The organism is Pseudomonas sp. Ors-4-3C, from assembly GCF_055755035.1.
Genome location: NZ_CM146900.1, coordinates 3318843 through 3375092, shown reverse-complemented (window position 1 = coordinate 3375092; position 56250 = coordinate 3318843). Strand labels below are relative to the sequence as shown.

56 protein-coding genes, 4 tRNA genes and 2 pseudogenes (1 of these 62 cut by a window edge) are annotated in these 56250 nt (G+C 52.9%); 34 read left to right on the top strand and 28 right to left on the bottom strand.

Annotation, left to right across the window (positions count from 1 at the left end; translation table 11 throughout):
• The 9 genes from ACVHNU_RS15110 to ACVHNU_RS15070 all read left to right on the top strand — a co-directional run.
• A protein-coding gene (locus tag ACVHNU_RS15110) for an O-succinylhomoserine sulfhydrylase (protein ID WP_473017709.1) crosses the window boundary here: on the top strand, window positions 1-422 show its 3' end. 790 nt of this gene lie to the left of the window's left edge; 422 of the gene's 1212 nt are visible here — the last part of the coding sequence; its start codon lies beyond the left edge, outside the window; the stop codon is at window positions 420-422.
• Window positions 419-1195 (top strand): SDR family oxidoreductase, encoded by a 777-nt coding sequence (locus tag ACVHNU_RS15105; protein ID WP_003226413.1) that lies wholly within the window; start codon window positions 419-421, stop codon window positions 1193-1195. Before ACVHNU_RS15110 ends, ACVHNU_RS15105 begins: the two co-directional genes overlap by 4 nt.
• A gap of 216 nt (window positions 1196-1411) precedes the next feature.
• Window positions 1412-1487 (top strand) — tRNA-Val (locus ACVHNU_RS15100).
• A 55-nt stretch (window positions 1488-1542) separates the two neighbouring features.
• Window positions 1543-1619 (top strand) — tRNA-Asp (locus ACVHNU_RS15095).
• Between the two features lie 94 nt (window positions 1620-1713).
• A tRNA-Asp gene (locus ACVHNU_RS15090) sits at window positions 1714-1790 on the top strand.
• Window positions 1791-2289: 499 nt separating this feature from the next.
• A complete protein-coding gene (locus ACVHNU_RS15085; RefSeq protein WP_473017708.1) occupies window positions 2290-5121 on the top strand; it encodes a xanthine dehydrogenase family protein molybdopterin-binding subunit in 2832 nt (943 codons plus the stop codon).
• Entirely contained in the window at window positions 5114-5653 is a 540-nt protein-coding gene (locus tag ACVHNU_RS15080) for a (2Fe-2S)-binding protein (RefSeq protein ID WP_003226408.1), read from the top strand. The genes ACVHNU_RS15085 and ACVHNU_RS15080 overlap by 8 nt, the downstream gene beginning before the upstream one ends.
• Window positions 5654-5655: 2 nt before the next feature.
• Window positions 5656-6891 carry a c-type cytochrome gene (locus tag ACVHNU_RS15075; protein ID WP_473017707.1) on the top strand — a complete coding sequence of 412 codons (1236 nt, stop codon included), beginning with the start codon at window positions 5656-5658 and terminating at the stop codon, window positions 6889-6891.
• Between the two features lies 1 nt (window position 6892).
• Window positions 6893-7864, top strand: a complete 972-nt coding sequence (locus ACVHNU_RS15070; RefSeq protein ID WP_473017706.1) for an XdhC family protein — start codon at window positions 6893-6895, stop codon at window positions 7862-7864.
• A 148-nt stretch (window positions 7865-8012) separates the two neighbouring features.
• Here ACVHNU_RS15070 and ACVHNU_RS15065 read toward each other — a convergent pair whose 3' ends face one another.
• On the bottom strand, window positions 8013-9296 hold the full coding sequence (locus tag ACVHNU_RS15065; RefSeq protein WP_103483622.1) for an NAD(P)/FAD-dependent oxidoreductase: 1284 nt from the start codon (window positions 9294-9296) through the stop codon (window positions 8013-8015).
• Window positions 9297-9480: 184 nt separating this feature from the next.
• On the opposite strand from ACVHNU_RS15065, the gene ACVHNU_RS15060 reads away from it, so the two are divergent.
• Window positions 9481-9557, top strand: a tRNA-Val gene (locus ACVHNU_RS15060).
• Window positions 9558-10060: 503 nt separating this feature from the next.
• Window positions 10061-10516, top strand: a complete 456-nt coding sequence (locus ACVHNU_RS15055) for a DUF2214 family protein (RefSeq protein WP_103483621.1) — start codon at window positions 10061-10063, stop codon at window positions 10514-10516.
• A gap of 233 nt (window positions 10517-10749) precedes the next feature.
• On the opposite strand, the gene csrA is transcribed toward ACVHNU_RS15055, so the two are convergent.
• Window positions 10750-10944 carry a carbon storage regulator CsrA gene (csrA, locus tag ACVHNU_RS15050; protein ID WP_003179932.1) on the bottom strand — a complete coding sequence of 65 codons (195 nt, stop codon included), beginning with the start codon at window positions 10942-10944 and terminating at the stop codon, window positions 10750-10752.
• 250 nt (window positions 10945-11194) lie between these two features.
• Here csrA and ACVHNU_RS15045 point away from each other — a divergent pair, with 250 nt between their 5' ends.
• The gene (locus ACVHNU_RS15045) at window positions 11195-11563 is read left to right on the top strand and encodes an SPOR domain-containing protein (protein WP_201137146.1); all 369 of its coding nucleotides are present in this window, start codon (window positions 11195-11197) and stop codon (window positions 11561-11563) included.
• A gap of 86 nt (window positions 11564-11649) precedes the next feature.
• Window positions 11650-12561: a siderophore-interacting protein gene (locus tag ACVHNU_RS15040; RefSeq protein WP_473017705.1), complete on the top strand. Its 912-nt coding sequence runs from the start codon at window positions 11650-11652 to the stop codon at window positions 12559-12561.
• A 55-nt stretch (window positions 12562-12616) separates the two neighbouring features.
• Here the strand turns inward: ACVHNU_RS15040 and ACVHNU_RS15035 are convergent.
• A pseudogene (locus ACVHNU_RS15035) lies at window positions 12617-12940 on the bottom strand (endonuclease); the annotation flags it as partial.
• 582 nt (window positions 12941-13522) lie between these two features.
• On the opposite strand from ACVHNU_RS15035, the gene ACVHNU_RS15030 reads away from it, so the two are divergent.
• Window positions 13523-14122, top strand: coding sequence for a hypothetical protein (locus tag ACVHNU_RS15030; RefSeq protein WP_473017704.1), 600 nt, complete (start codon window positions 13523-13525; stop codon window positions 14120-14122).
• A gap of 209 nt (window positions 14123-14331) precedes the next feature.
• Here the strand turns inward: ACVHNU_RS15030 and ACVHNU_RS15025 are convergent, their stop codons facing one another.
• Both ACVHNU_RS15025 and ACVHNU_RS15020 read right to left on the bottom strand, forming a co-directional pair.
• Window positions 14332-14622: a hypothetical protein gene (locus tag ACVHNU_RS15025; protein WP_473017702.1), complete on the bottom strand. Its 291-nt coding sequence runs from the start codon at window positions 14620-14622 to the stop codon at window positions 14332-14334.
• Window positions 14623-15006: 384 nt separating this feature from the next.
• A complete protein-coding gene (locus ACVHNU_RS15020) occupies window positions 15007-15567 on the bottom strand; it encodes a helix-turn-helix domain-containing protein (protein WP_473017701.1) in 561 nt (186 codons plus the stop codon).
• 221 nt (window positions 15568-15788) lie between these two features.
• On the opposite strand from ACVHNU_RS15020, the gene ACVHNU_RS15015 reads away from it, so the two are divergent.
• The 5 genes from ACVHNU_RS15015 (at window position 15789) to ACVHNU_RS14995 (ending at window position 17993) form a co-directional block, all read left to right on the top strand.
• The gene (locus ACVHNU_RS15015; protein WP_473017700.1) at window positions 15789-16094 is read left to right on the top strand and encodes a hypothetical protein; all 306 of its coding nucleotides are present in this window, start codon (window positions 15789-15791) and stop codon (window positions 16092-16094) included.
• Between the two features lie 22 nt (window positions 16095-16116).
• A complete protein-coding gene (locus ACVHNU_RS15010) occupies window positions 16117-16521 on the top strand; it encodes a DUF6957 family protein (RefSeq protein ID WP_473017699.1) in 405 nt (134 codons plus the stop codon).
• 77 nt (window positions 16522-16598) lie between these two features.
• Window positions 16599-17162 carry a hypothetical protein gene (locus ACVHNU_RS15005; protein WP_473017698.1) on the top strand — a complete coding sequence of 188 codons (564 nt, stop codon included), beginning with the start codon at window positions 16599-16601 and terminating at the stop codon, window positions 17160-17162.
• A 60-nt stretch (window positions 17163-17222) separates the two neighbouring features.
• Window positions 17223-17417, top strand: a complete 195-nt coding sequence (locus ACVHNU_RS15000; RefSeq protein ID WP_473017697.1) for an antitoxin VbhA family protein — start codon at window positions 17223-17225, stop codon at window positions 17415-17417.
• Between the two features lie 42 nt (window positions 17418-17459).
• Complete coding sequence (locus tag ACVHNU_RS14995; RefSeq protein WP_473017696.1) at window positions 17460-17993, top strand: HAD domain-containing protein; 534 nt, start codon at window positions 17460-17462, stop codon at window positions 17991-17993.
• A gap of 50 nt (window positions 17994-18043) precedes the next feature.
• Here ACVHNU_RS14995 and ACVHNU_RS14990 read toward each other — a convergent pair whose 3' ends face one another.
• Window positions 18044-18343: a hypothetical protein gene (locus ACVHNU_RS14990; RefSeq protein WP_473017695.1), complete on the bottom strand. Its 300-nt coding sequence runs from the start codon at window positions 18341-18343 to the stop codon at window positions 18044-18046.
• Between the two features lie 153 nt (window positions 18344-18496).
• Between ACVHNU_RS14990 and ACVHNU_RS14985 the strand changes: the two genes are divergently transcribed.
• Complete coding sequence (locus tag ACVHNU_RS14985) at window positions 18497-18796, top strand: hypothetical protein (RefSeq protein ID WP_473017694.1); 300 nt, start codon at window positions 18497-18499, stop codon at window positions 18794-18796.
• Between the two features lie 306 nt (window positions 18797-19102).
• Here the strand turns inward: ACVHNU_RS14985 and ACVHNU_RS14980 are convergent, their stop codons facing one another.
• Complete coding sequence (locus ACVHNU_RS14980; protein WP_473017693.1) at window positions 19103-19594, bottom strand: hypothetical protein; 492 nt, start codon at window positions 19592-19594, stop codon at window positions 19103-19105.
• Between the two features lie 85 nt (window positions 19595-19679).
• On the opposite strand from ACVHNU_RS14980, the gene ACVHNU_RS14975 reads away from it, so the two are divergent.
• Window positions 19680-20579, top strand: coding sequence for a LysR substrate-binding domain-containing protein (locus ACVHNU_RS14975; protein ID WP_473017692.1), 900 nt, complete (start codon window positions 19680-19682; stop codon window positions 20577-20579).
• Between the two features lie 257 nt (window positions 20580-20836).
• Here the strand turns inward: ACVHNU_RS14975 and ACVHNU_RS14970 are convergent.
• From ACVHNU_RS14970 to ACVHNU_RS14960, 3 genes and pseudogenes are all read right to left on the bottom strand, one after another.
• Window positions 20837-22268, bottom strand: a pseudogene (locus ACVHNU_RS14970) (IS1182 family transposase).
• 179 nt (window positions 22269-22447) lie between these two features.
• Window positions 22448-23680, bottom strand: coding sequence for a translesion error-prone DNA polymerase V subunit UmuC (gene umuC, locus ACVHNU_RS14965; protein WP_473017690.1), 1233 nt, complete (start codon window positions 23678-23680; stop codon window positions 22448-22450).
• Window positions 23667-24098 (bottom strand): LexA family protein, encoded by a 432-nt coding sequence (locus tag ACVHNU_RS14960; protein WP_473017689.1) that lies wholly within the window; start codon window positions 24096-24098, stop codon window positions 23667-23669. The genes umuC and ACVHNU_RS14960 overlap by 14 nt, the downstream gene beginning before the upstream one ends.
• Before the next feature lie 437 nt (window positions 24099-24535).
• Here ACVHNU_RS14960 and ACVHNU_RS14955 point away from each other — a divergent pair, with 437 nt between their 5' ends.
• Both ACVHNU_RS14955 and ACVHNU_RS14950 read left to right on the top strand, forming a co-directional pair.
• Window positions 24536-24835 (top strand): hypothetical protein, encoded by a 300-nt coding sequence (locus ACVHNU_RS14955; RefSeq protein ID WP_473017688.1) that lies wholly within the window; start codon window positions 24536-24538, stop codon window positions 24833-24835.
• Window positions 24836-25003: 168 nt separating this feature from the next.
• Window positions 25004-25369: a histone-like nucleoid-structuring protein, MvaT/MvaU family gene (locus ACVHNU_RS14950; protein WP_473017686.1), complete on the top strand. Its 366-nt coding sequence runs from the start codon at window positions 25004-25006 to the stop codon at window positions 25367-25369.
• Window positions 25370-25444: 75 nt separating this feature from the next.
• On the opposite strand, the gene ACVHNU_RS14945 is transcribed toward ACVHNU_RS14950, so the two are convergent.
• A complete protein-coding gene (locus tag ACVHNU_RS14945; RefSeq protein WP_473017685.1) occupies window positions 25445-27022 on the bottom strand; it encodes a two-partner secretion domain-containing protein in 1578 nt (525 codons plus the stop codon).
• Window positions 27023-27352: 330 nt separating this feature from the next.
• On the opposite strand from ACVHNU_RS14945, the gene ACVHNU_RS14940 reads away from it, so the two are divergent.
• Complete coding sequence (locus ACVHNU_RS14940) at window positions 27353-28144, top strand: MipA/OmpV family protein (RefSeq protein ID WP_473017684.1); 792 nt, start codon at window positions 27353-27355, stop codon at window positions 28142-28144.
• 43 nt (window positions 28145-28187) lie between these two features.
• On the opposite strand, the gene ACVHNU_RS14935 is transcribed toward ACVHNU_RS14940, so the two are convergent.
• Together ACVHNU_RS14935 and ACVHNU_RS14930 are read right to left on the bottom strand one after the other, a co-directional pair.
• Window positions 28188-29927 carry a ShlB/FhaC/HecB family hemolysin secretion/activation protein gene (locus ACVHNU_RS14935; protein WP_473017683.1) on the bottom strand — a complete coding sequence of 580 codons (1740 nt, stop codon included), beginning with the start codon at window positions 29925-29927 and terminating at the stop codon, window positions 28188-28190.
• A 170-nt stretch (window positions 29928-30097) separates the two neighbouring features.
• Window positions 30098-31735, bottom strand: coding sequence for a two-partner secretion domain-containing protein (locus ACVHNU_RS14930; RefSeq protein ID WP_473017682.1), 1638 nt, complete (start codon window positions 31733-31735; stop codon window positions 30098-30100).
• Between the two features lie 597 nt (window positions 31736-32332).
• Here ACVHNU_RS14930 and ACVHNU_RS14925 point away from each other — a divergent pair.
• Together ACVHNU_RS14925 and ACVHNU_RS14920 are read left to right on the top strand one after the other, a co-directional pair.
• Complete coding sequence (locus ACVHNU_RS14925) at window positions 32333-33229, top strand: winged helix-turn-helix domain-containing protein (RefSeq protein WP_473017680.1); 897 nt, start codon at window positions 32333-32335, stop codon at window positions 33227-33229.
• Window positions 33226-33708 (top strand): hypothetical protein, encoded by a 483-nt coding sequence (locus ACVHNU_RS14920; protein WP_473017679.1) that lies wholly within the window; start codon window positions 33226-33228, stop codon window positions 33706-33708. The genes ACVHNU_RS14925 and ACVHNU_RS14920 overlap by 4 nt, the downstream gene beginning before the upstream one ends.
• 17 nt (window positions 33709-33725) lie before the next feature.
• Here the strand turns inward: ACVHNU_RS14920 and ACVHNU_RS14915 are convergent, their stop codons facing one another.
• Window positions 33726-34937, bottom strand: a complete 1212-nt coding sequence (locus ACVHNU_RS14915; protein WP_473017678.1) for an EAL domain-containing protein — start codon at window positions 34935-34937, stop codon at window positions 33726-33728.
• Between the two features lie 227 nt (window positions 34938-35164).
• Between ACVHNU_RS14915 and ACVHNU_RS14910 the strand changes: the two genes are divergently transcribed.
• The 8 genes from ACVHNU_RS14910 (at window position 35165) to ACVHNU_RS14875 (ending at window position 42927) form a co-directional block, all read left to right on the top strand.
• Window positions 35165-35731, top strand: a complete 567-nt coding sequence (locus tag ACVHNU_RS14910; RefSeq protein WP_473017677.1) for a fimbrial protein — start codon at window positions 35165-35167, stop codon at window positions 35729-35731.
• A 163-nt stretch (window positions 35732-35894) separates the two neighbouring features.
• On the top strand, window positions 35895-36581 hold the full coding sequence (locus ACVHNU_RS14905; RefSeq protein WP_473017675.1) for a fimbria/pilus periplasmic chaperone: 687 nt from the start codon (window positions 35895-35897) through the stop codon (window positions 36579-36581).
• Between the two features lie 178 nt (window positions 36582-36759).
• Window positions 36760-39387 carry a fimbria/pilus outer membrane usher protein gene (locus ACVHNU_RS14900; RefSeq protein WP_473017674.1) on the top strand — a complete coding sequence of 876 codons (2628 nt, stop codon included), beginning with the start codon at window positions 36760-36762 and terminating at the stop codon, window positions 39385-39387.
• Complete coding sequence (locus tag ACVHNU_RS14895) at window positions 39387-39905, top strand: fimbrial protein (RefSeq protein WP_473017673.1); 519 nt, start codon at window positions 39387-39389, stop codon at window positions 39903-39905. The genes ACVHNU_RS14900 and ACVHNU_RS14895 overlap by 1 nt, the downstream gene beginning before the upstream one ends.
• Window positions 39905-40903, top strand: coding sequence for a fimbrial protein (locus ACVHNU_RS14890; RefSeq protein ID WP_473017672.1), 999 nt, complete (start codon window positions 39905-39907; stop codon window positions 40901-40903). The genes ACVHNU_RS14895 and ACVHNU_RS14890 overlap by 1 nt, the downstream gene beginning before the upstream one ends.
• A 305-nt stretch (window positions 40904-41208) precedes the next feature.
• Window positions 41209-42075 carry a winged helix-turn-helix domain-containing protein gene (locus tag ACVHNU_RS14885; RefSeq protein WP_473017671.1) on the top strand — a complete coding sequence of 289 codons (867 nt, stop codon included), beginning with the start codon at window positions 41209-41211 and terminating at the stop codon, window positions 42073-42075.
• The gene (locus ACVHNU_RS14880) at window positions 42072-42545 is read left to right on the top strand and encodes a hypothetical protein (RefSeq protein ID WP_473017670.1); all 474 of its coding nucleotides are present in this window, start codon (window positions 42072-42074) and stop codon (window positions 42543-42545) included. The genes ACVHNU_RS14885 and ACVHNU_RS14880 overlap by 4 nt, the downstream gene beginning before the upstream one ends.
• Entirely contained in the window at window positions 42517-42927 is a 411-nt protein-coding gene (locus ACVHNU_RS14875; RefSeq protein ID WP_473017669.1) for a hypothetical protein, read from the top strand. The genes ACVHNU_RS14880 and ACVHNU_RS14875 overlap by 29 nt, the downstream gene beginning before the upstream one ends.
• On the opposite strand, the gene ACVHNU_RS14870 is transcribed toward ACVHNU_RS14875, so the two are convergent.
• The 14 genes from ACVHNU_RS14870 to ACVHNU_RS14805 all read right to left on the bottom strand — a co-directional run bounded on the left by ACVHNU_RS14870 (window position 42914) and on the right by ACVHNU_RS14805 (window position 55686).
• Window positions 42914-43501, bottom strand: a complete 588-nt coding sequence (locus ACVHNU_RS14870; protein ID WP_473017668.1) for a DUF1120 domain-containing protein — start codon at window positions 43499-43501, stop codon at window positions 42914-42916. The two genes, ACVHNU_RS14875 and ACVHNU_RS14870, sit on opposite strands and share 14 nt — an antisense overlap.
• 170 nt (window positions 43502-43671) lie before the next feature.
• Window positions 43672-44409 carry a fimbria/pilus chaperone family protein gene (locus ACVHNU_RS14865; protein WP_473017667.1) on the bottom strand — a complete coding sequence of 246 codons (738 nt, stop codon included), beginning with the start codon at window positions 44407-44409 and terminating at the stop codon, window positions 43672-43674.
• Between the two features lie 160 nt (window positions 44410-44569).
• Entirely contained in the window at window positions 44570-45193 is a 624-nt protein-coding gene (locus ACVHNU_RS14860; protein WP_473017665.1) for a hypothetical protein, read from the bottom strand.
• A gap of 244 nt (window positions 45194-45437) precedes the next feature.
• Window positions 45438-46031, bottom strand: a complete 594-nt coding sequence (locus ACVHNU_RS14855) for a hypothetical protein (protein ID WP_473017662.1) — start codon at window positions 46029-46031, stop codon at window positions 45438-45440.
• A 57-nt stretch (window positions 46032-46088) separates the two neighbouring features.
• Window positions 46089-46700 (bottom strand): hypothetical protein, encoded by a 612-nt coding sequence (locus tag ACVHNU_RS14850; protein WP_473017664.1) that lies wholly within the window; start codon window positions 46698-46700, stop codon window positions 46089-46091.
• A 547-nt stretch (window positions 46701-47247) separates the two neighbouring features.
• Window positions 47248-47850, bottom strand: a complete 603-nt coding sequence (locus tag ACVHNU_RS14845; protein ID WP_473017663.1) for a hypothetical protein — start codon at window positions 47848-47850, stop codon at window positions 47248-47250.
• A gap of 14 nt (window positions 47851-47864) precedes the next feature.
• Window positions 47865-48458 (bottom strand): hypothetical protein, encoded by a 594-nt coding sequence (locus ACVHNU_RS14840; protein ID WP_473017662.1) that lies wholly within the window; start codon window positions 48456-48458, stop codon window positions 47865-47867.
• Between the two features lie 58 nt (window positions 48459-48516).
• Complete coding sequence (locus tag ACVHNU_RS14835; protein WP_473017660.1) at window positions 48517-49122, bottom strand: hypothetical protein; 606 nt, start codon at window positions 49120-49122, stop codon at window positions 48517-48519.
• 326 nt (window positions 49123-49448) lie between these two features.
• Window positions 49449-49913, bottom strand: coding sequence for a DUF1120 domain-containing protein (locus ACVHNU_RS14830; protein WP_473017659.1), 465 nt, complete (start codon window positions 49911-49913; stop codon window positions 49449-49451).
• A 145-nt stretch (window positions 49914-50058) separates the two neighbouring features.
• On the bottom strand, window positions 50059-52608 hold the full coding sequence (locus ACVHNU_RS14825) for a fimbria/pilus outer membrane usher protein (RefSeq protein WP_473017658.1): 2550 nt from the start codon (window positions 52606-52608) through the stop codon (window positions 50059-50061).
• A 50-nt stretch (window positions 52609-52658) separates the two neighbouring features.
• Window positions 52659-53396 carry a fimbria/pilus chaperone family protein gene (locus tag ACVHNU_RS14820; protein ID WP_473017657.1) on the bottom strand — a complete coding sequence of 246 codons (738 nt, stop codon included), beginning with the start codon at window positions 53394-53396 and terminating at the stop codon, window positions 52659-52661.
• 160 nt (window positions 53397-53556) lie between these two features.
• On the bottom strand, window positions 53557-54273 hold the full coding sequence (locus tag ACVHNU_RS14815; RefSeq protein ID WP_473017655.1) for a hypothetical protein: 717 nt from the start codon (window positions 54271-54273) through the stop codon (window positions 53557-53559).
• A gap of 152 nt (window positions 54274-54425) precedes the next feature.
• Window positions 54426-55031, bottom strand: coding sequence for a hypothetical protein (locus ACVHNU_RS14810; RefSeq protein ID WP_473017654.1), 606 nt, complete (start codon window positions 55029-55031; stop codon window positions 54426-54428).
• 58 nt (window positions 55032-55089) lie between these two features.
• Window positions 55090-55686, bottom strand: coding sequence for a hypothetical protein (locus tag ACVHNU_RS14805; RefSeq protein ID WP_473017653.1), 597 nt, complete (start codon window positions 55684-55686; stop codon window positions 55090-55092).
• Window positions 55687-56250: the final 564 nt, after the last annotated feature.

Here is a 56250-nt window from a genome sequence, read left to right as displayed (position 1 = left end):
GCCTGGAAACCCTGAATCTGCGGATGAGGGCGCACTGCGCCAACGCCCAGCAACTGGCCGAATGGCTGGAGCAGCAGGACGGTATCGAGAAGGTTCATTACGCCGGTCTCAAGAGCCATCCGCAGCACGAACTGGCCCAGCGTCAGCAGAAGGGCTTCGGTGCGGTGGTGAGTTTCGAGGTCAAGGGCGGCAAAGAGGGCGCGTGGCGCTTTATCGACGCCACTCGCTTGATCTCGATCACCGCCAACCTCGGTGACAGCAAAACCACCATCACCCATCCGAGTACCACCTCCCATGGCCGTCTGGCGCCACAGGAGCGGGAAGCCGCAGGGATTCGTGACAGCCTGATCCGCATCGCGGTCGGTCTGGAAGACGTGGCGGACCTGCAGGTCGACCTGTCGCGCGGTCTGGCGGCGTTGTGATCGAATTGTCTACTCCGAAGGCGGGCACCCATGGCCGCGTGGCGCTGGTCACCGGTGCCGCGCGTGGCATCGGTCTGGGTATTGCTGCCTGGCTGATCAGCGAAGGCTGGCAAGTGGTGCTGACCGATCTGGATCGTGTGCGCGGTTCGAAAGTGGCGAAGGTGCTGGGCGAGAACGCCTGGTTCATCGCCATGGACGTGGCGGATGAGAGCCAGGTCGCGCTGGGTGTCGCCGAAGTGCTTGGGCAGTTTGGTCGTCTCGATGCGTTGGTGTGCAACGCGGCGGTGGCTGATCCGCACAACATCACGCTGGAAAGTCTTGATCTGGCTTACTGGAACCGGGTGCTGGCGGTCAATCTCAGTGGGCCGATGTTGCTGGCCAAACATTGTGCGCCGTATCTGCGCGCGCATAACGGCTCGATCGTCAATCTGGCCTCGACCCGTGCGCGGCAGTCGGAGGCTGATTCCGAGGCGTATGCGGCGAGCAAGGGCGGCTTGTTGGCGTTGACGCATGCGTTGGCGATCAGTCTCGGGCCGGAGATTCGCGTCAATGCGGTCAGCCCAGGCTGGATCGATGCACGGGATCCATCCGCACGACGCGCCGAGCCGCTGGCCGATGCCGATCATGCGCAGCATCCGGCGGGCAGGGTAGGGACGGTCGAGGATGTGGCGGCGATGGTGGCGTGGCTGTTGTCGCGCAATGCCGGGTTTGTCACCGGGCAGGAATTCGTCGTTGATGGTGGCATGACCAAGAAGATGATTTACACCGAGTAGATCGCGTTCTTCTCCTGAATTTGCGTCAAATGGGCTGCCGTCTTCGCGAGCAAGCTCGCTCCCACATGAGGAATGCATTTCCCTGTGGGAGCGGGCTTGCTCGCGAAGGCGGTCTCGCAGGTGGAAAGCAATTTTGTCTTTTTCAGAAAAACTTCAATCCTGCTATTGACTTAGGTTCGCTACCTGCGTAAATTTCGCGGCCTCGGAGATGCAAACGGGTGATTAGCTCAGCTGGGAGAGCGTCTGCCTTACAAGCAGAATGTCGGCGGTTCGATCCCGTCATCACCCACCACTCCCCGAGAAACTTGCGCAAGCAAGAGGTAGGCTGAAAGTGCCTCCACCGACGCGCAGCGGTAGTTCAGTCGGTTAGAATACCGGCCTGTCACGCCGGGGGTCGCGGGTTCGAGTCCCGTCCGCTGCGCCATATTTTACGAGTCAGGCATTGTCTGGTTCGCGATTGAAAAGCACCGAAGCTTTCAGTCAAAACGAGTTACTTGAGCGCAAGCTCAAAGCGATACGCAGCGGTAGTTCAGTCGGTTAGAATACCGGCCTGTCACGCCGGGGGTCGCGGGTTCGAGTCCCGTCCGCTGCGCCATATCTGTTTCAAGGACCACTGAACGCCTTGAAACACCGAAAGCAACCGTTGGTTGTTTCGGAATCGATAGCAAAGGCCCTGGTCGAAAGACCGGGGTTTTTTGTGTCTGAAATTTGCTATTTCCCTCCTTTTCCTCCTGCCCACACCCTGACTCCAATACAAATTCCCTTGTGGGAGCGGGCTTGCTCGCGAAAGCGGTATGTCAGTTAAAAATGGGCTGCCTGACACCACACCTTCGCGAGCAAGCCCGCGCCCACAGTGGGTTGCCGGTTTGCCCGGCGATCTGCTGCGGTGCCACGTCGCATTGATTTTTTGATTCTTTAGTCAAATTTTTGTAACTGGTTGTTTGCCGGACGCTCAGAAACCTTTAAAGTTAACCTTTCGGTCAGCTTTGCACTGTCAACACGCCCTTTGTTTAGCCAAGAAGGGCTTCTGCAAGACTCGAGATTCCCAGTAGATAACCAAAAGGGCGGACACATAACCGCCCAGAGGATGATCCATGTCCAACCGTGATATATCCCGGCGCTCGTTCCTCCAGGGCGGGCTGGTGGCGGGTGTGAGCGTCACGCTCACGCCGCTCAGCAGTCAGGCGCTGGCTGCCTTGATGGAAAACAGCGTAACCGTGCCGTCCGAAAAGTGGCTCGGCCACAACGGCAAGGCACGTCAACGTAACGACGCCCTGTCCAAGGTCTGCGGCAGCAAAGTGTTTGCCCGCGACATTCGCTCCAAGGACATGCCGGGCTGGCCTGAACAGCAAGGCCACGCCATGCTGCTGAAAACCATCAAGGCTGACCGTATCTACGCCGGTTACGACCTGTCGTGGCTTGGGGCCGACTTGCAACCTGACCGTATCGTCACCGCTGCCGATCTGGACAAGGACGGCATCGTCTTCCCGGAAGAGCACGCGCCGGACCCATTGCTGCCGGAAGGCAAAGTGCCGATGTTCATCGGTCACCCGGTGGCGATCCTGATCTGGAACGATTTCGAGCGTTTCCGCCAGGCCAAGAACAAACTCAAATTCAATGACAAGGCGATTCGTTACGGTGCCCAGGTGCCGTACTACGAAGGCGACCCCTATGGCAGCTTCCGCTACGTGCGTGTGGGCGGCCCGACCTCGGCCGACGAAGACGAGTTCGCCAGCCTCAAGGACTCGATCCTGTTCCCGATGCTGAAGAACCGTCGCCCGGTATGGAATTCCCAGCCGAACCTGCACGGCAACCTGACCGAGCGCGGCCTGTTCTACGCCGATCGCATGAAGCAGCAGATCGACACGCCACCGGACAACTGGCTGGTGTTCGACGAGCGTTACAAAACCCCGTCGATCGAACCGGCCGCCATGGAGCCAGACAACGGTAATGGCTGGTACGACCCGAAAACCAAGACCCTGCACTTCGTGGTCGCCACTCAGTGCCCGCTGGAAGCCGCGACCGAAACCGCGAAAATGATCGCGCCATCGCGCTTCGGCCTGGCGAACCTGAACATGCACCCGGGCTACACCGTGGGCTACGGTTCCAAAGACCACAACATCTTCGTCTACTACGCGGCCCTCGCTGCGCTGTATGGCGCCGGTGTGCCGATCCGTCTGGCCAATGACCGCTACGAGCAGTTCCAGAGCGGCATCAAGCGCCACCCGTTCGACATCCGCTACCAACTGGCGGTGGACAAGAACGACTACAGCTTTAAGATTTTCCGTGCCGAGATGAGCGTCGACGGTGGCGGTCGTATCAACTACAGCCCGTCGGTAGCGGCAGTGGGTGCCACGGCGGCGCAGTCGATCTACTACATGCCGCAGAACGATCTGCAGGTCACCGCTTACCACTCGCGCGGTGTTGAAGCGGGTTCGATGCGCGGTTATGGCACCCTGCAAAGCATGGCCTCGACCGAAATGATGGTCGACGAAATCGCCAATCGCCTCGGTGTCGACGCGATTGATCTGCGTCGCAAGAACGCCCTGCGTTCGGGCATGAAAAACACCCAGGGCGCGATTCCGGCCGGTGCTCTGCGTCTGCACGAGATTCTCGACAAGGCCTCGGTGCACGAAGTCTGGAAAAACCGCGACGCGATCAAGAAACAGCGCGAAGCCGCCGACCCGGACAACTGGTACGGCGTGGGTTTCGCGATTTGCCAGAAAGACTTTGGCACCGGCTCCGAAGCGCCGATGGCCAGTATCGAGTTCACCGCCGAGGGGCGCATCACCCTGCGTCACATCGGTATCGAAATCGGCACTGGCATGTCCACTTCGCAAGCGCTGGTCGTGGCGGATTTCCTCGGCAGCCCGGCACACGACGTCAAGACCGGCGAAACCGAATGGAAGGAAATGCAGCTGATCACCAGCGGCAACCCTTACATCATGAGCCAGGCCGAGCAGGACAACCTGCTGCGCAACCCGCGCTGGGTCGGCAAGCTGGCCTCGGCATCGTCCGCGACCAACTCGGCTTACTATTTCAGCCACGCCACCCGTGAAGCGGCGCGCGTGCTGTTCAACAACGGTTTGTGGCCGGCGGCCATGGAAATCTGGCGCCAAGGGCCTTACGGCGGTCAAGCCAACCCTTATGTCGTGCGTCGTGAAGATGCGCATTGGGTCGACGGCAAACTCACTGCCAACGGTATGCAGCCATTGAGCTTCGAAGAGCTGGCCAAGCATGCTCACGAGCGTGGTCTGGTGACCGGTGCCACCGTTCACGCATTCAACCGCTGGAGCTGGGCCGAGGCCGAATACAGCATCGACGGCGTGCGCGAGCGTCTGCCGCTCGACGGTCTGGCAGTGAAGTACGGTGATGGCGCGCCGAAGGCGAAGAAAGCGCTGATGAGCACAGCGGGTTTCCACCTGCTGGATCGTCAGAACATCAACTACCCGGTGGTCCAGTTGAACAACGCTGCTGTGACTTACTACAGCCCGGTGGCGACGCTGGTAGAGCTCAAGGTCAACAAAGGCTCGGCGGAAGTCGAAGTGCTCAACCACCATTCGTGGGTCGAGTGCGGTCGGGTGCTGGTCGAAGAACTGGTCAAGGGCCAGCTCGAAGGCGGGATCGCCATGGGCATTGGTCACGCGCTGATGGAAGAGATGCCGCTGTACGAAGGCGGGCCGGGGGAGGGGGACTGGAACTTCAACCGTTATCGCCTGCCGATGGCCCGTCACGTGGCGGTGTGGAAGCAGACCGCGGAGATTCTGCCGCCGCTGTCGCCAAGCGATCCGTCCAAAGGCATCGCCGAAGTGGTGATGATCCCGGTGGTCGGTGCCATCGGTAACGCCGTGGCGCACGCCATCGGTAAACGTGTTCGCGATCTGCCAATCACTGCTGCGCGCATCAAGGAGGCCCTCAATGGCTAACCGTCCGCTTCAACTGACCCTCAATGGTCAATCCGTCGGCCCGGTGGACATCCCTGATGACCTGCCGATGATCGACTATCTGCACGAATACAAGAACCTCACCGGTTCGCGCCTGGGCTGCGGCCAGGGCATCTGCCATGCCTGCGTGGTGATCGTCGACAACCCGGACGGCACCAGTGAAGAGGTGCGCACCTGCATCACTGGCGCGCATTACTTCGAAGGCAAGAAAGTCCGCACCATCGAAAGTCACGCCAAGCGTGATGAGAGTGGTCAGGTCACCGAGCTGAACCCGATCCAGCAGCGCTTCGTCGACGAATTCGCCTTCCAGTGCAGCTACTGCGCGCCGGGCTTCGTCAACGCCGCGACGGTACTGGTAGAGAAGCTGCAGCGCCAGCCGATCGTCAAAAGCCAACTGGAAAAAGTCATCGAGGACAGCCTCGGCCACCATATCTGCCGTTGCACCGGGTACGTGCGTTACTACAACGCCACGCGCAACGTGCTGACCGATCTCGGCCTGGTCAAGGAGGGTTGAGCATGAAGCATCTATTGACCCGCCTGACCCTGGCGGTCGGGCTGGCTGCACCGGTGTTGTTTGCTCACGCTGATGATCAGGTCAAGCGCGGCGAATACCTCGCTCGCGCTGCCGACTGCATGGCGTGCCATACCGCACCCGGCGGTGCGCCGTTTGCCGGCGGGCTGCCGATCGTCTCGCCGTTCGGCACGATCTACGGCACCAACATTACCCCGAGCAAAGAGCACGGCATCGGTCTGTACAGCGATGACGAATTCTTCGCTGCGCTGACCGAAGGCAAGCGTCGCGACGGGGCGAATCTGTATCCGGCGATGCCCTACACCTCGTATCACCTGGTGCCTCGGGAAGACTCGGATGCAATCCACGCGTACTTGAAAACCATCGAGCCGATCGAGCGCACCGCGCCGGTCACCAGCCTGAGTTTTCCGTTCAACGTGCGTCCGGGCTTGATCGGTTGGAACATGATGTACGGCAAGGCCTTGAAGCTGGAATCTGCCGAAGGCAAAAGCGAAGCCTGGAAGCGCGGTCAGTACATGGTCGAGGTGCTTGGCCACTGCGGCGAATGCCACACGCCACGCGGCCTGCCGGGTGCGATGCAATTGGACAAGCGCCTGACCGGCGGCATCCTCAACGGTTATCTGGCACCGAGCCTGCTCGCCACCGATCTGGCGGCGCGCGGCTGGAATCAGCAGGACCTGAGCACGTTCCTCAAGCACGGCATGAGCGCCCAGGGCACGATGTTCAACGAGATGCTCCCGGTGTTCCACAACAGCACCCAGGGCCTGAACGATCAGGATCTGGCGGCGATGGCGACGTTCCTGCTCGGCGACAAACCACCAGTAGCCAAAGAGCTGGCTGAAGTGTCGCTGGACAAACTCAGCCCGAGCGCCCAGCGCGGCCGTCAGGAATATTTGAACGTCTGCGCCGGTTGTCATGCTGCCGGTGGCGAAGGCAAACCGCACATCGCCGTGGCCATGCGCGGCAACACCACGCTGCGTCTGGAAGATCCGCGCAACCTGGTGCGGGTGATCGAGGACGGCATCGGCGAGCAGAAATTCGCCGGGTTCGAACACATGCAACCGATGCCGGGTTTCGCCGACAAACTCAGCGCTGAACAGCTGACCGATCTGCTGAACTACCTGCGGCAAGGCTGGGGCGGTCAATCGGCAGCGTTGGCGGTGAGCGACGTGCAGAAATTGCAGGCTGACGCACCGGCCGTCGAGCACAAGGCGCACTGACATGCAGCATCTCGATCTACAGGTTGTGCGGCGGGCACTGGAGTGGTCGGTGGCGGGGCAGCGCATTTGGCTTTGCACCGTGCTGACCACCTACGGCTCGGCGCCGCGTGCGCCGGGTTCGCTGCTGGCGGTGAACGAAACCGGCCAGTGGATCGGGTCGCTGTCCGGTGGCTGCGTCGAGGAAGATTTTCTCGAGCGCGTGGCTGAGGGCGCGTTTCTCGATGCGGTCAACGTCGTGCGTTACGGTGAAGGCGATGATCCGCGCTCGCGGGTCAGCCTGCCCTGTGGCGGCATTCTCGATGTACTGGTAGAGAAATTTGACGCCGACTGCGAGGTGCAGGCGCATCTGCGTGAGCTTGAATCAGCGTTGCTCGGTCAGCGTCGCTTGATTCGCGAAGTCGATCTGGCCAATGGTGCGCGCAGTCTGTTCGCGGATCGCGAGCAGGGTGCACGCATCGAGCGCGAGATCGATCGGGTGCGGGTTCGCATCGGTGCCGCTCAGCGCTTGTTGCTGGCGGGTTACTCCAGCGTGGCGCAGGCCTGTGCCGAGTTCGCGGTGGGTCTCGGCTTTGAGGTGATTCTCTGCGATCCGCGTGATGAAGTACTCGAAGGCGTGGTACTGAATGGCGTGGAGATTCGTCGGCAACTGCCGTCGGTGTTCATCGCTGACGGCGGTTGTCATCGCGATACCGCGGTGGTGGCGCTGACCCATGATCCGCGTATCGACGATCTGGCGATGATGGAAGCGGTGCGCACCGAGGCGTTTTACATCGGCGTCATGGGCTCGCAGCAGACTTCGCAGAAACGCTTCGAGCGCTTGCGCAGGATTGGTGGGCTAGGGGAGGTTGAACTGGCGCGGATTCATGCGCCGATCGGCCTGAACCTGGGCAGCAAGACGCCCGCGGAAATCGCCTTGGCGGTGCTGGCGGATATCTTGCGGATTCGTAGCGGGATTGCTCGGGATCAACTCTGATCTGGACTTTGCAAATATTTGTGGCGAGGGAGCTTGCTCCCGCTGGGCTGCGCAGCAGCTCTTCTTTTTTGGATAAAGGAGGCGCCGCTTCGCGACCCGGCGGGAGCAAGCTCCCTCGCCACAGTTGTTTGCCAGTCAAGAAAACTGATCAGAAACCCAGCTTGTCACGCAGTCCGTAATACCACGCACCCAGCGCCGCAAATGGCGTACGCAGCAACTGCCCGCCCGGGAACGGGTAATGCGGCAGATCGGCAAATGCATCAAAACGCTCGGCCTGTCCGCGCAACGCCTCGGCCAGCACCTTGCCCGCCAGATGCGTGTACGTCACACCATGGCCGCTGCAGCCTTGCGAGTAGTAGATGTTGTCGCCAAGGCGCCCAACCTGCGGCAGACGCGACAGGGTCAGCAGGAAATTGCCGGTCCAGGCGTAATCGATCTTCACGTCCTTGAGTTGCGGGAATGCCTTGAGCATTTTCGGGCGGATGATCGCTTCGATGTTTGCTGGATCCCGCGCGCCATAAACCACACCACCGCCGAAGATCAGGCGCTTGTCGCCCGTCAGGCGGTAGTAGTCGAGCAGGTAGTTGCAGTCTTCGACGCAGTAGTCCTGCGGCAGCAGGGTTTTCGCCAATTCATCGCCCAGCGGTTCGGTGGTGATCACCTGGGTGCCGCACGGCATGGATTTCGCCGCCAGTTCCGGCACCAGATTGCCGAGGTAGGCGTTGCCGGCGACGATGATGAATTTAGCCCTGACCTTGCCTTGCGGCGTGTGCACCACGGGGTTGGCGCCGCGCTCGATGCGCACGGCTGGCGATTGCTCATAGATCGTGCCGCCGAGGGATTCCACTGCAGCGGCTTCGCCGAGGGCCAGGTTCAGCGGATGAATGTGGCCGCCGCTCATGTCGAGCATGCCGCCGACGTATTGATCGCAGGCGACCACTTCGCGGATGCGGCGCTGGTCGAGCAGTTCCAGTTGCGTGTGGCCGAAGCGCTCCCACAGGCGTTTCTGCGATTCCAGGTGGCCCATCTGCTTGGCCGTCAGCGCGGCGAACACGCCGCCATCCTTCAGGTCGCACTGGATGTTGTACTTGGCGACGCGCTCACGAATGATCCGGCCGCCTTCGAAGGCCATCTGCCCGAGCAGTTGCGCCTGCTTGGGGCCGACAGTGCGCTCGATGACGTCGATGTCGCGGCTATAACTGTTGACGATCTGCCCGCCATTACGCCCCGACGCACCGAACCCGACCTTGGCCGCTTCCAGTACCGTCACGCGAAAACCGTTCTCCAGCAGAAACAACGCCGAGGACAGTCCGGTGTACCCGGCGCCGATCACACAGACATCCGTCTCCACATCATCCTGCAAGGCCGGACGTGGCGGTACGGCATTGGCCGACGCAGCGTAATAAGACTCTGGGTAAGGGGTGTTCGCCATCCTGCAGCCTCTGTTTAATATATTTTACGAGTGCGTCGATCCTACCCGAGTTGAAAAACCTCCGCCAGCCACCGGAAAAATCTTCTCTACCGGCCCGAAATTAAATATTTTGCATATTCATAGGGTTAGGTGAAAAAAAGGTGTTGACACCCCTCCGGAATTCCGTAGAATGCCGCCTCACAGCAGGCACGTAGCTCAGTTGGTTAGAGCACCACCTTGACATGGTGGGGGTCGTTGGTTCGAGTCCAATCGCGCCTACCAAACAAAATCCGCTCTGCTGGGCGGTCTAGAAGGGCTCACCGAAAGGTGGGCCCTTTTTTGTTGTCTGCGATTTGCCCAAGCCTGCTCAAACGGGCTCGTCGATCACTTCTCATCTTTCGTTACCTTGAGCGCTTAGCGTGTTTCGAAATAACACGACCGGTGCATATGATTTTCTGTCTCTTTTTGGATCCGTCGAAAAAGTGTGGATATTGAAGGGCTTACCGGTATTTTTAACCGACCGGTTATCAAAAAAATGTTGTTGCTGTTCGTGAACTTCAGTAACATCTGCCCCGCGTTCACCACCACGGTTTATGCATTTTTAAATCCCAAGCTTCCATCAGCTGCTTGGGATTTTTTTTGCCTGCGATTTGGCATTCCCTGCCTCTGTTCCCCCCAGCTTTCGCGCGAAGCCTCCCGCGATCCACGATCGCGCATGGGCGAAACCTCGATTTTTCGACTACTACTGACTGGCCTTTCCAGGGCTTTCTCAAAGGAGTTCGTCGATGCTGGCTCACTGGTTTCTTGCCGCAATTCATCTATTGGCTTTTGCCTTGGGCTTCTGGGCGGTATTGACTCGTGGTACGGCGTTCAGTCGCATGGCGGCGGGTGTCGGCGAGGCCAGGCGTGTTTTGCTCGCCGATAATCTGTGGGGGATTGCCGCGCTGGTTCTGCTGGTGACCGGGGGCATGCGCGCCTTCGGCGGCTTTGAAAAGGGCACTGACTACTATCTGCATCAGCCGTTGTTTCATTTGAAGATGGCGTTGTTCGTACTGATTCTGCTGATTGAGCTGGCGCCGATGATCACGCTGGTCAAGTGGCGGATCGCGTTGGCACGGGGCAAGGCGTTCGATACCGGGCGTGCAAAGCTGTATGCACGGTTCAGTCACATCGAGGCGCTGCTGTTGGTATTGATGGTGATTGCAGCCACCGGCATGGCACGCGGCGTGACGTTCGGCTAGCAGGGAGCAATTCTCTGTGTTCTCTCGGAAATGTCTGACAGCCAAGCTTGGCAGTCGCAGGTAGTATCGCGCTGCTGGGGAGAGGGAAGGGAGCGAATGAAGCGGAGAGGAAGGGCATGTGTCAGGCGCCGTGCCCAGTGAGTGGACTGGGAAGCGGATGGCAATACGGCGCGTGAATTTTTAGCCAGTCATTACGCAGAGGCAAACGAACTGGCTACTGACTGCGGGGTGGCTCAAGGCGTTTGTGGCTTGTCCGGGGCGGTCAGGCCAGCCTGAATGCGCTGATAGATCTCTTCACGGTGCACGGCAACGTTTTTCGGGGCGTTGATGCCGATACGGACTTGCTGACCGCTTACGCCGAGGATGGTGATGGTGATGTCATCACCAATGTTTATGCTTTCACCGACTTTGCGGGTGAGTATCAGCATGGTCTTCTCCTTGATTGCTTTGTAGGGCACCTGATTCAGACAGTGCAGAGGTCGGTGGTACGTATAGATTAGTGCGAAGTCTCACGGTTTGGGTGCCTCTTTCTGACGCGCAGATGTGGCATTAATTCCCAGGGCGTAACTATACAGAGGCTGCAATCATCAATCTCGTTGTTTTGTGCCCATTTTGCGGGCCTCGCGAAGTATTTATGAATGTTAAGATCGGCGCTTTGTGATTTTCGAGGAAAGCGTTGTGCGCAAATTGGTCTGGATGGTCGCGGCACTGGCATTGGCAGGGTGTGGTGAAGGCAAGAGTGTAGATGTGCAGAAGCCGAAAACGACAGTCGCGGCCGCGCCTGCTGCGGCATCTGCTCCGCAGTGGGACCTCGAAGTACGCGGCGAAACGCCCCAGGCTGTCAGCGATCTGAGTGGCTGGTTGATCGAGCATGCATTCGTGCCGACCGTGATCAAGGACAGCAGCGGCAAGACACGGATCCTGATCGGTCCGTTCAACTCCCAGGCCGAGGCGCAAGCTCGTAAGGTAGAAGTGGATGCGGCATTGGTGAAAGCCAAGAAGCAGAATGTCGAGTCGGTCATCGTGGAGCATCCGCTCGCGCCGTAAGCAGCAGATTCAGCGGAGCGGCCTAAAGGACATCGCAGGTGACTCGTCTTATACGAGTCAATCACGATTTCTCGAAGGAGCTCCGCATGGCCTCCGCCGCTCCCTACAAACTCTTCAATGCAGTTCTGCATCGCAAGACCCTCTTGAGTCCGCACCTGATGCGGATCACGCTGACCGACCCCTCAATCACTGGTATGGCCACCTGGGCGCCTGATCAGCGGATCAAGCTGTTTTTCCCCGCTGAAGATGGAACACCCGCAAATCTTGCGCAGGAAGAGGGCTGGTACGCCCGTTTTCGCTCGATGCTCGCGAGTCGTCGACCAGCAATGCGCACTTACACCATCCGTCATTTGCGCGCCGAACAGGGTGAGGTCGACATCGATTTTGTCCTGCATGGCGAGACCGGTCCTGCCTCGCGCTGGGCGCTGCATGCGCAGCCAGGGGCGTCTATGCAGATTCTTGCTCCCGACAGCGAGTTTTCGGCACAGGACGCCGGAGGATTCGAATGGAAACCGCCGCAGGTGCTCAAGGAGGTTTTGCTGGTGGCTGATGCCACGGCATTGCCAGCTGCGATGGGGATTCTCGAAGAGCTGGCCGCCATGTACGAGCCGCCCCGGACTCAGGCGTTCTTCGAGGTGGACAGTGCGCAAGACATGCTCTCGGTGCCGGATTGGCCCGGGCTGACAGTGCAGTGGCTGGTTCGCGATCAGGCGCCAGCAACAGTGGCTGGAGCGCTGATGGTGGAAGCGGTGATGCACGGGGTCCGGCCAACACAGGGCCAATCACTCGGGCAGGTCGCTGAACTGGCCGAGGTCGATATCGACGAAAACATTCTTTGGGAGATCGCCAACACCGCCCCTGCAGGATTCTATGGCTGGATTGCCGGAGAAAGCGCTGCCGTCATGCGCCTGCGTAAATACCTGATCAAGGAATGCGGTATCCCGCGCGAGTCACTCAATCTGATGGGCTACTGGCGCTACAACAAAGCTGGCAGCTAAAAGCAAAAAAGGCCTCAAACACCACGTTCGAGACCTTTTCTTTTGGGCTGAAGGATCAGCCGCAGGCTTTAAGGTTTACCGGGCCGACGAATTCATTGCCGCGTCCCATCACACACGCCACGCTCTGATTGCGCTGGCGCTCCCAATCCTGCACCGGGTACGTCTTGTCCCACGCTTCATACAGCTGGCGATCCTGTTTCGACAGGCGCAAGCCGTATTGCTTGCTCATGTAGAAATAGGTGCGAGCGATCATGCCGCGAATCGACGGGCGAGGCATGACCTTCTTGGCCTTGAAGTCGACCTGGGTCAGGCACGATCCGTACTGTCCGGATTGCACCGGCAGCCAGCCATAACTGAAGTTGCTGCGATCACCGTTGACAATGATATCGAATGCAACGTTTTGTTGACTTGCCTCATTGATCCTAGAAATGTCTATATAGATCAGCCTACTCGGTGATCTCCGTTCGGCGTAATGCCTTTAAAAATCTTGTCAACGTTGACATCTAGGCATCGCCAGAACTCCCGACAAACGGTTTTGATCTTGGGCTTTGGTGTGGCTCTGTTCAGGGCATCTCAACACCAATACGACTTGGGTCTAAGCGTTCCTCTCTCCTCGTCAGAATTTTTACAGACAGTCTCGCTAGAGCCAGATACTCCTAAAGTGTCAGCGCTGAACTTGGGGCCCTTTTAGAGCAACCTTTCCGTCTTTCCGGTTTAGGAGGGTGTTGTAGGCCAGCTATGGTCGCATCTGCTGCGGTGGATGAAGGTGGTCTACAGTGAGTTGGATTCTCAACAAATCCGGCCACGAGACCACTATATGAATCGCAACGCCCGGCGTCGCTACGAAAAAGAATTTCCAAAGTCTTGCGCAAGGATGGGGACAACTGTGGCGTGTGCCGTGCACCGCTGACACACACACAACGCCCAGACCTTCGGCGGCCTACTGCCGAATGGGGAGATTGTGCTGGCGTCGAACTGTTGTGTCCGCAAGCTCGAAACGGTAATGGGGTCTGGGGTTTACATCAACCAGAACACAAATGCCATCGTCAGCGTGCTGGAACAAGTGCCTGGTGGGCAGATGCCTGCACCAGATATTTTCGCCGCTGTCGATCGCATGCGCTCAGGTGTTGATGCCATCGATGCCATGACGAAGGAAGTGATGCGCAAAAGTGGCATGATCACCCAGCCTACGGGCATCTCGCCCACTGACACTCCCTGGAAATCTGACGACGCTGCCTGGTTCGAGCGAAACAAAGACCGCACTCATCGTATGCGGCCAATGCATCATGGGGAGCGTGAGCAACTTCCGCCTAACCTCAAGCAGTTTCAGATACCCGAAGGGCATCGCTTCGAGATCTTGGTGCGTCAGATTGTTAGAGGTCAGCGTATTCGTTCGCTGTTCTGTCGGAACCTAGAAATCGACATTCCTGACAGCGACGAGGTTATCCATGCAATCTTCGACATGGTGGCTGCCGGGAGAGGGGACGGTGTTATTCGCCCCGAGCGGATTGAGGCTATCGCCGAGGAGTACCGCCGTTCTGCGGCTGCTCCCAAGCATTGAATGATGCAAAGGTGCTTGCTCCGACCTCAGACCTGATCCACGAAAGCTGTCGTCAGGCGGTATCTCCCACTGCCTGGTTTTCATGAGGTGGGGTTCAGTCTGCACAGGTTGGCGGAAGTGCGAGAGGTTGATCAGGAAGAGGCTAGATGCTTTTCATTGGCCTGCCTGCCTGCCTGCCTGCCTGCCTGCCTGCCTGCCTGCGTATGGCGTCAGAGTGCCGCCGTGTACGTATTGATGTGGGTGCTGTTGCAGTTGGTCTGGAGGCCCCAGCAGCACGCATAGCTGCGCGCCTTCTCACGGCCATCGCTGTAGAAGACGATCACAGGCTCGCCTTCATGTACGCCACGCTGTGTCAGCCGCGCTCTGGCCGTGAAGGGGACACCACCGAGGGTGACATACTGGCGCCCTGGCGCAAGCATGATCCGGTTGAACGCCCGGGTGAACGAGAGGTTGGTCTGTGCTGCTCCGGCGTGAGGGCCGAGGTTTGGTTTGACGACCATGAGCAATGTCCTTTAAGGGTGGGAGGACGCCAAGTTTAGGATATTTCGGGACTTTTCTGCAGGGAGAAATGGCACGATGCGAGCGCTTGGATTTGGCTATTAAGCTCAGCAATTGAAGGGAGAAAAAACGGAGAAAACCCCCATCAATATGTGACGCACATTACGTAATTGAATGGACAAAAAAGACGCAACCTAGATTGCGTCTTTTTGTTGCCTGAAAGAAAGCGCTACATCAGGTGCTTTTCAGCCTCGGGTATATGCGCCGAGCCCAACATTGCCGGCAACAACCCGGAACGGCAATCCCCACCGCTCGGCTGCCGATATGCCCGGTTACGACTCTGGCACGATAAGGCGTATCGTGCTGAAGATTCTGCCTATGAAGGTTTATCCCTTTTGCCAGTACCGCTGGACAGTCGATGTGGGCAAACCCAGCTCGCGCGCAGCTTCGGCTTGTGTCAGGCCCTGCTTTTTCAGTTCAACAACGGCACTGACCCTCTGAGCATCCGCTCGAGTTCCTCGAGATCGTTTTTTCAATGCTCCGTCCTGAATCTGATTCTCCATGATTTTAAGGCCCCCCGATTCGATGAAGCCTTGAAGCTCTTTTTGCGCATTTTTTATCAAATGTTCAGGAGCCTCTTTGTCACGTATCGCCAAGCACAACGCCAATAGAGTCAGAAGGTTGATATCGAGCGTTTCAGCGATCTTGACGAGGGTCGGTAGTGTCGCCTGGATTTTCCCTTGTTCCAGCAAGCTAAGGTTGCTCTGGCTGATGGTTCCCGCCAGGGCCTCATAGCCCAATCCTTTCATTTGCCGGATGGCGCGCAGCGTGACGGCTAGCTCTTCCTTCACGTTCAATTTCTCAAAATGAAGGATAGAGCCATACTCGCATTGGCCCGCCAAATATCTTAAATTGTTAATAGTGGGATATTTGCTTATGATGGCCATTCAACAGGATGCATAGCGCCAAGGAATCGCGTGCCTTTCGGCAGCATCCCTATCCGGTTGCCAGAAGCATGAGCAGGGTCAATCGAAGGCTGCTTACGCTGAGCTTGTTCAGAGCTTGGCAGGGTTTGAAATAGGGTTTATCCGAAGTGTTTGTAACCAATAGCAGCAATTTGCAGGGGCAGTTTAGAACTCCAGACGGTATTCGAATGCTCTGGAAATCCATGGATATCAGTCGGTGCGAGTACTCGTTTCTGATTGAGGGAATGGGATTGGAGGATGGGGCCTTCGGCCCGGTTGCGCATCTAGTTACGGATGTGGAAACCGTTCAGATGATGCGTGCAGCGGAGCAGGGTGAGTTCATGATCGTGACGAACATTCATCTCATCCTTCCACCTACAAAGCGCGAGCAGGGGTCATACGCAATGGAGCTTCTCTCTGAAATTCGTATTCAGCCTGGCACCGAGGCAAACCCCGTTTACGAGTTCATCACCGGAACGGGCCATATCTACACCAGTGCACGCACATGATGGTTCAAACACTGGAGGCGCCATGTCAGTAACACTTGATGAGATTGCTCAGTTTTTTTACGGAAGCGGGGAAGTCGTTCTTGGTTGGCATGGCGAGCAAGAAGAATTAATAGGGCTCGCCGAAAGGACTTTTCCGGGGAAGCCTTTCTGCCTAGTGAAGCAATGGATCATCGCTGATCTCCAGCTCACGCAGGCGGAGCAGGATCGTCTCGCATCAATGGGGCTGCTACCAAAAGCTGTCTACTCCCATGAGGTCGTCCTGGACAGCCGCCGGCGTTTTTCTCCCGGCCACTGGGTGCGCACCAATTTCGGAGTTTCGCATGACCACCCGTGCATGTTTGAAACCAAAAGCACTGTCTACCTATTGCTTGGTGATGGTGTGAGAAAGCCCGCGGCACTGAGTACCGTTTTCTCGTTTCGAGCGTAACTAACTCAACACTTTCACCCACGCTGCCATTCAGGCAGTGCGATTGACTACGCCTTTAAAAATTGCAGGAGCACGTTTTGATTCGATTTGATTGCCGGCAGGTCACTGGAGTGATCGAGAAGCCACGAGTGATTGCTACTGAGCAGGGGACTGTGACCGCGCGTATCGTTATCGATGGGCAGGTATTGCCGAATGTTTTGCTGCCAGGAAAAATTTTTGAAGAGATTGAGGCGGGGGAGCAAGTGACCCTGTACGGCATCTTCACGAAGAAAAAAGACAAGACTGAAAACAAAGCCACCATCTACGCCATGAAGGGCGCGAACAGCAAGCTGGTGGCAGCAAGGCAGTACCAGATCAAGGTACCGGTGATGCTGATGGCCTACGCAGTGCCGTTGATGATCTTGGCATTCATTGCCGGGTGCTTCCTTTCTCCCTATCCGATTCATCTAGTTTCCGGAAGCGTTGATCCTGATTACCTAGTTCGGACGACCTTCGTTTGGGCGTTCTGGGAGGGGATCTTGGCAGGGCTGGTCATGGTGGGGATTGCGATCAATTGGATCGTGAAAAGCAATGACCCGGAGAGCTGGGCAGTGATCGATGCTGTGACGCTTTCCCAGCGCTTCAGTAAGGCGTTTAAGTAAACGCTAGATAGCCTGGCTTTCCCTTTGGTGAAGGCTTTCTAAGCGAGGGAGAGGTGGTACGTGCAGACCGATGAGCTTGAGCGTGAGCGACGTCGCAAAGCGGTGGCGGAGGTTCTTGGCTGTCAGGCACTCGAAGGTGTGAGGCTCTCCTCTACGCACCTTGCTGAGATGCAGCGATATGCGGATGGCCTAGTCAGTCTTGACGAGCTACTGCCGGAGTTGATTGAGTGCATACGGCAGTGCTCTCCACGGTAAGCAGTTAACTTCCATGAAAGTTGGCTCTGAGAGATCTTTACCATGCTTGATTCGAGCTGCCCGACAAGCAGCCGGCTGACGCCGAATGATCGAGTTCTATTTCTCGATTTTGATGGGGTGCTGCACCCAGACGACGTTTACCGTACTCGGAGTGGTTTGGTGTTGCGTGCACCCGGGCAACTCATGATGCATGCCGGAATTCTGATCGAGATTCTGAAGGAATTTCCTCAAGTCAAAATCAGCTTGTCGACCAGTTGGGTGCGCATCCTCGGTTACCGGCGTGCACGCGCTGCTTTACCGCCAGAGTTGCAGGTTCTCACCGTGAGCAGTACGTGGCATTCAAGGATGCCCAAGGCGCCTCTTGAGGGCTATGACATGTACAGCCGCTATCAGCAGATCCGTGCTGCAGTGACTAGGGCAGGTCTGACGAATTGGATAGCCTTGGATGATGATCCTTTTGAAAGCTGGCCAGGTCACGATCAACGGCTGATCCGGACTGATCCTAACCTGGGTCTTGGCTCAGTGCTGAACCAGGAGGAGCTACGGTTCAAGCTGAGAGTATTGATGAGGACGTAAAAACATTTCCCGTGACGCTTTGAATTGCTGCAAAACATGAGTTTATTGTTTCAGTAACCGTATTCGTTCAGCAATTTGCGCAGGAATTCACGCCGCCTTTGAGCGATGCACAGAATGAGGTAATCACGCTCGTAGTCCTTCGTCGAGAGGTGTCCGGCATCCACAAGGCCATGAATGTAGCCTTCAGCTCTGCCTCTCGCTTCGAGCAGTGCATCTATTGTGGTGCTTTGGTAAATATCTTCAGCCAGCAATCGCCACCGTTTCTTCTGATGCTGCCCGATTGGGTCGTCCGAAAATTTTGGTGCGTTGATCAGGGTGCTGAAATCAGAACGTGCGCCGGGTGTGTTCATAGCGGACTCTCAGAACTGTGATGTCTATGCCGAGGCTATCATGCGCACATTTAACGGCTTGCTGTTGGCTGGCTTTTGTAGGCGCTGGCGCGAAGGAGCGAGTTCAATGAGGGCGCAGCTTTTCGATAGCACCTTTGAAGCCTGGAGTTGGATATGGGACACCTCAGCCTTGAGGACATTTACCCCGATGACGTAGAAAAATATGGACATATGCGGGTAGGAATGACCGATCTCTACGTAAAAGACAATCACGCCGTTTATGGCGTGGTTACAGGTGGCGATTACCGCGAGCTGACCAGCAGGTTACTGCGTGACGAGGCGGTGCAAATGATCATCAGCGCTAAGCTTGCCGCGTTGGCCGAAGAGTACGATCCGTGGATCAGGCGCATCGAACGCAATCGCGCCTTACGGGCTAGGTATGGGAACAAATTCGATCCTTGGAGAGACGACTGACAGCTCCCTGCGTCCAATCAACAATGCAGCGCCTCACCTTTTTCGGCCGTTCTGGTGGTAACGCATCTCATCGACCCATCGATACTGCAGGCAGTGGAACCAAAAACCCCAGGCGGTTAGGCGTACTGGCGACTAAATCAGCTTTGCCAAAGCGAAAGCGCACTGCACTTAACCAACCGCTTTCATCCCCTCTGAACTGCCATTTGCATTGGACTTGATCTGCACGGTTAGCACTCATAAGCGGGGCGGAGCAAGCCATTGCAGAGTATCGGCATCGGCAGAGATCGGCCAAAAGAAGCTGTTCGATCAAGGACGGTTTCCGGTCAGATCTTCGCACAAGGCGGTCTGTGCCCCAGCTTGATGAGCGGAAAACTCCTCAGTTTCAAACCTCTGTAGCTCCATGCCGATATTACTCAGTCTCTTCAAGCGGGCGCTTTCGCCCAACACATAAGGCTCCTGGTCTTTACGCGGAAGAAAACCCTGATGCATTCGTACCTCAAAAATTGTCCGTGAAACCTCGTTAATACTCTCTACAAAGGATGTCGAAACCGGTGAGCGCTGAACGTTTGCCTGATGTACCACGGCCCCCGCTTCCGCTCCTCGAATCCTGAGCAATGCCCATTCTTTTCCCGGTGAGCCAAACATGACCAGTTCGACGGTGACGCCTCCATTCCCTTCATAACCTCGTACGATTGGACTTTCCAGGCACGAGGCGGCATAACAATAATTGCCCGCCCAAAGCCCTGCCACTTGAGCGCTGAACACCAATGGCGAAATGAGCGCTTTCAAAAACGACATGCTGCTATCTCAATGAATAAGGCAGCACAGCATAAAAACCTGCTGGCTGTTGACCTATAGCACTGCTTATCCCTAAGCTGTGCATATGACGTACAGCTCAGACGATATTTTCCCTCCTTTCGAAGCCCTGCAAGCTGCCCTTGCCGCCGCTAGTACAGGTTCCTTCACTGCGGCAGCAGCGGAACTGGAAGTTACACATGCGACCATCAGCCGACGCGTGGAAATGGCTGAAAAATGGTTTCAATGCTCCCTGTTCGACCGCCATGCGCGCGGTGTCACCGTGACGGCCACTGGGCAAATAGCGCTGGCCAAAGTCGCTCATGCCTTTGACCAACTCAAACAATCGCGACAGCCCCGGCCCGTCGGCCATACCTTGCCCATCGTCAGATTGGCCACTACGCCGTCCTTCGCGCGTTTCTGGATGATCCCGCGCCTGACCGAACTCGAAGGTACGACTCAGGATTTACGTCTAGAGCTGGTCACCTCTGCTTTGAATGCCAGCCTTTCCTCAGGGGAGGTCGATCTGGCCATCAGATACGGGCGCGGACAATGGAATGACGGGGATGAGGAGCCACTATTCGAGGAGTCGCTTTGCCCTGTGGCGTCGCCCGAAGTTCTCGCCATGAACGAACAACCGTTGTCTTTAATACAGGATGCTGCGCTGCTACACACCGGCGACACGACACTTTGGCGAGCATGGATGGGCCATCATGGCAAACGCCTGACTTCGAAGCCCATCGACAGGGTGATGGGCGACTACGCCCAGGCAATCGAAGCCGCCCGCTCAGGATTGGGCATCGCACTTTGGAATCCGGCGATTCACTCTCTTGATGCATTCAACGGACAATTGGTCGCATTGGAGGAATTGAGCTGCCCAAGCCCGCTGAGATTCTTCCTGCTGTCGAAGCCTGGCCCGGCTCATACACCGCCAATGAGGGTTCGGTCGAGGCTTCTCGGGTTATTGAGTAAAAGCTTCGCCTTTTAAAACCAAAGGACGCAGACGTCCCTTTTGTACTGATTCAGGTTCTCCAATGAAGGGCAACAGTGGGTCGACTCCAGCCCTTCACGACAGGCAGAAACCGGCCCAGAGTGTGTAAAAACGCTCATAACCTGATCGTCTTGAGCCATTGACGTTCGTTGGCTGAGCGATCGCACGGTCAATGCTTCGAGTCGCACCGGTCGCGACCTGGAACACGTAACGTTGTTTTTAGAGCCTCTGGAATGGGCCAAAACCAGCCTTTTTTATGCCGACAGCGCCTTCATTAAACCGTTAGCACCAATGATTTTCATGACCCGTTTCAATTTGTAGACGAGCACATTCAAGCTCATCTCCGCGCTCACCCCGGCCAGCTTTCGTGTCAGGAAGTGCGTTGCACCCATCCATTGTTTGAGCGTCCCGAAGGGATGCTCAATAGTCCGTTTTCGGACGCGCATCATCTCCGGTGCTTTGCTCAGCCTAAGCTGCATTTCCTCCAATACAGCTTCATGCTCCCAGCGTCGAACTCGTCGTTCCGTGCTCGGGGTGCATTGCGACTTCAACGCGCAGCTCTGGCATTTCGAACTCCAGTAACGATGCAAATTCAGGCCTTTTTCAACGTAGGAGTAGTGCCAGACCAGCGCCTCGCCAGCCGGGCAAATGTATTCGTTTTTTGCCGCGTCATAGATGAAGGCATCGTTATTGAAACGCCCGTCAGCCTTGGCTCCAGAGGTCATCGGTTTGGGCACATAGGCGGTGATACCGGCATCGTGACAAGCGAGGATTTGTTCGCTTTTGAAGTAACCTCGGTCAGCTACCACCGACAACGTTTCTGACGCCATCGCCTCGCGGGCTTGCTTAGCCATCGAGCTGAGTTGATCGCGGTCGGAACCAACGTTGGTCACCTCATGCGCAACGATCAAATGGTGCTGCGTGTCGACCGCTGTCTGCACGTTATAGCCAACAATTCCCGTGCCGCGTGTCATCATGGATCGGCTGTCTGGATCGGTCAGTGAGACCTGTTTATCTGGTGATTCATTGAGCTGGATTTCGATCGCCTGAAGCTCCTTCATTTGAGTTTTGAGCTTGGCGATTTTCTCTTCCAGCCACACGGCACTGGGTTCGGAAGATGGAGGTTCTTGCCGATCAGCAGCATCGAGTGCTGCCAGGTAACGATTGATACTCGATTCAACTTCTTCCATGCGCCGTTTCAGCTTCGCGCTGGTGAAATTGCGGTCGCGGTTGTTGACGGCTTTGAACTTACTGCCATCGATCGCGACCAGATTATTCTCCGAATAATCCCAACTGCTGACACAGCACAACGAACTGGCGACAGACGCCTCGAATGGCCTTGCTGTTGTCTTTTCGGAAGTTGGCGATCGTCTTAAAGTCCGTCATCGAACGCCCGGTCAGCCACATCAGCTCGACGTTGCGTTGGGCTTCTCGCTCCAAACGTCGGCTCGACTGGATGCGGTTGAGATAGCCGTAGATGTAGATCTTCAGCAAGATCGCGGGGTGGTAAGCAGGCCGGCCAGTGCCGGCTGGAATGGCATCTTCAAAACCCAGATTGACCAGGTCGAGTTCGCCGACAAAAACGTCGACTACGCGCACCGGATTGGTATCGCTGACGTAGTCGTCGAGGCTCTCGGGAAGTAAGGTGCCTTGGCCTCGATGTTCACTTTGGATAAAGCGCTTCATGGGCGATCCTTGCGATGAAATCCTCAGAAATCATAGCAAGGGTTCGCGGAGGCGTTTTTACACACTCTGGGCCGTAAGCAGTCGTTGAAGGCAGCGCATTTTCTAAGCTGCAGATGCACATCTCGTCATCGCTACTGGGCTCTAACCGTCCACAACTGATCAACCTTCGTCGTATAGCTCTAACTCATCAACTCCCGGCGCATTGCCCAATCGGGCGCCGCCGGCACGCTGGCTAGCCGGATAACTCCCTTTCCCCAACGGCCATTGATTTCATCCAGAACGCTCATTACCTTGTCGGCCATCACTGGCTGCGAATGCGCGAACAAATCGTCAGTGAACTCGCCAGGTTGTCGGAGATCCATCAGCAGAACCTCCGCCTTGCTGTACTTGAAGCCCGGTCGGAAGAGGCGATTGACCGCTTCGGTCGCAGCCTTGGTTATGAGTCGAACATCGTTTGTCGGGTAGGGTAGTTCGACCAGTGCGCCGTTCGCATACTTCGCTTCTTCGGGATTGAACATGCCTGTCCTGATGCTCACGCGGATCTTCTTGCACAGCGAGTTTTGCGCTCTTAGCTTTTCCGCCGCGCGTTGGGTGTAGGTGGCGACGGCCTCCTTGATCGGCTCGATCTGCGTGAGTCGGGTGCCGAACATCCTGCTACAGCAAATCTCCTGCTTGGGTGGGTCAGCCTCGCCCAATTCCAGACATGAGGTGCCGGCAAGCTCGCGAGCAGTCTTCTCGATCACCACACTGAATTTCTGGCGAAGCATCCAGGGGTCGGCTTTCGCTAAATCCATGGCCGACTTGATGCCCATCATTTCCAGGTGAGTTTTCATGCGCCTGCCGATGCCCCAGACCTCTCCAACATTGGTATTGCGCAGCGTCCAGTCCCGCTTGAACGGATCGCACAGATCGACCACGCCGCCGGTGATATCCAACAGACGTTTGGCGGTGTGGTTGGCGAGTTTGGCCAGTGTCTTGGTGCGGGCAATACCAACCCCGACAGGGATGCCCGTACGCTTGAGAAGACTAGAGCGCATTTGCCGACCAAACGCAGACAGATCTCCAGGGACGCCAGTCAGATCGGCAAACGCTTCATCGATGCTGTAGACCTCAAGCGCTGGCACCATCGATTCGATGATCGTCATGACGCGTTCGCTCATGTCGCCGTATAAAGCGTAATTACTGCTGAACGCTACGATCCCGTTCCTACGCAGGTGGTCTTTGATTTGGAAGTACGGCTGGCCCATTTTCACGAAAGGCTTGGCGTCATAGCTGCGCGCGATCACACAGCCGTCGTTGTTGGATAGCACCACGATTGGCGTCTTCGCCAAGTCGGGCCTGAAGACGCGCTCGCAGCTCGCGTAGAAGCTGTTGCAGTCAATCAGGGCGAAGACGGGCTCACGTATTGTCATGATCGCGCACGCTGTATTTCACCACACCCCAGATCACCAGCTCCTCGCCCTCCATGACATGCCTTGCCGGATATTTTGGGTTCTCCGATACGAGCATCACGGCGTTCTCACGCAGAAGCAGGCGCTTGCAGAATGGCTCCGAGTTCAGCGCTGCGATGACTATGTCGCCGCTGACCGCATCGATGCTCCGATCAACGACCACCAAATCCCCTGAATAAATTCCGGCGCCCTGCATGCTGTCTCCATCAATTCTCACCAGGTACACGTGCGGCGCGCGGATATCGAACAGCTCATCGAGGGAAATGTGTTTTTCGATGTGATCAGCCGCAGGGGAGGGAAAGCCTGCCGGCACCCTGGATGAATAGAGAGGCAGCTTCCTACCGCCAGACGCTAGAGGGCCGAGGATGGTGATGCTCATGATGCAAGCCTTAGGAAGTTAACTGTATATACATACAGTTAACGATTTGGCTCGCTTGCGGTCAATCTCATAGGTACGACAATTCGACGGGTGACACCATGTGCGGGCGCTACTCGATCTACGAATCGATGGATCACTACCTCAAGGAGCTTGCGCCAAGGTAGCTGGTGATGAACGGCTATGACGTCTAGCCAGTCGAGGGGTACAACGTCGAGCTTTCTATGGTGGTGGAAATTATCCGCTCAGTGGGAGGGGCTTGGAGTGTCGATGAGGTTATATGAGGCGCATTTAGTTCAGTCCCGCTCGCTAACCCAAGACGACGATTTTAATTTCAGCTGCAGTCTGGGAGACGGCTACTCGAGTGAATTGCCGGCAATTGGAACGCCCCCTGTGCCTCTAAGTCTACCTGTGCATGTTTACTGGTAAGGTACAGAGCAATGGATAAGGCAATCACCGTCGATCAACTGGCTACCACCGACCTAAGATCAATCAACGAGATATGGCTCTGCGAAACTCATACCCAGCTATGCCTTTGGCGTGGCGAACAAGTCTTCACCCACGAGATGATGAGCGAGGGCACCCACGATCAGAATGTCCGACGCTTGTGCTTGCAGTTGGTCAATCCTGAAGATCAAGCCGCAGTTGCTAGCGTTGAGTTGATCGTGCGCGAACAGCTAAAAAGGATGGGGAAGGAGGGGGAGTTTTATCCGGCTGAGGAGGCGGATACTCATCTATAAGAAAAGGAGTTTCGGCCATACACAAGGAATCAATCCGAGACCTAATGTCGCTTGGAATCAGATATTAATATGGGCTGGCCTGGTGTAAGGCCTCAGGCGCCACTCCTTGTAAGTGCGCCTCGTGATTTATGGTGTAGACTCTAGGTATTAATCACATCGAGAATCTCCATGTCCAAACTTGCCGAATTCCGTCAGCTCGAAAAACACCTCGCCGAACAGCTTCAAGCCTTGGAAGCACTGAAGGGAGATGTTGGTCTCAAGAAAGAAATCGAATTCGAAACCAAGCTGCGTGCCTTGCTTGCCGAATACGGCTATAGCCTTCTGGATGTGATCAATTTGCTTGATCCACAAGCAGGTCGTCGCTCTCTAGCTATAGCGCCGAAAGCTGGCACTCGTAAGGCTCGCCAAGTGAAGGTTTATAAAAACCCTCATACTGGGGAGGTTATCGAAACCAAGGGTGGTAATCACAGAGGTTTGAAAGAATGGAAAACCAAGCACGGCGCTGAAACCGTCGAATCTTGGCTGAGCCACTGATATTAAACTAAACAGGGCCCTATGAGGGCCCTGTTTAGTTTGCGCGGATTCAAATGCTTGGAAAGTAGCGTTCGATCAGAGCATCCGAGGTTTCACTACAAACCCATTACTGATGAACTGAGCAGGCATACCTGCTCCGCCTTCCGAAGTATTGATCTGCCCATGAAACTCGATACCCAAATCTTCTTTGTCAGGAATGCGATAACTGTTACCCATCACCATTGTTTCGGGTGAGCTCAGTGTGGTATTGGAGCCCGCGGTGAAGATAACTCCGCCTAGACCTGCCTCGCCTTCAATGTTCATGCGGTTATACGCAACCAGCTTGTTACTGCCTTTGAAAACCAAGCCGGTATTAATGTCGCCGCCTGCGCCACCGCTACTGCCGGAGATAGAAAGGCTGTTGGTCGCGGTAATATCATTTTTGTCGTCGATTAAAACGCCACTCAATCCAGCACCCTTGATAGTCATGCGGTGACTTGTCAATGACGACCCCTTCAAATTAATACCGTAGCCATACGATTCGTTACTATTATTGCCAAAAATGCCGATAGTCGAATCATTTTTATTAGAGGCGGAAGCGTATAGTGACGAGTCAGTAATAGCTACAGCGTCACCGCCTCCCATGCTGTATCCAGACAGATAGATGCCTCCGTCTTTGCTGTAGATATGCGAGTCCGTCAATTCTACGTTTCTTTCACTCGTAAGGCGTGTGGTGCCCTTTCCGCTGTTAATTTGGGAGCCTCTGATCTGCAGTTTATCGTCGGCAGTGACCGAGATGTTCTGTGCTGCAGTTAGTTCGGCGTTGACGATTGAAGTTGTACCACTGCTTTTTACTTTTACACCGCCGTCAGATAATACCGAACCCTCGATATTCAAACGTTGCCCTGATACCTCTACGGCCAAATCACGCGTGGAGGCCGCCTGGATATGCCCAGTGTGGCTCACCATTCCCTGTTCTGCTTTGAGTACTACAGTACCGGCAGCCAACTTGCCGCCATTCAGGACTTGGGAGTTAGCGTATGCCTGACCGTCGATTTTGATCGACAGAAAGGGGTTATTGGTAGGTTGCGTCAGGGTAAATTTCTCAGCCGAGACCATCTGAATCGTTCCATCGGGAGCGGTAATGGTGCCCTGATTGATAAGTGTGCCTGCGCCAGCTAGTACCACGTAGCCGCCTTTGCTTGCGGTGATGTTACCGGTATTGGTAATGGTGCCTTGGCCTGCGGTCGCAAATTCCAATTGCCCGTTCATGAACTTTTGCGAGTCCAGCGAGCTGGTGCTGTTGACCAGCGAGCCGACGTTAACACTCGCGCTGGAGCCGAACAAAGTGCCATTGGGATTAACCAGGAAAAGCGCACCATTGGACGTCAGGCTTCCGTTGATCTGGCTGGCTGGGCCGGAAATCTGATTCAGGGTAGCGCCGCCGGTTGGAACCTGAAAGCTTACGGAGTTTCCGGCAGCAATATCAAATGAGCCCCAGTTAATTACGGCATTCGACGTCCCCTGCTGGATCTGCATGGCGCCTGCGTTCTGGTTAATTGCGGCTTGACCGTGGGTTACATGACCAGCGGTTGGCAAACTGGCGGCATGAGCTTGTGCTATGGCAATGGATAGAAGCGCGAAAGTCGCTGGTTTAGAAAAAGCAAATGGCATCGGATAATCCTTGGAGTTGAGTTCGTAGAGCAGAAATAGCGAATCTGCTCCAACCCTACTTTTGGACACGCCCTCATTTTCGGCAACTCAATAACTGGCAATTATTGAGTTTCACAAAGACGTCTTTTCTGCAGTAACGCTCAGAGCAGTTTGTTAGAGTCACGATCCTGTTGAATGCATCGTAAAATAAGTGAATCTGCCTAAATTATTGTTTTTGCGTTGCCAAGGCGAGACCAACTATTGATATTCACGCTGCCGCGTGTAGGCGCATTTATTTCGTCTGCGAGCTGGCAATAAACGCTTGCCAATAACCTTTATGTGGAAAATTACATGGCCTCCCATTTACAGCGCTTGCCATTGGGGGCACTGAGCCTTCTACTGGTTTGCGATGCGCTGCTCGCAGATGACTGGAATTACAACGTACGTATCGGCGCCGCCAGCGTGCCACGTTACAGCGGTAGTAATCAGCAGGTAACCGTTCCGATGCTGGGTGCTGGTTTGCGCACCCCATTTGGTTTTTTTTTGGATACCGAAAAAGGACTTGGATGGGGTATCGGTAGCAGCGATTTCAGTTCCAGTGTCTACATAGGCCCCAGCTCAGATCGACGTGACCGAATGTCTACGTTTAAAGGTTCCGATCATTTAAAGGGCATGGGTACCATTCACTCGCGCCCCCAGTGGGGATTTGCCTCCAAGTACGTGTTGGGCTCCAATACATTGGAAGCCACATTGGAGCATGCTTTAGAGAAGGACGGCGACCGCGATACTGGCTGGTCTTACAGTAAGCTGGAACTGAGTTTCACCCATAACGTTTATGAAGGCCCGTTCGGCCGTTTAGATGCCGGTGCCGGTGCGCAACTCGGCGACTCTGACTATATACGCACATGGTACGGCGTAAGTCAGGCGCAAGCCGCTCGCAGTGGAGCGAAGGCCTACAAGACGAAAGGAGGGCTGGTCAGTAATAGCTTCAATATGACCTGGAGTTTGCCTATGTTCGATCGCTCTTTCACATTTCTGACAGGGCTGGATTTGCGCTATTTAAGTAACGACGTGGCGCAAAGTCCGGTGGTTCAACAGCGCTTACAGCAATCATTGATAGGCCAGGTTGCGTACGCCTTCTAATAACAATGCGGGAGGGGGAGTGTTTCTTCCCTCCCTATGCCCCTTAGAAGACTGCGGAAACATCTAGCCAGATCTGATGACTATCAACGGGCCCGCCGAGATTGTCTTTCAATGGCTGCGCGTAGGTCAGTCGTGTGTTGTATTGCTGTGCGAACAAACCAGAAAGGTAAGCGCCAGCGCCGCTCATGCGTACATGGGTATCGTTACCGACACCCCATGGCTTTCGGTTCAACTGTCCCTCGGCTGCATCAAAGAAGCCAGCTATGGCCCACTGCGCACCTAAAGCCTCGTAGCGGTAGCGCGTTTCCAGACTGCCTTGCCATCCCTCATCGACGGAGGGTGAGTTGACGCTAAAGGCGCGTACGGCATTGGGCCCACCCAGCACCAAACCTTGTGAACTGTCCAGGTTACGGTTGGCCTTTTGGCCGCGTAGTGCGCCGTACAGTTCCCAACCATCACCTAGACCTTTTAAACCAAAAGTGTCCAGACGGTAGCGCGTAAATCCACCCAGACTTTTTCGGGTAAGGCTGTCAGCCAATTGATCAATTGGATTGTGTGTGGCCAGATTGCCGAAGGACGACGACAGACGCCATCCGGTGATTTGGCGATCGCCATACAGGTTGCCTGAGAGGTCGAGTGTCGTCGTATCAACATCGCGCTCGCTGACATAGTGAAATTTTGTTCGATCGTCAATGTATCGTGATTGCTCATGGGTGAGCCGCACATCCATACGACCTTTATGCGATAGCCATACCGGATGGTTTATCCAGATCGTGGAGCTGTCGGCAGTACCCTCCGCACCCAACAACCTGAACTGTTGGTTTAAACGATAATCAAGGTGGCTATAGCCTGCACCGATACGAGTACCCATGGCCCCGACCGGCATGCTGTAGTTCGCCGCAATCTGTTGTAATCCGGTTGAATGGCGTAATCCCTCCAGGCTGCTTACGGCATCAAGCATCAATTGATCGCCGGTGAGAAGCGAAGAATTGAGTTGTCCGCCGACGTTGAGGACTGCGCGGCCGGTGAATGGGTTGCCGTGGTTGTTCAAGTTGACGTAGGCGCCGAGCGACTTGATAGGCGCAACATCCACTAACAGCAGACTTGTTCCAGGCATTTCGCCAGCTTGCAGGGAACCCCGAGCACGGACACCGGGCACATCGTTGAGCAGATACAATGCTCGATCGACCTCTGCCGTCTTGATCACCGTTTGTCCTTCGCACGCTTCATTGCAAGTAGCACGATTCACCATACGTTGAAAAAATGGCTGTTCTCGTTCGGTGTGGGTACTCACTATCGGCTGTTGGTATTTTCCTTCCGTTACCACCACTTCAAGTACGCCGTCCTGCAAAGTCTGCATTGGCAGAATGACACTGACAGCCATGTAGCCGCGTAAGTGATATGCCTTTTCGACAGCGGCCGTCATGGCGCGAAGCTGCTCCATGTTGACGTCCCGATGAGTCCAAGGACTGACCACTTGTGTGAGCTCTGCTTCTTTGAGTACTTGGGCTCCTTCGAAGCGGACTCGCTCGAAGCTTACCGTTTCGGTTGCATCTTCCTCTTCGGGTGGCTGCTCGCGTTGGGCCTGCAATGTTGCTGCTTCAGAAGGGCGGGAAGGTAATTGACGTAGTGACTCCTGATTTAGCTGGTTGCCCAACGAACCGGCAGAAGGAGTCGACAACGGCGAAGCCTGTACTGAAGCCTCGAAACTGGCCGACAGGAAGACAATAATCGTCGTTGCAGCCAACACGGGACGCGACGAGAAATAATCGAGTTTCATCATTTACGTAATCCAAGTGCGTGAGCAAGCTGGACGTGGCGAGTTAGTAGCGAAATTTATCGCTAGTGAATAGTCTGAGCCTGTGTTTCGCACAGGCTCAGGCGTTATTCAGGTGAAGTGTGCGAACTCATAGAAATGAGTGACACGAATGCTTCAAATCCTGAGGTTCGGGATCAGATTGCCGGCGGGATGACTTGTTGACCGTCGCTGTTGAATACGTTGATGGCGCCGAGGCCACTATTCTGAAGTTCCAGTTGACCTTTAAATTTGATGCCAACTGCACCGAGTGGATCATTGTTCAAACCGGTTTGATAACCCGACACTACAGTTTGCGGGCTATTTATAAGAGTTTTGTCATCAAACCACACACCGGCTCTACCGCCGAGGCCTGAAATGCTGAGCGCGTTATCAGCAATCAGTTGAGTGTTTCCGGACAACGTAATGCCAATGCTGTTAGCGCCGAAAAGTTCACCCGAACCGCTGAGCGAAATATTTTTACCCCGAAGAGTATTCGTACCGTGGGTGAGAACACCAGTCATACCTTGGCCATAAACATGAATGCCATTGCCGGTAAAGGTATTGTTTGAGAGAGTTACGCCTCGCACGTGACGGGCATGATTGGGAAGCGCCTGGGCGGTGACGTTAATATAACCTTTCACGGAGTTCGCGGAGGTAGCAGCGAGTGTTGATTTATGAATTTCGACCCCGGAATCCCTCATTTCTCCAGCGACGTAGCCTTGAGCTGTGCCGTTTATTTCAATATTGCCTTCTGTTGCGGTTAATTTTGTATCGTATAAATCAACGCGACTTTTGCTGGTTAGGTTGATCGAACCGTTTTCAGTCTTCCATTCGGAGAACCCGACGTTGATTGCGTCCTTTGATGTCACCTCTATGTTCTTGCCGGCCGAAATTTTTTGGCTAACGATTTGGGTGAGGCCAGTGCTGTCTAATTTAATATCGCCGTCCGAAATAACATCGCCAGCGATGTTCAGTTCACCCCCAGAGGTTGTGACTGAGCCTTTTAGGGCGCTGATACTTTTTGCTTGAATAGTACCTGTAGAAAGCACAATACCCGCAGTTTGCAAGTTGACAGTGCCTGCATTCAATGAGCCAAAGTTAGATATGCCACCTGAAGCCGTCCCATCCAGCGTGAGATTCAGAAATGGATTCTGCGTCGGCATAGTCAATGTGAACTTATCGGCTGAGACCATTTGGATAGAGCCATTCGGCACATTAATCGTGCCTGCGTTCTCAATACGACCAGCTCCAGCCAGTACTACATGGCCACCCGAGCCGGCAGTGATGGTGCCTGCGTTGCTGATTTTGCCGTCACCACCGGCAGTAAAGGCGCGTTTACCGTCCATGAAATCATCGCCGTTCAGATGGCTTGTAGTAGCCACAATAGAACCAACATTGACGTTTGTGCCCTTGCCAAACAACACGCCGTTCGGGTTTACCAGAAACAGCGCACCGTTAGACGTTAGCTGGCCGTCGATCTTGCTTGCCTCGCCGGAAATCTGGTTGAGAGTTGCACCTCCGGCCGGCACCTGGAAGTCGACGGCATTACCACTGCCAACATGAAACGCGTTCCAGCTGATTACAGCGTTGGTCGTCGCTTGGCTGATCTGCATGTTGCCGCCGGACTGCTGAATGCTGGCTAGGCCGTGAACCACATTGCCGCCGGTGGGCAAACCTTGGGCTGATGCGTTGACGGGCACTGCAGCATGCAAAATGGCTAGACTGAGAAGGCACAGCGTAGTCGGGAAAAATGCTTTGGTAGAGGTGATAGAGCGCATGCGTTTGAGCGACATTAAAACTTGCCTGTGTAGTCATTGGATTGAATATACGAACATCCTTGCTCAAACGCCTGATCTAACACTGATTGATAGACGGCCTAGATTTTTCAACTGCCCTGTTGACGACGCCACAGTAGGTTCGAAATCGATTATTAAAAAGTGAAAAGCTTCAATCTCATAACTATTAACGATATGCCATTTCTGGACGAGAGGAGTTTGGAAGGAGGAGCATTTTTAACGCTTTGCAAATTGGTGCGCATGAAAGCATTCGCTATTGGGCGGACGAGAATGATTGATCAGTTTTCACGAAATTTATCTGAAGTCGGGCTCGAAACTTGCGATGATTGTGACTAAAAAATGGGTCAACATGAAGATTCAAGCGAGCGTGCTACGTTTCCCGAATCGTTCGCTTGGCCCATACGGCCGGTGCACAGATTTGCGGTGCCAGGCTTCCACCCATCGCGCCAGAGTAGACTCTATTTTGAAACACACATGCGCAAATAGCCGGCAACAATACCGGCTATACTCGGTCTGACCGTGTGCGTGGCGAAGGTTCTGGCGTACACGTAGTGCGACTTAGCTGTCAGGTGACAGCCGCAGGGGATCAATTGTATGCAGTCAAGCGATAGCACTGACGACACCGTCCAAGTGGCATTGGAAACCAAGCATTACGTCATCAGAACCCACGGAGGCACTAGGCAGGCACGCTTTTCGCCGTCCCAGCACACGTTGACCATTTATGAAGCTGCAGTGGGGACAAAGCATGAGCTTAATTACACTGCCAGCCGAATTTTGGAGCTGTTGATTAGCCGCGCTGACACGATTGTTACCCGAGAGGAGATTTTTGCTTTCGCTTGGGCAGAGCGCGTAGTAGGGCAGAACAGCCTAAATCAGGCGATCTCCGGGTTGCGCGAGCTATTGGGGGACGATACTCAAAGAGCCATGGTGCAGACGATTCCTCGTCGGGGCTATCGATTTGACTCCACTTTTTTTTGCAACGACGAGGAGGGGCCTGCGTTCACTGACACGAACGTGTTGCCAGCCATAGAGGTTTATCCAAATGCTAGCCCGGAGCCGACGCCAGGAAGTGAGGACGACTATGTTTCGCTCCCTAAAAACAAGGGTTTTGTGCGTTTGGTCGCACGCTTTGCCAATTATTATTTGATGATTTTTACGGTAGTGCTTGCAGGTTGGTTGTTGTGGCGGGTTGATTGGCCATTGCTGTTTCATGCTGGCCTATTCAGCGATGAGGAACACGTTGGACAATTAGACGTGTTGTATACATCTGAGAGCCCGCAGGAACTTAACGAATTAAAAGGTGACGTAGGAGCGGTTCGTGACCGGATTGGGGGGCTAATCGATCAGCCGGAAACCGTGATATTCAACAAAATGCACAGCTATTATGAGCTCGTGTGTATAGACCAGGGCAAGACCGTCGAATTCATCCTTGTGCATAAATCGCAACTCTCGGCCTTGACGAATGAACAACTGGGAAAATGCCTGAAATGAAAACAGTCAAAGCTCTGGGACGGACTCGGTTGGTTTTGGTTGTAATGATACTACTGCTTATAGTGCTACACGTGCTGTATACGATCGTCGCACGCAGCTATGTGCTGCAAGGTACTTATTTCGCATCAGGCATAATGATCATGAGCAACGGGGAGGTGTTTGATGCCAACAGGCGCTGGCAATCGCACAATGATCAACTGAACGCCTTCGTGAAATTCAATCAAGACAGTCAGAATTTTTCGATGAATCAGACTGGCAGTTTGTTCGGCAACGCGAGATTTGTGACGGATCAGAAACGTGATGACCAATGGATAAAAAACAAATCAGCGGTTGATCGAGATATCGCGTTCAACTATTCCTATCTATCGGCTGCGCAGTCCAAACTTACCTTTTACAAGCTGAGTGTGACGGGGCCGAGCCAATGTTTCTATTTAAAAGAGCTGGATGCGGTTCGTTGCTTTGGCCCCGAGCGTTCCTAAATTCATTGAATTTGGTGTTAGATCACGCGGTTCAAATCAGGGTGATCTGCCGAAAAGAAGCCTCGAACCAAGGCTTCTGCTGCTAGATCTTTAGAGTACAGCCAGCCCTGAGCGGTGTAGACCTGCATGCCGCAAAGTCGCGCGACGTGCTCATGAGTCTCGACGCCCTCCGCGATTACCTTCAGGCCCAAGCTGCGGGTCATGCTGACGATATGCGACAGAATCATATTGGCTGAATGGCTTTCATTCTTGGTGATGAACGAGCGATCAAGCTTGACGATATCTGCGGGCAAGTTTTCCAGGTACGAAAGGCTCGAATAGCCCGTGCCAAAATCATCAAGAGCAATCAGATGGCCCTGTTGACGTAATTTCATGAGTTGCGGGCGCGCGCGGTTAGCATCCAGCAAGACCCCTTCAGTGACTTCAAACACGATGCGGGAAGTGGCGATTGAGTAGTCGCTACACAGCTGAGCGACGAAGCCAGGAAATTCAGGATCAATAACGTCATCCGCTGACAAATTGATGGTGATGTAGAAATCCTCACAAGCCCAAATCCAATTCGCATGAGCTTGCGCCACTTGGGTACAGAGCCAACGAGTGACCTGTGGCATCTGTCCTGCTTTTTCTAATAGAGGAATGAAGGTCGTTGGGGACTGTGGTTGTCCGTTGATCGACCAACGTAACAATGCTTCTGCTCCAATCCATTGGCCAGTTTTAATATCAACGATCGGCTGAAATTGAACCCTAAGTTCTTCGGAGTCGGGCATAGCCATGGCCTGACGAAAACGAGCGGGCAGCGAAAACAAGCGCGCATGAATGACTTGGAAAATCTTGAAAGCTGCGGCGAGTATTAGCGAAGAACATAGAAATACGCAGAGAGCAATAGCGTATTCAATATACGCATACGTGGTTGCCAGTAACGAGGTGGAATGTGTCACGGCCTGGAAATCACCGAGTGCTTTCAGCGTTTCCAGGGTGCCCGGGCTGATCGTACTGAAGTTGCCGTTATCAAGATCGACGATTGAGTGCAGTCGGTCAGCGGCGTAAAGCAGGCCTAGGTGTTCTGCAGCCTCATAGGCAAAGGCACCCAGAGTGGTTGCAGTTAAGAGCAACGCTATGGCGTAAAGATGCGCCCCTGCGCGATGTTTGATCGTGCCCAAGCCCCTTGCGACATGAGGCAGCAGTTTGGGAAGGGCTCCGACCAGTTTTCCGTGATTGAGAGTTTTCACTCAAATTTACCTGAAATGTTTAATCGCTCTAGGGTAGAGATGGCAGATAATTGACGAAAATCAAAAATCGGCATTTCATCTTTAATCACAGATTTGTCGCTAGCGAGAGGAGGGAGAGCGGATAATTCACAGCTTTTGACTTCAACTGGTGCGCATTCTTCGCCGAAAGTCGTTTTGCCGGCTTCAGAGCGATGGCGGCATAACCTCTATCAAAGGGAATATGGAATATGGAAATGCGTTTGATGAATAAACCGATGCTTTCTTTGCTGGGTGCGTTGATGGCATCAATCGGCGGTATTGCTCAAGCGGCCCCGGTTACCGTGAACGGTGGTACCGTGAATTTTACTGGTGACGTGGTAGCAGGTGCTTGCACAGTTTCTGCAGCTTCTCTTGCTCAGACCGTTGCTATGCCTCAAATCAAAGTGGGCACCCTAGACAATGGGAATGGGACTCTAGGCCCGACACCTACCCAGTTTAAAATCAGTCTAGAGGATTGTGACTCTACTATCAGCGCTGGCGTTGGGGTGTCGTTCAACGGCGACGCTTCACCCGAGGGCAACGACGTATTGGCTATCCAGGGTGGTGCAGACGCAGCATCGGGAATTGGTCTCGTTATCACTGACGCACTAACTAATCCAGTCTTTATCAATAGTTCTGCAAGTACTGTAACAACTATCGATACGCAGAATGTTGATCTGGATTATAGCGTAAATTACCGCTCTATCGTTGCTCAGGGGGGGGTGGTGCCCGGTACTGTCAATGCTACGGTTGACTTTAATCTAAATTACAATTAATTGATTTCGTCGCCAGGCTGCAAGTGAATACAATCTTGCAGCTTGGTTTTCATGTTTTTTTATTTGCTGTGATGTATTAAGTTTATTTTTTTGTTGATGTTGTGGTTGAAGTAATTAAGTTGTGAGGTTTTTAAATGGTTAGGGCTGAAAGAAGGAGCGGCTAATGGTCGTTTATTTGTTTTTTGGGAGTTTTGCTAGAATATTGCTATTGCTGCTAATAGCGTCCATTCCATTGGTATCGCAAGCTGGAGGTATAGGCTTGGGGGCCACGAGAGTCATTTATCCATCTCAAAGCAAGCAAGTGTCGTTGTCTGTTAATAATACCGATGCGACAGGTATATATTTAGTGCAATCCTGGATTGACACTGCGGATGGAAAGCGTTCTGAGGACTTTGCTGTAACACCAAACTTATTCAAGATTCAGCCAAAGCGCGAAAATACCCTGCGTATTGTTTATGCTGGCGAGCCATTGCCGCAGGACAGAGAAACACTGTTTTGGATAAGTGTTAAAGCTATTCCGCCAGTGGATCCTAGCATGGAAGGGCAAAATACATTGCAATTAGCGGTTGTCAGCCGAATAAAAATGCTATATCGACCCAGAGGCTTAGAGCTTAGTCCAAGTGCTGCCTTTCCTTTGGTGAGTGCGACTCAGTTGGGCCAGCGTTTATTATTCGATAACCCGACACCTTATTTTGTCAGTCTCGCAAAAATTACAGTGGGTGGAAAATCTATACCTAATACGATGATTGCTGCTAAATCAAAGCTGGAAATCGATCTGCCCGAAGGTGCAAAAGGCGAGATTTCTTATCATGCGATAAATGATCATGGGGCTTTGGTCAAGGTCAAGTGACACGCTCCATTTGTGTGGGCAGCCGACTAGCAATTTTAAAATAGACAATGGTCAGTTAGATAATGCGTGGGTCTTCCGTTTGCGTGTCCGAGAGTAATTAGACAAATTTTATTGAGATTTCGACGCGCGCCGTATAAATATCGTGTCAGGAAGGTCACGCTTTAACAGGAAGTAAACCATGGGCAGCGGACGCAATGATCAAGTATGGAGCAGAGCAGTGGGGGGCACTTGCGGCCGTGTTACACGTTTGAATAAGTTGAGGTTGTGTGTGGGGGTTATTTTATTTGCTTATAGTTTCTATGGACAATGCACTCAGTCTTTCAATCCCGCGTTCTTGTCAAACGATCCCTCACGTTTAGCCGATCTGTCGCGCTTTCAAATTAGTGACAATGTGGTGCCAGGTAATTACCGTGTCGATATATTCGTGAATGGCGCTTTTGTTTCGACGCGAGACGTCGCTTTCGAATCTAACGATACTGAAGCACTCAACGTTTCAAGTCTGGTTACCCCTTGTTTTCGCGTTGAGGATTTTCAGTCGTTCAATCTTGATCCAAAAGCTATAGCCGGTTTGGAAGCTATTGCCTCAGATACCTGTGCCCACTTGGAATCAATTGTCTCCGGAGCCAGCACCTCGTTGAATTTGGAGGTATTGCGCTTGGATGTCAGTATCCCTCAAGCATTGCTAAAACCGGCCCAGCGTGGGTACGTGCCTGTTGAAGAGTGGGACAATGGTGTTAATGCGTTCTTGCTCAACTACAACCTGACAGGCGCCCATGTTTACGAAAACTCTCGCCGTGATAACTACTTCCTAAACCTCAATGCAGGCTTGAATCTCGGTGCCTGGCGTTTACGCAACAATTCAACCCTGAGTGACGGCGTCAATCAGCGGGGTGGTCGTGCCCGAGAATGGCACACGCTCGACAGCTATCTGCAGCGCCCTATACCAAGCCTTAGAAGCAGTTTGTTGTTAGGTGAATCGAGCGTGTCCGGGACGATTTTTCCGAGTGTCCCTTTTAAGGGGCTGCGCCTGGCTTCCGATGACAACATGCTGGCTGATAGCGAGCGTGGCTTCGCGCCTGTCGTACGTGGCATCGCCAAAACTGACGCGGAAGTGGTGATCCGGCAGGGCGGTAATATCATTTATCAGATGTATGTTGCTCCCGGTGCATTTGTAATCAGTGATTTGTATCCCAGTAGCTCAAATGGTGATTTGCAGGTTAGCGTGGTGGAAACTGACGGTAGTGTGAATCGATACACTGTTCCTTATTCCTCCCTGCCGTTGCTGCAACGAGAAGGGCGCTTCAAGTATGACCTCACCATCGGCCAGTATCGTGGAGGTCGGTATCAGACGAGTCCTGAGTTCCTCCAGGCCTCTCTGCAGTGGGGGTTACCTGCCGGAACTACGTTGTATGCAGGCACACAGGCGGCGCGTGATTACAATGCTTTCCTGCTGGGTGTCGGGAAAAATATGGGAGATTGGGGGGCGCTCTCCTTTGACCTCAGTCATGCCGAAAGCAAGCTTGTCGACACTTCTCGCCATCAAGGCCAATCGGCGCGTTTGCTCTATTCAAAGACACTTGATGCCACCGGTACCCGTTTAACGCTGGCAGGCTATCAATATTCGACGCAAGGGTTTTACTCGTTAAACGAAACGACCAGAAGAAATGTGCGCCATACCTCGGTGCGTGAGAGAGAGGAAGAAAACGAGGCTCGGCCCTCGCAACTGGCCGATCACTTCAATCTTGATTACGTCAAACGAAGCAATACCCAGTTGAATGTCTCGCAGCCCTTGGGATTTGGCACGTCGGTCTACGGCACTGCCCGTCGGCAAACCTACTGGAATAACAACAAAACCAGCGACCTGATGCAATTTGGCGCGCAGACCTCGTACGCAGGTATCAACTACAACCTGTCCTACAACTACAGTCAGAATTTGTGGCGCGACAAACCTGACCAGGTTTTCTCACTGGGTATTTCGATACCGTTGGGCAGTGGCGCCTACCAAAATGGGGCCACACGCAACAGTCAATACGCCACATACGGCCTGACACACAGCGATCGCGGCGATACCCAACAAAGTGCCGGCATCAACGGTACGTTATTGGAACGAAGTAACCTGAGTTACAGCGCGCGACAGAGCTTTGATGATCGAGATCATGTAGCGACCAGCAGCCTGTCGACGAGTTATCGCGGAGGGCAGGGGGTTGCCAACCTTGGATACAGCGACAATGGTCGCAGCCGTCGCCTGAATTACGGGGTCGGAGGTGGTTTGGTGCTCCACGAGGACGGACTGACTTTGAGCCAGTCGCTGGGGGATACCAATATTCTGATCAAGGCGCCCGGGGCAAAAGATGTCACCGTACCCTTCGGCAGTGGCATAGCCACGGATTATCGTGGCTATGCCGTGGTGCCTAATGCGTCGGTGTACCGCAATAATCGGGTGGTGCTGGACGTTAACACACTGGGCCAGAACGTCGAGTTAGAGGAAGCTGCCACTCAGGTTGTTCCCACTCAAGGTGCGCTGGTGCGCGCGACCTTTGATGTGCGTGTCGGCATACGTGTATTGATGAATCTTTCTTTTAAAGGGACGCCTGTACCATTCGGCGCACTCGTAACACGCGCCGGGACGACTGAAGAAAGTATTGTGGCGGACAATGGCCAAGTGTTCCTCTCCGGGTTGCCCGCGTCAGGTGAATTGAACGTTTGGTGGAAGGATGGCCCTTCAGGTCATTGCAAGGTTCAGTACAGACTCCCTGCTGAAAGCGAAGCTCGCGAAATCAGCAAACTCAATGCGGAGTGTGCGTGATGAATCAGCACGGTTTATTGATCGTCGGTGCTTTGCTATTTGGCGGAAGCGTACAGGCTTACGACTTATTGATCCCCATTAGCGGCAGTATTGCTGACAACACTTGTGTGGTCTCTGCTAGTTCCACCCAACTTAACGTCGAATTAGGAGTGGTTAACAGTCGCCAGGCTTACCCCCCTCAGTCAGCCATCGGACGCCAACCGTTCGTTATTAATCTAGAGCAATGTGGCAATGCTGCAAGTAGCGTGGTGGTGACATTTCAGGGGGCTGTTGACCCCCATGCAACTCAGTTGCTGCAATTATCTCAGGCGTCGGGCGGCGAACCTATCGCCACAGGATTAGCGATTGAAATTCTCGGTGCCGACAGCATCCGAATGCCGATCAATCAGCCAAGCACTGGCTTGCCCATCGGGGTTGGAAATAATGCACTGACGTTTTACGCGCAATACCGCACTACCGGGCAACTCACCGAGGGCAAGGCCAACGGCGTGATGACTTTTGAAATGGAGTACCAGTAATGATCTTGAGTGCGGGCCTCATGGCTGTGTTGTTCGCGGTAGCTGTTGCTCCTGCGTGGGCGGCTACCTCCAACTCGACCATTAACGTCGAAAGCATCTCGATCCAAAAGCCGGCCGGAAACGCCATTATTGCCAGTGAGGCATTAACGCCTTGGCTTGAGACTGATGTGCATATCGGTACGGGCGGCCTTTGGGGCAGCACCGACTTTGTGATGAGTCTTGCCTCAACTAACCAGAGCTATCTTGATTCCGGCAATACCTATGCGGTATTTCCAAGCGGTGTTCAAGGGGTCGGTTTTGTTTTGGGCGTGGTCTCTTGTGATGAGTTCCTCGCTAATTACAACTGCAAAGCACTGCACCCCATCACCGGCCCAGGTGATTACAAGCTTGCCAACGGGTTGTTCGCATCCGATGTCATGTTCAAATACTTCGTCAAACTGGTCACCACTGGTGATCCTATTCAAAGTGGCACCAGCGCATCCGTTAGAATTGGCAGCACAGCTCTTCACGCTGCAGGAACCGATACAAACTCGGTGACCCTTAGCTCCTTCAATGTAATTTTCACCCAACAGTCTTGCGCGATTCAGGCATCCCCGACTGCGATAGACATGGGTGTAGTCTCCCGAGCGTTGTTCACCGGAGTGGGTTCCACCGTCAATGGCCCGCCCATCACCATCGCGTTGGAATGTAGCCCCGGCTTGACCAATGTGCTTGCCATTATGAGCGACGTCAACAACGCCACCAGCACATCGGACACGCTAACGGTAACGGGTGGGGCAACGGGAGTAGGTATTCGTTTTATCAGGGACAACGGCAGCGCTGTATCTTTTTCGCCTGATGCCAGTTATGTCGGGGCGCCGAATCAATGGCAAGTCAACACTTCCCCGAATACAGGAACGTTGTCGTTCACTCTTACTCCTCAGTACATTCAGACGCAAAACCCCATCGGCATCGGTGATGCCAATGCCCTCGCCAGCATTACCCTCAGCTACGATTGATCGCCATTGCGATTCGTGACACAGCGATTGAGGCGCTTGCCAGATGGCCAATCAACGCAAACGATGAAAACTTATGAATTGAGCAGCCTTCACTCGTTGTTCGAGTCGGCGGCTGTCAAAATTTCGTGACGGCACAAAGCAATCAACATAAGCGCTGTCAGAAGCCGGCTCAATCGTCAAGCAAGCAATTATTGATAACTCCCTTGAGCTTTTTAATTTCCTCCCTCTGGCGTTCAAACTGACGAGTAATAGGTCAATGTGAAGCGATCGAGGATCATTACAATTCATCGAGACTAAGAACCTTCATGCAACAGCCACCAAACTCCGGCCCCGTCGAGGCGACTCAGCCAGAAGAACCTGGCGTGACGCACCTCATACGCTGCGTCGACAGTGCCCGTTATGCGGTATTCATACCTTCGCAAAATTTGATGGTGATTCATGAACAAGGCGTGCGGCGTAAGATCGAACTGGGCTATAGCGCTAGTCGGATATTGGACATTCTGATCAATCAATCTGGTCGAATCGTTAGCCGTGAGCAGATCTTTGCCTATGCATGGCCTGATCGGGTGGTGGGGCCTAATAGCCTCAATCAAGCCATTTCGGTGGTACGTGAATTATTGGGAGATGAAGAGCGCCGCACCATCATTCAAACCGTGCCGCGGCGTGGGTATCAGTTCAATCCAGAGTTTCTCAGTTCCCCTGAGCAGTTAGCGAATGTCCTCGAGCAAACGGAACGGGGGGGTGGCCGAGAAAAACCAGGACGAGGTCTGGTACCCCGCCAAGTTGTCCTTCGATTGGGCCGAATCAAGCATTTGAGAGAGATAATGTTGGCCAGCGTGGTCGGGACGTTGGCTATAAGTCTGGTTTGGCGAGTGGACTGGGGGTTGTGGACGCAATCGGGCCTAGTCAAGGAAATATTTACCGAAGGCGATCTGACTGTGCAATACACGGCACCGCATCGTGAAGAGTTAGAGCAACTGCAGCTGCAAACCAACGGCGTCCGAGAAAGAATGCAAAAAATGGTGGATGAGCCTACTACGGTGATCTTCAACATGATGCACGGCTATTTCGACATCGTTTGTGTCGACCGTGGAACGGTCGAGTTCATCTCGGTGCACAAGGGCCGTCTGGATGCTCTGACGGATGAACAACTGATGGGGTGTCTGAAATGAAGCGCCTTAACATTGGCTTCGTTTCACTGGCGGGCGTGCTGGCTTTGCTGCACGTGGCATACTCGTTTCACAGCCAGCGCAACGTGCTCAAAGGCGTGTATTTTTCCGGTGGCGTAACAATAGCCAGTAATGGAGAAAGCTATCCCATGGCCGTTCGTATTCAAGCCCATGATCACCAGGTGCATGATTTTGAGCAGGTCAGCAATCAGGGGCAAAAATTCTCATTCACTCTGGTACAAAGCCTCCTCGGCAATGCGAGGTTTGTTACCAATGCAGCAAGTGGAAACGCGCTAATAGAGCGTTTCGCGGGAACAGATCGTGACATCGCATTCAATTATGCGTACTTCTCAAGCCTGATGTCGGCCCTGACATTCTATCGACTGGACATTAACAGCAAAGTTCCATGCTTTTACGTAAGGGAGCTGGAGCGGGTTTTGTGCTTTGGAATGGAGCGTCACAAGAGCAAATAATCTGCATCGGATACATTCGTGGGTGTTTAGAGGGGCATACGCTAAGCGTATCGCCCCTCTCTTTTTAACGTTGCTTGTATTTTTTGCAGGTGAGCGCGTTACGCTGATCCGCTTTCAATTGCAGATAAACTTCCAACCGATGAACGGGAATTTCTCGCGGAGCATCTATTCCGATTTGGACGTGCCCACCTCGGATGGCGAGAACTCGGAACGTGATTGCATCACCCATATGAATGGCGGATTGATTGTGAAGCGACATTTGTTTCACTTGTCAGAGATCTTCAGTCAGAAGGTTAAGGGAGGCGATTTGCTGAAGCTGCTGATGCGCTTTTATTGGCTTTTATTGGCTTTTATTTTACGTAACGCTGTTACAGGTAACTAAGCGTAAAATTAAGTTCACTTTTATAGGTGAATTCGCCGCTGCTTTGTTCGGCGATCGGCCATAATTTGGCATCAGTAATGCGAAGACTCAATTCCGCATAGTTGATAGTTGTAGGTAGGCCGTGCTCACCTCGGAAAACTATGTTTGCAGAGTTGTCGTTGCTGGGAGAGCCGGGCATGAAATTTAAAGGGATGTAGCCGTCTTTATTGGTAACATTATTTGCTTTTACGGAGAGAATGTAGTCGCCGACATAGTCATCGTTAGTTGATGAAAATGTGTATAGGTTTTTGTCTTGAGTGACATTTTCTCCACTTACGGCTATCGATGCCATTGTGTCATTAGCGCAATGTACTGTTAATGTTCCTGTTTGGGTTTCCAAGTGGGCTTCGCCACTGTTTAGCTGTTTTGATGGCACGGGATAGAAATCTATGGACTTGCCATTATTCAAATCCATTGAGCAGCCTGCCGGCGTAAACTGTCCTTTGATTTGAAGTTGAACCGTGTTCGCGGCGAAGACCATGGCGGGTAACCCCAAGACGCCAACGCAAGTAGCGAGGGAGAAAAAATTCATCATGCCGTGTTCCTTACTAAAAATGATGAAGGTGCTTTTGTTATGAACTCAGCAGTTCAATCGGAGTGGGATCCAATTGAGACTGCTGTTTATCCAATGTATGTTTCCGTGCAGATCGTTAACTAAAAATGGGCAAGAGGTGGATGATTTAGTATTTCAAGGGCGAGAGGTGTTCAGTGCTTTGGCAGCTCGAAGGTGTAAGGCTTGTCAGTGAAGCCATACAGGTTCGCCGGCAGGATCTCCACGCCAGTGGACTGGGTCAGCTTGGCATCGGTCAGGTCGAAGGTTTTCTTGCTGTTGGCCATCAGGTAGCTCTGACCCAAGGCCACAGAGCTTTTGGATGGCAACAACTGCACCTTGTCGGACAGACGCACGACGTAAGGGCTGTTGTTTTCCACCACCAATTTGTTGCCTTCGAAGTGCCATTTCAGGTGCTTCCACGGCGCGTCATCTTTGGCCAGGCCTTTTGGGTTGATGATCACGGGCATGTCTTGCTTGATGCTCATGTTGATGCGCGGGCCGCTCTGGCCGTCAGTCACCGGGATGCCTTCAAAGGTCACGCGACGCAGACGTTGGGTTTTCAGCGGTTCGCCCTTGTTCAGTAGGAAGAAGTTGACCAGCTGCGTGCCATTGCCTTCCACACGGTTCAATGGTGGAGTCAGGCCAACGATGGTGTCCGGATCGTCCGGCAGGCTGTAGATGGTGCTGACCAGCAATGCTGGCTCTTTGTCGGTGTTGGTCACTTTCATCTGAGCACTGCCGGTGGCTTCGTCGAGGATTACGACGGTGGTTTCCGGGCTCATGCCCGAGGCTTGGGCACTGGGGCTGATCAAAGCGAACGCTATGCAGGCGCTGGTCAGGGTGAAAGCAAGAGCGTGAACCAAAGGCAAACGTTTAAACGAAAAAGACATGATGTGGATCTCGTGAGTTAAATATCAGGGCCGGGGAGGGTGCATCGTGAGTCCGGCATTACAGTTAGTTGAAACAAACGCTTTCTTCGGGCTGAACGAGGCCGCTTGAAAAACTTCAAGGTGAGTGGCTTCGATTAACGAAGGGTGTTACTTACAGTACTTACAGGTAATTCAGTGTGAAGTTGGCTGTGCCGATGTATTCAATTTTCTGGCTCGAGCGCAAATCACGGTTAAAGGTGGTATTGACTTGCAGAATGCCAGTCAAGACTTGTGCTTCAGCAGCCGTTGGCATGCCACGGTTTATGCTGTTGCCCAGCGTAAAAAACTGCTGGGTATTTTTCAGGATATGGCTGGCGGCGGTTCTGTTGTCCTGGTTGTACAGGCTGACACTGACGCCGTCGGCCTGAGCACTGAGCAATTGCAAGCTGAAATGTCCCACTGACGAGTTATCAGTTTTATTGACCAGGGTGTAGGCGCTGTTATCCAGTGCCATAGTGCTGCTGCCTTGATGCTCATCGCTGACGGACAACGTGGTTTGCATCTTGTCGTCACACTGAATACGAAACCCGACGCTGCGTTGTACGGGTACACCGTGACGGGCATTGACCTCGGGGATCGACATGTCGTCCAGGCGTACCAGGTTGCCGCCATCGAAAGACAGTTGGCAGGCTCCAGGAATCAAGGTGCCGGCCACACTGAAATTGGTGTTTGACGAACCTGCAGCCATCACGACAAAAGGCGTCGTGATGGCGAGCACTGTGGCAGCGGTGAAAAGCTTTTTCATCGTGACCTTGTCGCAGGTAATGGAACGGTTAAAGGGCTGCAGTGAGGACGTCAAAGCGTGTGACATCCCCGCTGCAGATCAAGTTGGCACATGCTAGATCACCTGAAGCGAATGAACGGGTGAAAAGTTAACAATTCACAACTCTTCAGATTTTTGCCCGTGGAAGCTCGAGGCGAAGACGTCCAACACCCCGTCGCGTTTCAGATACGGTTGTTTGAGGCTAGATGTGACTTGAGAAGCCGAGTTAGATATTGAAGACAGTGAGGGTGCTTTTGCCAGTGAAGTCGGTGCTGTCAGCCTGGTTGATATCCGGATTGAGTTGACCGCTCATCACGATGGCGCCTTTCAAACTGTTAACCGCTACAGGAGTATTGGAGCTGTCGCTTGAAAAGCTGTAAGCAGCAACTAGCTTGCCGTTAGTGGGGCCAGTTGGAACATTACCAGTGTTGTCAATAACATTGAGGGACTTGGTACCATCCATCACGTTTTGCAGTTCGAGCGTGTAGGAACCCACCGTGGTATTGGTGTCATCGTTAGCAAATCCGAAAGCCCCAGAACCCAAATTAGTCAGATCACCTGTGCTGTTGTCTGCGAGCGACAACAGAACGGTAGTTTTGCCGTAGCATTGGACGTTGAAAGTGGTTTGTTGGCTCAGGGTATCGGTCAATTGGACTACACCCAGGTCGAGGTTGTTTTTATCCAAAGTCAAATCACACGGCGACGCGATAACTTTACCCTGGACAATCAGGGTTTCAGACTTTGTATTCGGTGCTGCAATAATGGAAGCAGACAGTCCAAGAGTGGCGAGGGACAGGGCGAATGGTAGTACGTATTTCATAGGAACTCCAAATCAAAGACAGTGTAATTTATTAATGGAAGCATGTGTGCTAAAGATTTATTTATAAGTGATGGTCAAAATGCTTTCGCCTTTATAGTCGAATGAGCCAAGGCCGTCATCGGTGAGTTTATGAATACGTGTTTGAACTTGAAGGTCGCCGGTGATTGTTTGTGCTGCATATGGTGCTCTATCTTTCCAGAAAACATATGGAATTTTTTTCCAAGGAGCACTATTGTTCAATACTGACGAACTCGTGCTCGTGGTGTCTTTGAGGCCTATGGCAACAGGTGGTGCAGAGTTGTTTGATGTGCCCATAAGATTGACAAAAGCTATATTAAATAAACCAATTTCATTGTTGTTATTGTCAACAAGCTTGCCCTCACCACTCAAGTCAGGATGAAGAACGTCGGTAACCGTAAGAGTCACCTCCATTGCGGACGCACAGGAAATAGAAAAGTTCCCTAGTATTGTAGCCGGCATGCGGTAATAAGTATTTATTATTTGGCTGGATTTGACTTCTGGGAATCGCATGTCCTTAGTGAAGTCAAGAGAGCAACCGGAAGGAACGAATTGTCCGCTGATCGCTAGTGAAGCGTCATTGGCAGCCAGGACTACATTTGTAGCGCTAAGCGCTGATAGGCAGAGGGCCGAGCACAGGAGTAGTTTCATAATAGACCTTTAAGATAAAAACAGTTAATCGGAAAAGCGCCAAAAGGTTAGCGATTTAGTTGTCGCTTGATAAATCAAAATTTGTGATTTTTACTAAAAACTCATGATCTGCATAGGAGTCGCTTTGAAAAATAAAGCTCATCTATAATTTGTATTTTTGGAGAGTTGAGCGTTACATTTCAAACGGGCCATAACTCTTCTATTGAATTTTATTCGAGAATTGAGTCGATATTTGGTCAATAAGCGTCTCAACGTCGATCTTTATCGTCAGCGATTGCCAGTTTTGCCCGTGTATCTTCAAAGGCACGATCAACGTCCCCGGATAAACGAAAGGTTGGCCGTAGCCGCCACCGCACCGGCCCGCTGGTGACAACGAACATTGTGTCAATCAAATTGCGTAGTCAAAGCCTTGCAATTCAATAGTGGGTCAATACAAAAAGATAATTTCGCTCGTCCAAAGATCTGTTCGTTAACATTCGCTTCCCGGTTCGGATCATTGACACGTAACGATTAGCGCCTGATTTACTTTTTTGTATTTGAATTGAAATTAGATGTACAGCATCGTGAAAGTAAGTTCGCTCTCATAACTGTCGTTACCGTTCATGATGATGCTAGGTTTGATGTTACCTTTCGATACGGATAAAGAAAGCTCGGCATTCTTAATTCGGGTTGGAATGGAGTTGTCTCCAGACTTTGTAAAGTAAACGGCGTATGCTCCAGGGGACTCAAAGACGGACGGAGGGGCGAGAGTATTTGCATTTACACTTGAATCCGAACTCGATACGCTATTGAAGGCGACGTCAAGAAGATACGAGCCGCTGATGGTTTTGTCAGCATTTGTAAAGGTAAAACTGTTGAGATCATTTTGGTCGAATGCGCCTTCAATTCCAATGGCTACTACAGTATCGGTCGCACAGTCAATCTTCAAATAGCCTGGAGAGACGGTACTAACGTTCGCGCTGCCATCGGCAAGAAGTTTATTTGAATAAATATCCTTCATTTCTAGTGCTTGACCGCCATTCAAGTCCATAGAGCAAGCTGCTGGTGTAAATTGCCCTTTGATTACAAGTTGAGCGGAATTGTCAGCCAGTGCAAAAGTAGGCAAGGCCAAGCTGCCAAAACAAGTGGCCATTGCGATAAAGCGTTTCATGTGGTGCTACCTAGTTAAATGTTGAAAACGGTGAGAGTACTTTTGCCAGTGAAGTCGGTGCTGTCAGCCTGGTTGATATCCGGATTGAGTTGACCGCTCATCACGATGGCGCCTTTCAAACTGTTAACCGCTACAGGAGTATTGGAGCTGTCGCTTGAAAAGCTGTAAGCAGCAACTAGCTTGCCGTTAGTGGGGCCAGTTGGAACATTACCAGTGTTGTCAATAACATTGAGGGACTTGGTACCATCCATCACGTTTTGCAGTTCGAGCGTGTAGGAACCCACCGTGGTATTGGTGTCATCGTTAGCAAATCCGAAAGCCCCAGAACCCAAATTAGTCAGATCACCTGTGCTGTTGTCTGCGAGCGACAACAGAACGGTAGTTTTGCCGTAGCATTGGACGTTGAAAGTGGTTTGTTGGCTCAGGGTATCGGTCAATTGGACTACACCCAGATCGAGGTTGTTTTTATCCAAAGTCAAATCACACGGCGACGCGATAACTTTACCCTGGACAATCAGGGTTTCAGACTTTGTATTCGGTGCTGCAATAATGGAAGCAGACAGTCCGAGAGTGGCGAGGGACAGGGCGAATGGTAGTACGTATTTCATGGGAGCTCCAAATCAAAGATAGTGTAATTTATTAATGGTAGTGTGTTGTGCTAAAGATTTATTTATAAGCGATGGTCAAAATGCTTTCGCCTTTATAGTCGAATGAGCCAAGGCTGTCCTCGGTGAGTTTATAAAGACGCGCGTTGACTCTAATGTCACCGGTGATTGTTTGTGCCGCATATGGTGCTCCATCTTTCGAGAAAACATATGGCATTGTTTTCCAAGGGGCATTAGTGCTCAATACTGCCGGACTCGCGGCGTCTTTGAGCTTAAGTGCAACAGGTGATGCAGAGTTGTTTGGTGTGCCCATAAGATTGACAAAGGCTGTGTTAAACCGACCAACTGCGTCGTTGTTATTGTCAACAAGCCAGCCTTCAGCAGTCTGTTGAGGGTCTTTAACGTCGGTAACCATAAGAGTCACCTCCATTGCGGACGCACAGGAAATAGAAAAATTCCCTAGTATTTCAACCCGCATGGTGTAATCATTTTTCATCATTTGACTGGATTTGACTTCTGGGAATCGCATGTCCTTAGTGAAGTCAAGAGAGCAGCCGGAAGGAATGAATTGTCCGCTGATCGCTAGTGAAGCGTCATTGGCAGCCACGACTACATTGGTGGCGCTAAGCGCTGATAGGCAGAGGGCCGAGCACAGGAGTAGTTTCATAAGAGACCTTTAAGATAAAATCAGTTAATCGGAAAAGCGCCAATAGGTTAGCGATTTAGTTGTCGCTTGATAAATCAAAATTTGTGATTTTTGCTAAAAACTTATGATCTGCATAGGAGTCGCTTTAAAATATAGCTCATCTATAATTTGTATTTTTGGAGAGTTGAGCGCTACATTTTCAAACGGGCCATAACTCTTCTATTGAATTTTCGATATTTGGTCAATAAGCGTCTCAACGTCGATCTCAAAAGCTGTGAATTTTGCTTAAGTAAGATTAAGTAAACAGTTTTGAGGGCTCGTAATCCCGAATCCGATTAAGCCTTGTCTCAGAATGGCCGAACTTCAAACTGACCAGTGCTCTTCCATTGAGTGGCATTCGACACTTGAGTTGACGCTTGGTCGATAAGCGTCTCAACCTCGATCTGTAACGTAAGCGTTTGTCCATGGGCTACCCGTGTCCCTTCAAAAGGCACCATTAATTTGCCCGGATAAATCAATGATTGGCCGTCGGCACCACCGCCCTGATCTGCGGGCGATAACCGAACTTTGCGACCATCCAGTTGCGCGCTCAAAATCTTGAAGTTCAGCAAACCGTTCAGAGCAAAACGATAGTTACGGTCGTCCAGTCCCTGCCCATTAAAGGTTATGCTCATCGGCCCAGGCACTGGACAGGTAGCCGTTAACGTAAGATGACGTTTCCCCATTTCATACAACACTCCCTGGGGAGTATCGGTTCGAATCATTTGGTTGCGCAGCAAGCGACCGTAGTCCATTTGCGCTTCGCTGAGCATGATTCTGCAATCGTTTTGGCCCGCTACTGCGCTACCGCAAATGAAATCTAGGAGCATTACGCCGGCGAGAGCCCAAGAAATGGATCTTTTGCTCAAGAGTGGGCTTATATCTTGAGCCCGAAAGAGGTTGTACATGTTCGATATCTCAAAGTTTGCGGCACGTAGCTTGTGCGGTTTCATAATGGGATGAAAAGTCGGTTTGCTCGCCCGGTTGGTAATCCAGATCGCAACGCGAACCATCGGCCATTTTTACGTTCAGACGTGTATCGCTATCTACTTGCGGCAAATAGATGTTGCCGTTATCGATCACAATTGTAAGGAACTGGTCCTTGGCGTTGAACACAGCCAGTCCTTTAGCCAATGGCGTGCCGTTACTGTCAGTGGCACTCACCAGCGCGCGACGGCTGGTAACCACGTCGAATTTGACTTTACTCACCGATCCTTTACCGGCGTGGACTTCTTGCACACCATTGGTGATTTCCATATTGACAGGCAAGTCTTGCGTGGTAACGGTCATCTGACTCTTCTTGTATGGAGTCAAACTTGAAGCGACGGCGTTGCCAAACATGTCAGTCCATACCGGCCCGCGAGGTGTAGTGATCTTGGCGCCGGAAACACCTGGCACCGAAATCACACCAAATGTGTCATCAACTTGATAGGGCGACAGCGTTACGCCGCCGCTATGCGCAACTACTGCACCGCTGAGGCCAGCGTTGTACTGCGTTGAATCTTGGCCATAGCGCGAATAACCGAGAGAGACCTGAGAATAGCGAGGCAGAACGTTGGCTGAGATTGCGAGATCGCTGTCACCACGCTCCTGATCGCGCTCTGCTTGTACCGAATAACTGAGGCTGTCATTAACCCGTTCGTTCGTTGCCACGCCATAGCGGGTATCAGAGCGATCTTTGTTCATATAGGTGCGAACTGTGCGATCGCCTAGCGGCAGACTAACGCTGAGGAAACTCTGTAATCCTTGGTCGTTGCGGCCTTGGCCTGTACTGTTTGACACATTGAGCGATACTCCGACGCGTCCGAAATTTTGAGACCACGACCCGGTGGTGCGCTGTGTGGAGCTACCGTCAAAGCGATTCGACTGTGATTGCGAAAGTTGGAAAGATCCGACAGGTGTACTGCCCAAACCGACAGACACACTGTACTGGTCGCGATAACGATTGTTGTACCAGCGGTGTTCGTCACGACGATGCGGTTCATTGAACTCTGCGTCGTCCAGAGGCTTATCATCGTGGTTATCATTTCGATGATGGCGTTCAATCGTTTCGCCTAACTGGCGAAAACCCTTGGTTTGTTGCGTGGTGCTTGCACTCAGCGACAAGTGACCGCCCATGCGGGTGGAGGCCGAGGCTGTGAATGAGGTGCCTTGTTGTTTTTCCTTGGAGGCGTTGGAAGCTAACTGTGAAAGGTTTACATCTGAGTTGGCGCCCACAGGAAACCCCAAGCCCCACCCCAGCCCCTGATAATCAGTGGACAGCATGGCGCCAGCGGATGCCGGCAAGCGGTTATCAATGACCCAGCTACGGCTAGCGGTCAGCACCATAGGGCCTTCACCTTGGGTGTTATCGCGGTATTGACCGGCGGCAAAGGAATAGCCGGGTGCGCTGTTGAGCCCAGCGCGATCGAGATTGCTTGCAGGCACGACGAAACTATTTTCCGAACCGTCGGCTTCAATTACCGTGACGTGCAGGTCGCTGCGACCTCCGAGTAATTTCAGATCACTAAGGGTAAAAGGCCCAGCCGGTACAATCGCTGTATGCACTAATGAGTTGTTCTGACGTACCTCGACCCGTGCCACAGAATGAGCGATGCCTTCAATGATCACCCCGGAGTTCGAATCGTCTAGCAACGCCGATTCCGGAACTAATTGCACACCCGTCAACGCCGTGCCAGCGAATACAGAGTTTGCCACGTTAATTTCACCTGCCTGGCCCGTAGCGCCGAGGCTTGGAAATGTTCGTTGAACGTAGGCATATAAGTGACTGAACTGGCTATTTTCACCGGACTGGCTATAGCTTTGACGGCTGCGAAACAACCAGTCGCCCGCATTCAACCCGACGACGGTATTTAGGTTCTTGAAATCTCTCGTCATTCCGCCAGCTTCGCTGCGCGAACCCATAAGATCGTAATTGATCAGTCCGGCGACGCCACCGCTGTGATAGGCGTCAGTCTCTTGTGCCTGTGCCGATATGGCTTGAGTTGGCACTACCAAGCGCACTTCCATAGCGTTTGGTTGCAACTCCATGACTGTATTGGGGTAGGCTGCTAAGAAGTCATCGCAGCCAGGGTTCGTGCGCTGATCGGCTGGCGTGCTCTCTGGCATTTGCAATTGCCCGGCTTGCAGCAATTTGGAATCGATGCACAGCTTGCCTTGATCATCAAACATTGCGGTAGCGCTACCTTTGCGCACACCGTTAATGAACAGCGTGATTGGCTGCAAACCTGTAGGGAAGCGTGCCGCATGGGCGAATTGCTCTACCAGCTTTGGGTCGATTCCGCGACTTTTCAAAACGGAAGCATCAAACGTATTGCCTTTAGTCGAGGTCTTTTCAACCGCGGCCGCAGTGGCTTGCGCCTCAGGGTCTGCCTTTAGAGAGGCGACGAACAGTGCGTTGGGCACGGCCACCAGCAGGTGCCGCCAGTAACGGCGTACAGCCGGGCGTTTTTTCAGTCGATTTCTCATGGAGTTGGGCGCGGTCGATTCAAGAGTTCAAGGGCAGGTGCGATTGGTGTTCAGTGCTTTGGCAACTCGAAGGTGTAAGGCTTGTCAGTGAAGCCATACAGGTTCGCCGGCAGGATCTCCACGCCAGTGGACTGGGTCAGCTTGGCATCGGTCAGGTCGAAGGTTTTCTTGCTGTTGGCCATCAGGTAGCTCTGACCCAAGGCCACAGAGCTTTTGGATGGCAACAACTGCACCTTGTCGGACAGACGCACGACGTAAGGGCTGTTGTTTTCCACCACCAATTTGTTGCCTTCGAAGTGCCATTTCAGGTGCTTCCACGGCGCGTCATCTTTGGCCAGGCCTTTTGGGTTGATGATCACGGGCATGTCTTGCTTGATGCTCATGTTGATGCGCGGGCCGCTCTGGCCGTCAGTCACCGGGATGCCTTCAAAGGTCACGCGACGCAGACGTTGAGTTTTCAGCGGTTCGCCCTTGTTCAACAGGAAGAAGTTGACCAGCTGCGTGCCATTGCCTTCCACACGGTTCAATGGCGGAGTCAGGCCAACGATGGTGTCCGGATCGTCCGGCAGGCTGTAGATGGTGCTGACCAGCAATGCTGGCTCTTTGTCGGTATTGGTCACTTTCATCTGAGCACTGCCGGTGGCTTCTTCGAGGATTACGACGGTGGTTTCCGGACTCATGCCCGAGGCTTGGGCACTGGGGCTGATCAAAGCGAACGCTACGCAGGCGCTGGTCAGGGTGAAAGCAAGAGCGTGAACCAAAGGCAAACGTTTAAACGAAAAAGACATGATGTGGATCTCGTGAGTTAAATATCAGGGCCGGGGAGGGTGCATCGTGAGTCCGGCATTACAGTTAGTTGAAACAAACGCTTTCTTCGGGCTGAACGAGGCCGCTTGAAAAACTTCAAGGTGAGTGGCTTCGATTAACGAAGGGTGTTACTTACAGTACTTACAGGTAATTCAGTGTGAAGTTGGCTGTGCCGATGTATTCAATTTTCTGGCTCGAGCGCAAATCACGGTTAAAGGTGGTATTGACTTGCAGAATGCCAGTCAAAACTTGTGCTTCAGCAGCCGTTGGCATGCCACGGTTTATGCTGTTGCCCAGCGTAAAAAACTGCTGGGTATTTTTCAGGATATGGCTGGCGGCGGTTCTGTTGTCCTGGTTGTACAGGCTGACACTGACGCCGTCGGCCTGAGCACTGAGCAATTGCAAGCTGAAATGTCCCACTGACGAGTTATCAGTTTTATTGACCAGGGTGTAGGCGCTGTTATCCAGTGCCATAGTGCTGCTGCCTTGATGCTCATCGCTGACGGACAACGTGGTTTGCATCTTGTCGTCACACTGAATACGAAACCCGACGCTGCGTTGTACGGGTACACCGTGACGGGCATTGACCTCGGGGATCGACATGTCGTCCAGGCGTACCAGGTTGCCGCCATCGAAAGACAGTTGGCAGGCTCCAGGAATCAAGGTGCCGGCCACACTGAAATTGGTGTTTGACGAACCTGCAGCCATCACGACAAAAGGCGTCGTGATGGCGAGCACTGTGGCAGCGGTGAAAAGCTTTTTCATCGTGACCTTGTCGCAGGTAATGGAACGGTTAAAGGGCAGCAGCGAGGACGTCAAGATGTGTGACGTCCAGCGCTGCAGATCAAGTTGGCACATGCTAGATCACCTGAAGCGAATGAACGGGTGAAAAGTTAACAATTCACAACTCTTCAGATTTTTGCCCGTGGAAGCTCGAGGCGAAGACGTCCAACACCCCGTCGCGTTTCAGATACGGTTGTTTGAGGCTAGATGTGACTTGAGAAGCCGAGTTAGATATTGAAGACAGTGAGGGTGCTTTTGCCAGTGAAGTCGGTGCTGTCAGCCTGGTTGATATTCTCGTTGAGCTTGCCGGTCATCACGATAGTGCCTTTCACGCCGTGAAGCGGGGTATTGGAGCCGTTCTTTAAAAAACTGTATGCGACTACTGGCTTGTCATTAGTAATTCCATCTGGAATATTACCGCTAGTTTCAACTGCACTAATAGAGCTGATGAAGTGAAAAATATTGGGTGCGTGCTCCGCTAAATTTTGCAAGCCGAGGTTATAAGAGCCTACAATAATGTCTGTGTCATCGTTAGAAAAAGCGAATGATTTTGGTGGAACACCAGTCAGATTCCCAGTGCTATTGTCCGCGATAGATAGCAGGATGTTAGTAGTGCCGTAACATTTGACTGTGAAACCAGTCGAGGATGTTAGGGATTGCGACAGCTGGACTTCACCCAGGTCGATATTGGGGGTATCAAGTGTCAAATCGCAAGGCGAGGCATTAACCTTCCCTGTGACTGTCATGATTTCCGATTTTGATGCTGTCGCGGCGAAGACTGAACTGGAAAGGCCAAGGGCAGCGAGTAAGGCGAAATGAAGTGTATTTTTCATGCGGTAACCCAGGTTGAAATACTGAAAATTAAATGGCGATAAGTGCGCGTCAGAGGTGTTAGTTGTAAGTTATCGTCCAAAGACTTTGGCCTTTGTAGTTGAATGAACTAGGGGTGTTGGTGTCGATCGGTTCGAGTGACGCGGAAAAATTAATGTCGCCAGTTATCGACTGGGCTGCGTATTGCTGTCCATCTTTTATAAAGATAAGAGGAACGGTTTTAATCTGTACGTTGGTGCCGTTTAGGGTGTTTTGGATCAAAACGGGAACTGGCGTAGTTGAAGTGTCTGGCGTGGCTAGAAGGTTAGTAAGCTGAGTGGTATACGATCCAATGTCCAGGCCTTTCTCTGTTAGTAGAGATCCTTTGCCTTTCGAGGTAGGACTAGCAATATCTGAAATAATTAGGCTGATTTGCATCGCGGACGCACAAGAAATAGTGAATTCGCCAAATTTTTTCATCGAGGTAATGCTGCTAGGGTAATCTGTTTTCATGCTACGAGAATCGACATCCGGGAGTACCATGTCCTTATCAATATCGATGGCGCAGCCAGCAGGAATGAATTGCCCGGTGATGTTAAGCTGAGCGTTATTATCCGCGAGTGCTATGTTAGACAAGCCTGCTACCGCAAGGGTGAGTGCCGTGTGAAAAAGACGCATATAAGTCCTGTGCTATAGAATAAATATATATTTTGGTGTAGCAACTGTGATCCAGAGATCTGGGCAAAGGTTAAGAGCGATGGTGTTGTTTGGCTAATCAATAAAGGTGATTTTCTCTAAATTCACATCGTGAGGTGTTTGACACTCTGCAGCCGCGGGTTTGTAGGATGACTGCTTCACTGCTGATTGGGGTCTTTTGTTGGTGGAGTGCGACCAGTCCTGCCTAGAAAAATTAGCAATCAGGTGAAAGCGAAAGCTGTCGGGAGCAATGCACGAGAGGAGCAAGGCGCGCTCAGTGGCGCCTCTGCGCGATGAATGAATGGTTGTACGGCAACATTGAGAAGGGAGCGAGGGCAAGGAAGAATTGAGATGCTATCGGTTGAACAAAGGCGGTGGCTTGAGACCGCCTTTGACTTTCGCTCTGCGGAAGAGCGGATAGCGCGAGATGTTCCAGTGGCACCAAAGTATCTCGGCGAAAACTTGCGTGCCAGAAACAGTCATGCCGCCTGGAGATTGTGGTGTGTCATCAGTTTCTGGTTACTTCAGCGGCTGACTACCACTGTC

Excerpts from the sequence above, each read along its gene's own strand:
- ACVHNU_RS14935 (WP_473017683.1), bottom strand. The coding sequence starts at position 29,927 with ATGATGAAACTCGATTATTTCTCGTCGCGTCCCGTGTTGGCTGCAACG.
- ACVHNU_RS14930 (WP_473017682.1), bottom strand. The coding sequence starts at position 31,735 with ATGTCGCTCAAACGCATGCGCTCTATCACCTCTACCAAAGCATTTTTC.
- ACVHNU_RS14955 (WP_473017688.1), top strand. The coding sequence starts at position 24,536 with ATGGATAAGGCAATCACCGTCGATCAACTGGCTACCACCGACCTAAGA.
- ACVHNU_RS15015 (WP_473017700.1), top strand. The coding sequence starts at position 15,789 with ATGGATATCAGTCGGTGCGAGTACTCGTTTCTGATTGAGGGAATGGGA.
- ACVHNU_RS14945 (WP_473017685.1), bottom strand. The coding sequence starts at position 27,022 with ATGCCATTTGCTTTTTCTAAACCAGCGACTTTCGCGCTTCTATCCATT.
- ACVHNU_RS15010 (WP_473017699.1), top strand. The coding sequence starts at position 16,117 with ATGTCAGTAACACTTGATGAGATTGCTCAGTTTTTTTACGGAAGCGGG.
- ACVHNU_RS14960 (WP_473017689.1), bottom strand. The coding sequence starts at position 24,098 with ATGAGCATCACCATCCTCGGCCCTCTAGCGTCTGGCGGTAGGAAGCTG.
- ACVHNU_RS15070 (WP_473017706.1), top strand. The coding sequence starts at position 6,893 with ATGCAGCATCTCGATCTACAGGTTGTGCGGCGGGCACTGGAGTGGTCG.
- ACVHNU_RS14940 (WP_473017684.1), top strand. The coding sequence starts at position 27,353 with ATGGCCTCCCATTTACAGCGCTTGCCATTGGGGGCACTGAGCCTTCTA.
- ACVHNU_RS14805 (WP_473017653.1), bottom strand. The coding sequence starts at position 55,686 with ATGCGTCTTTTTCACACGGCACTCACCCTTGCGGTAGCAGGCTTGTCT.
- ACVHNU_RS14810 (WP_473017654.1), bottom strand. The coding sequence starts at position 55,031 with ATGAAAAATACACTTCATTTCGCCTTACTCGCTGCCCTTGGCCTTTCC.
- ACVHNU_RS14910 (WP_473017677.1), top strand. The coding sequence starts at position 35,165 with ATGGAAATGCGTTTGATGAATAAACCGATGCTTTCTTTGCTGGGTGCG.
- ACVHNU_RS15065 (WP_103483622.1), bottom strand. The coding sequence starts at position 9,296 with ATGGCGAACACCCCTTACCCAGAGTCTTATTACGCTGCGTCGGCCAAT.
- ACVHNU_RS14900 (WP_473017674.1), top strand. The coding sequence starts at position 36,760 with ATGGGCAGCGGACGCAATGATCAAGTATGGAGCAGAGCAGTGGGGGGC.
- umuC (WP_473017690.1), bottom strand. The coding sequence starts at position 23,680 with ATGACAATACGTGAGCCCGTCTTCGCCCTGATTGACTGCAACAGCTTC.
- ACVHNU_RS14895 (WP_473017673.1), top strand. The coding sequence starts at position 39,387 with ATGAATCAGCACGGTTTATTGATCGTCGGTGCTTTGCTATTTGGCGGA.
- ACVHNU_RS14905 (WP_473017675.1), top strand. The coding sequence starts at position 35,895 with ATGGTCGTTTATTTGTTTTTTGGGAGTTTTGCTAGAATATTGCTATTG.
- ACVHNU_RS14995 (WP_473017696.1), top strand. The coding sequence starts at position 17,460 with ATGCTTGATTCGAGCTGCCCGACAAGCAGCCGGCTGACGCCGAATGAT.
- ACVHNU_RS14880 (WP_473017670.1), top strand. The coding sequence starts at position 42,072 with ATGAAGCGCCTTAACATTGGCTTCGTTTCACTGGCGGGCGTGCTGGCT.
- ACVHNU_RS14920 (WP_473017679.1), top strand. The coding sequence starts at position 33,226 with ATGAAAACAGTCAAAGCTCTGGGACGGACTCGGTTGGTTTTGGTTGTA.
- ACVHNU_RS14865 (WP_473017667.1), bottom strand. The coding sequence starts at position 44,409 with ATGTCTTTTTCGTTTAAACGTTTGCCTTTGGTTCACGCTCTTGCTTTC.
- ACVHNU_RS14975 (WP_473017692.1), top strand. The coding sequence starts at position 19,680 with ATGACGTACAGCTCAGACGATATTTTCCCTCCTTTCGAAGCCCTGCAA.
- ACVHNU_RS14815 (WP_473017655.1), bottom strand. The coding sequence starts at position 54,273 with ATGTGCCAACTTGATCTGCAGCGCTGGACGTCACACATCTTGACGTCC.
- ACVHNU_RS14855 (WP_473017662.1), bottom strand. The coding sequence starts at position 46,031 with ATGAAATACGTACTACCATTCGCCCTGTCCCTCGCCACTCTTGGACTG.
- ACVHNU_RS15020 (WP_473017701.1), bottom strand. The coding sequence starts at position 15,567 with ATGGCCATCATAAGCAAATATCCCACTATTAACAATTTAAGATATTTG.
- ACVHNU_RS15055 (WP_103483621.1), top strand. The coding sequence starts at position 10,061 with ATGCTGGCTCACTGGTTTCTTGCCGCAATTCATCTATTGGCTTTTGCC.
- ACVHNU_RS14870 (WP_473017668.1), bottom strand. The coding sequence starts at position 43,501 with ATGATGAATTTTTTCTCCCTCGCTACTTGCGTTGGCGTCTTGGGGTTA.
- ACVHNU_RS14830 (WP_473017659.1), bottom strand. The coding sequence starts at position 49,913 with ATGCTCAGCGAAGCGCAAATGGACTACGGTCGCTTGCTGCGCAACCAA.
- ACVHNU_RS14980 (WP_473017693.1), bottom strand. The coding sequence starts at position 19,594 with ATGTCGTTTTTGAAAGCGCTCATTTCGCCATTGGTGTTCAGCGCTCAA.
- ACVHNU_RS15080 (WP_003226408.1), top strand. The coding sequence starts at position 5,114 with ATGGCTAACCGTCCGCTTCAACTGACCCTCAATGGTCAATCCGTCGGC.
- ACVHNU_RS14840 (WP_473017662.1), bottom strand. The coding sequence starts at position 48,458 with ATGAAATACGTACTACCATTCGCCCTGTCCCTCGCCACTCTCGGACTG.
- ACVHNU_RS14860 (WP_473017665.1), bottom strand. The coding sequence starts at position 45,193 with ATGAAAAAGCTTTTCACCGCTGCCACAGTGCTCGCCATCACGACGCCT.
- ACVHNU_RS15075 (WP_473017707.1), top strand. The coding sequence starts at position 5,656 with ATGAAGCATCTATTGACCCGCCTGACCCTGGCGGTCGGGCTGGCTGCA.
- ACVHNU_RS14885 (WP_473017671.1), top strand. The coding sequence starts at position 41,209 with ATGCAACAGCCACCAAACTCCGGCCCCGTCGAGGCGACTCAGCCAGAA.
- ACVHNU_RS14925 (WP_473017680.1), top strand. The coding sequence starts at position 32,333 with ATGCAGTCAAGCGATAGCACTGACGACACCGTCCAAGTGGCATTGGAA.
- ACVHNU_RS14985 (WP_473017694.1), top strand. The coding sequence starts at position 18,497 with ATGGGACACCTCAGCCTTGAGGACATTTACCCCGATGACGTAGAAAAA.
- ACVHNU_RS14820 (WP_473017657.1), bottom strand. The coding sequence starts at position 53,396 with ATGTCTTTTTCGTTTAAACGTTTGCCTTTGGTTCACGCTCTTGCTTTC.
- ACVHNU_RS14890 (WP_473017672.1), top strand. The coding sequence starts at position 39,905 with ATGATCTTGAGTGCGGGCCTCATGGCTGTGTTGTTCGCGGTAGCTGTT.
- ACVHNU_RS14845 (WP_473017663.1), bottom strand. The coding sequence starts at position 47,850 with ATGAAACGCTTTATCGCAATGGCCACTTGTTTTGGCAGCTTGGCCTTG.
- ACVHNU_RS14835 (WP_473017660.1), bottom strand. The coding sequence starts at position 49,122 with ATGAAACTACTCCTGTGCTCGGCCCTCTGCCTATCAGCGCTTAGCGCC.
- csrA (WP_003179932.1), bottom strand. The coding sequence starts at position 10,944 with ATGCTGATACTCACCCGCAAAGTCGGTGAAAGCATAAACATTGGTGAT.
- ACVHNU_RS14950 (WP_473017686.1), top strand. The coding sequence starts at position 25,004 with ATGTCCAAACTTGCCGAATTCCGTCAGCTCGAAAAACACCTCGCCGAA.
- ACVHNU_RS14850 (WP_473017664.1), bottom strand. The coding sequence starts at position 46,700 with ATGAAACTACTCCTGTGCTCGGCCCTCTGCCTATCAGCGCTTAGCGCT.
- ACVHNU_RS14825 (WP_473017658.1), bottom strand. The coding sequence starts at position 52,608 with ATGAGAAATCGACTGAAAAAACGCCCGGCTGTACGCCGTTACTGGCGG.
- ACVHNU_RS14990 (WP_473017695.1), bottom strand. The coding sequence starts at position 18,343 with ATGAACACACCCGGCGCACGTTCTGATTTCAGCACCCTGATCAACGCA.
- ACVHNU_RS15025 (WP_473017702.1), bottom strand. The coding sequence starts at position 14,622 with ATGGTCGTCAAACCAAACCTCGGCCCTCACGCCGGAGCAGCACAGACC.
- ACVHNU_RS15085 (WP_473017708.1), top strand. The coding sequence starts at position 2,290 with ATGTCCAACCGTGATATATCCCGGCGCTCGTTCCTCCAGGGCGGGCTG.
- ACVHNU_RS15040 (WP_473017705.1), top strand. The coding sequence starts at position 11,650 with ATGGCCTCCGCCGCTCCCTACAAACTCTTCAATGCAGTTCTGCATCGC.